This window comes from Aquitalea pelogenes, assembly GCF_041914625.1.
GTDB lineage: Bacteria > Pseudomonadota > Gammaproteobacteria > Burkholderiales > Chromobacteriaceae > Aquitalea > Aquitalea pelogenes.
In genome coordinates this window covers 57672-102276 of record NZ_JAYSDA010000015.1, presented here as the reverse complement: position 1 = coordinate 102276, position 44605 = coordinate 57672, and the positions used below count along the sequence as shown (strand labels likewise).

Below are 44605 nucleotides of genomic sequence, written 5' to 3'. Positions count from 1 at the left end.
AGCCGCACCGCTCAGGGCGCGGCCGGAACTTGCGGCGCGCTACCGTCGCACCGCTTCGGACAGCCGACCGCTTAAGACCCTGAGCGCCACGACTGAGTCGGCTCGCGCTGACGGGACTGGGGCGGCTCCGACAGGTGTTTCTGATCAGAGAACCACCGTGCCGACGCCACCCTTGGCCCCATCAAGCATGCCGACGGGTGGCCGGGGCGAGGTCTTAAGCGCCTGCAATGTCTGAGCGATTTGACGTTAGCAAATCGCGAGTTCAGGCGCGCCTCGCACCGGACGGGGCCTGTCGGGCAGCCGCAGGCCATGCTTGTGGGGTGGCCTTGGAGGTGAAGGAGGGCTTGGCCAGGCAAGCCCTCTTTCCCGTCCGCCGCGCGGAAGCGGCATGTAAATCACTATCCGCGTGAGCGGATACAAAAACCCTCATTCACCTGCACCAAAATCAGCAAACCCATCCTCCACCACCGCCACCGTCACCCCTTCACGCGCCATCTTTGGCACCAGCAACCGCCCGCGCGGGCTGGCAATCAGCGCGCAGGGTTCGCACACCCCGTCCACCCCCACGTTCTGCTGCACCCAGGCGGATGGCTGGCCGGTCCAGCCGCGGGCGGCCACGTCGGCACGGGCAATCACCCGCAAGGGCAGCGCGTGACGGGCGCAGAATTCCAGCAGGCCCAGCTCATCGGCCTTGAGGTCGATGGTGGCCACCTCGCGCACGTCACTGAGGCTGCGTCCGGCCAGTGCCTGCAACACCGCCTGTTCGATGGCGTCGGCGCTCTTGCCACGGCGGCAGCCTATGCCCAGCGTCAGCGGCTTCAGCGCTTCGGTTGCCGTGGTGATGGCCGGGGTGGCTCCAGTCAGGCGGGCGACGTGGTAGGCCAGCGCATTGGCCCCGCCTTCGTGGCCGGACAGCAGCGGGATGGCAAAGCGCGCGGCTTCGTCCAGCACCACCACGGCCGGGTCGGTAAGTTTGCTTTGTGGCAGGCCATCCAGATAGCGCACGGCAATGCCGCTGGCCATCAGCAATACCCATTGGCGGTGCTGGTGGAAGACAGCAGCAAATTGCTGGCGCGCGTTGTCATCCGGCTGTTGCCAGGGCTGGTAGAGGGGGGCGTCCAGCGCGCGGGCCAGTTGCCGCGCCAGCGGCAGCGCCGATTCGCGCACGGTCCAGATGGCGGTGTGGCTCACGAGGTTTGCTGCTCCGGGTCCTGTTCCGATTGTGCTGCCAGTTCCGGCTTGCGCTTGCTCGGGCGCGGGGTTTTGCGGTCGGTGCCATCGCGGAAAATATGCGTGAAACCAGCAGCGTACAGGCTGGATTCCACCCCGCCTTCGCGTGACAACGCCGCACCTACCAGCAGCAGGGTGGTGAGCAGCCAGTCTTTCTGTTTGACCTCTTCCAGCAGCTTGCCCAGCGTGCTGCGGTGGATGGACTGGTCTGGCCAGCTGGCGCGGCGCACCAGTGCCACCGGAGTGTCCGGCGGGTAGTGCAGCAGCAGGTCGGCCACGGTGTATTTCAGCCGCTGGCCGGACAGGAAGATGCACATGGTGGCCTGGTGTTCGGCAAAGCGGGCGATGGATTCCAGCTCCGGCACCGCGCTGGCGCGGCCGGAGACGCGGGTGAGGATGATGGACTGCGAGATGGCCGGGCGGGTCAGCTCGCTGCCCAGTGCGGCTGCGGCGGCGGTGAAGGACGACACGCCGGGGACGATTTCGTATTCAATACCCAAGGCTTCCAGCCGGCGCATTTGCTCGGCGGTGGCGCCGTAGATGGCCGGGTCGCCGGAGTGCAACCGCGCTACGTCGATATTGGCGGCCTGGGCGCGGCGGTAGCAGTCTTCCTGCTGGTCCAGCGACAGTTCGGCGGTGTCGAGGATTTCGGCACCTTCACTGCAATGCTGCAGCATGTCGGTGGGCACCAGCGAACCGGCATACAGCACCATGCCGCAGCTACCCAACAGGCGCGCGCCGCGCAGGGTGATCAGGTCGGCGGCACCGGGGCCGGCACCAATGAAATAGACTTTCATGAATGACGTTTCTCTCTCGCCTGACGGCGGATCAGCATGGTGGCCAGGTAACCGCTGGCCGAGGCGTCCAGCTGGCTGACATCCGGACACAGGATTTCATCGCTCAGGCCGATGCGGCGGGCAAAGGCACAATGCTGGGCAATACCCAGCCGCGACAGCAGGGCCAGCACGTCCGGCAGACGCTGGCCGATTTTCATCAGCACCACGATGTCGTGGCTGGCGATGTCCGCTTCCAGCGCGGCCATGTCGTCCGGGCAGGGCAGAATCAGCATGCGTTCCTTGCCTTCACCCAGCGGCCAGGACAGCGCCGAGGCGGTGGCGGCAAAGCTGGTGACACCGGGAAAGGTGGTGTGGGCAAGGCCGGGCAGGCGTTCGCGCAGCGCGGCCAGCAGGTAGCCGTAGGTGGAGTAGGTCATGCTGTCGCCGATGGTGAGATAGGCGACGTTGCGGCCTTGCTCCAGTTCGGCGGCCACGCTGGCGGCCAGCGCGGCGTAGTGGTCTGCCAGCAGGCTGCGGTCCGGGTCCATGATGAATTCCACGTCACGGAATTTGCTGGCGTCGACGGGCAGGCCGGCCAGACATTGCTGTGCCACCGATTGCTCGCTGCCACGTGCGCGCGGCAGGTAGATGATGTCGGCCTGCTGCAATGCCTGCAGCGCAGCCACCGGTATCAGCCCGGCCTGGCCCGGGCCTACGCCCACGCCAATGAAATGTCCCAGTTCACTCATGTGTGTCTCCGGCGGCTGCGCCCAGCGGCGTGCCGTCCATGCTGAACAGCCGCACTGCCACGCGGCGGGCGCTGGGCAGTCGGCTGTGCATGCGGGTGGATACCCGCTGTTCTATCTCCATCCAGAAGGCTTGCGCCTGCGGATGGCCTTGCAATATCTGCACGATGTTTTCCACCGTATTGGCCTGGCGGATGGCCTGTACCAGCGCCGCGCTCAGGCCCAGTTCCTGCGCCAGTTGTGCCACATCGCCCATGGCCATGCCGCTTTTGCCGGAGTGGGTGTCCCATACCGTGGGGTCCAGCAGCTTGGCCAGCTTGCCGGGGTGGCCCAGCACCCACAGCGTGTCCAGCACCCGGCCTTGTTCCTGCAGGATGGTTTCGGCCTGTTCCAGCGAGCTGCCGACAAAGTTGGCAATCTGCACCACCTGCTTTTTCGGCAGGCCCAGTACGTCGGCGGCGTAGCCTCGGCCTATCTTGCCGGGGGTGAAGGCGATGGCGGCAGGCAGATCGCCCAGCGCCACGCGGATATACACCTCGATGGAAGCCATCCAGGCTGCCAGTGACATCGGCTCGACAATGCCGCTGGTGCCCAGGATGGAAATGCCGCCGACGATGCCCAGCATCGGATTGAAGGTGCGCTTGGCAATACGCCCGCCTTCCACACAGCCTATGGCCAGGTCAAAACCGGGGTCGGCACGGCCGGCCAGCACCTCGGCCACCGCCCACTGCATCATCTGCCGTGGTACCGGGTTGATGGCCGGTTCGCCCGGAGGAATGCGCAGGCCGGGCAGGGTGACCGTGCCCACGCCTTCGCCGGCGATAAAACGCAGCTGGCCGCTGCCATTGCACCTTACCTCGGCAAAGATGGTGGCACCGTGCGTGTTGTCCGGGTCGTCGCCACCGTCTTTCAGTACTTCGGCGCGCGCGGTGTGTTCATCCAGCAGGTCCACCGCCTGTATCGGCACGCTGAGGTAGTAGTCCGGGTCGGGCAGGCTGATGTCCACTTCGCTGGCGCGCACCCCGTCCAGCAGGCAGGCCAGCGCGGCTTTTACCGCGGCGGTGGCACAGCTGCCGGTGGTGCGACCGCGGCGCAGGCCGTTGGGGGCCGGCACCGTCAGGTCGTAGGGGACGCGCCGTTCGTGGGTCATGCCTCTTGTGCTGCCTGTTGCTGCTGGTAAACATGGCCGATGGCGTCAATCATCAGCGCATTGACGATGGTGGCTGCCCACGGCGAGCCGCCACGGGTGCCGCTATTGGTGATGCGTGGCACTTGCAGCAGGCCGCGCAGCGCGTCCTTGCATTCGCGGGTGCCGACAAAGCCCACCGGCAGTCCTACCACCAGTTGTGGCCGCCAGCCGTGTTCGCGCACCAGCCGTACCAGTTCCATGATGGCAGTGGGTGCGTCGCCAATGGCGACGATCACGTCATTGCCAAACTTTTCCCAGGCGCGGCGGATGCCGGCAGCAGAGCGGGTGAGGCCGTGGGCCTCGGCCAGCAGATAGGTTTCCGGGTCGTGCACGCCGCACCAGGTTTCCACTTCCAGCTGTTGCAGTACCGCGCGCTTGAGGCCGGTTTCCACCATGGTGACATCGGTGACGATGCGGCGGCAGCGCAGCAGGGCGCGCATGCCGATGGCGGCTGCGCCGGGGGAGAAAAACAGCTCGTCCACGCTGCTGAAGTCGCCGGTGGTGTGCACCAGCCGGTGCAGCGCGGTGTGCTGTTCTGCCGGAAAGGCCGACCAGTCACGCCCCTCGCGGATGATGCGCATGCTTTCCGCCTCGATGGGGTGCGGCACATAGGGTGGCCAGGCGGGGGCGGCGGCCGGGGTGTTGTCCTTGGCCAGCAGGCCGCGCACCTTGCCGTGATGGCCTTGTTGCGGCGTGCCCACTTGCTGTTCGAAGCCGATGATCTGCACCCGGTATTTGCACAGCGAGCAGTTCATGCTGGCGCGGCCTTCCACGCCTTCCTGTGCGCGTTCCAGAAACACCTCGGCCACATGTTCGTGCACGCCCAGATAAGGCGCGGCCAACACTTCGATATCCGGGCAGCGCGCGGCCAGATCGTCCACCGCGCCGTAAATGCGTTTGACCAGCACGCCATCGAACAGGAAGTAAGGCAGCACCACGATGCGCTCAAAGCCCAGCAGGCTGGCCGCTTTCAGCCCGTCGGCCACCAGCGGGCGGGCGGTGCCGGAATAGCAGACAAAGGATGCGCCAAAGCCCATGCCTTCTTCCAGCATGCGGGTGAGTTTGGCGATTTCCGAGTTGGCGTCCGGGTCGGTAGTGCCACGGCCCACCACCACCAGGCAGCTGTCGCCACGCGCTACGGTGCGCGTTGAGCGTGCCTCGGCCTCGATGATGCGCAGGCGGCACAGCTCCAGCAGGCGCGGGTGCAGGTCCATGGCCGCGCCAAAGTGGAAGGCGGTGTCCGGGTGTTCCTGTTGCAGCGCCAGCAGTTCGCTGGGCATGTCGTTCTTGGCATGGGTGGCGGCCAGCAGCACGCCGGGGGTCATCACCACCGTCTTGGCACCATCGGCAATGGCTTCTGCCACCGCCTGGTCGATGGTGGGCGTGGCGAATTCCAGAAAGCCGTGGTAGATGCGGCGCTGCGGTGCACGCTGGCGCATCAGCTCAACCAGTGCCATGAATTCGGCGATACCGGCCGGGTCGCGGCTGCCATGCCCGGCCAGCACGATGCTGTAGTCCTGCGTGCTCATTGCGCCTGCTCCGGCGTGGGCAAATGGCTGGGCTCGATCTGGCTGGCCATCGGCGTTTTGGTGCGGATCAGCATGATGCTCATGTCCGAGCAGCGGTGTTCGGCGCACTCGGCCAGCGTGCCGTGCCATTCGGCTTCGCCACGGGTGAGGTTTTCCCACACTTCCACCTGCTGGTCGGCCGGAATGCCGTTTTCCAGCAGGTAGGCGGCGATATGCCAGGGCATGAAGGAGCGCGCCTCGTCCCAGGGACAGGGAATCACGATGGCATTGCGCTGGTCTTGCAGCACATGCACCAGATGGCGCTTGAACGGGGTGAGGTCGCCACGGCGGTGGAAGGTGATGAAGGTGGTTTCGTCAAAACACACCTTGGCACGCGAGGCCAGCACCTGGGCCGAGGACAGACCGGGCATGGTTTCCACCGGGTGGCCACAGGCGCGTTCCACCCGCTCCAGATACTGGAAGCCGCTGAAATGGATGTCTCCCATGAATACCACCACGCAGTTCTTGCCGGCGTGGTGCAATTTGGCCACTTCGTCCAGTTGGGCCACCTGATCGCGGTAACCCATCTGGATGACCTGGGCGCTGTCCGGAATCAGCGGGCGCACCACGTCGATGACGGCATTGAAACCGGCCACCACGTCGGCATTGGCAATGAGCTCGGCCGAGCGGCGTGGCAGGTAGCCGATATCGCCGGGACCGGCACCGATGCAGATAATCATGTCTGTTCCTTTATGCAGCGCGACGGCATCAGCCCAGTCGCGCCTGAATCGTGATGGTGAGTTGTTCGCTGGACAGCTGCTCGCACGGCAGGTATTCCGCCCGCATGGCCTGGGCCAGCTCGCGGGCGCGGCCCAGCTTCACATAAGCTTGTTCGGTATCCAGCACCAGCGCCGGAATGGCGGCGTCGGCCAGTTCGCCCGCCAGTTGCAGGCTTTGCTGCCACGGGTCGGCATGGTCTTCGCCCAGTGCCACATTGGCGCGGCCGTCGCTCAGCACTACCAATAGCGGCGACAAGCCCTGCGCACCCTGACGGCCCAGCGTGGTGGCGGCCAGTTGCAATGCATGCGGCAGCGGGGTGCGACCACCGGTGGGCAGCGCGTGCAGCGCCTGTTCGGCTTGCTCCACCTGACGGGTGGGCGGCAGCACCAGCTCGGCCTGACGGCCACGGAAGGCGATGACGGCAATCTGGTCGCGGCGCTGGTAGGCGTCCTGCAGCAGGCTGAGTACCGTGCCCTTTACCTGTTCCATGCGCTGCTGGGCGGCCATGGAGCCGGAGGCATCCACCACCAGCACGATCAGATTGCCCTGTTTTGCCGTACGCACCTTGTCGTGCAGGTCGGCGCGGGTGACGGCAAATTCCGCCGGATTACGCTGGATGGCATGGCGCAGGGTGGCGTCCAGTGCCAGTGCCTGCGGTTGGGCATTGGGCACGGCGCGCACGCTGTGACCCCGCCGTGCATTCAGCACCGTGCTGCGGCGGCCGCTGGCCTCGCTGTCGCTGCTGTGGCTGGCCAGGCGGATGGTGCCGATGTCCTGCGGCGCGCGAGCGGCAAACACCTGTTCGCTGCCGTTATCTGCTGGTGACTGCTGGTCCTGCTCGTCGTCAGCGGGCGTGTCTTGCTGCTCGCCCGGCTGTTGTTCAGTGGTGGTGGTGTCATCGGCTGGGCTGGTGGGCGGCGGATTTTGCGCTTGCTGCGTCAGCTCGTCCAGCTTGTCCTGATCCAGCCCGCTTTGCTCGAAAGGCTTGCGGCGGCGACGGTGCGGCAGCACCAGCATGGCGGCAGTGCGGATGTCTTCGGCACTGACCTGTGCCCGCGCATCCAGCGCAGCCAGTGCCCGTGCCGCCTTGTGCAGCACGATGTCGGCGCGCAGGCTGGCCACTTCGAATTCGCAGCACAGCTGGCTGATGAAGTCGAACAGGTGCTCGCTTACCGTTACCGTGGCCAGCATGGCCTGGGCCTGACGAATCTGCTCCTGCAGCGCGCTGCCATCGGCCTGCCAACGGGCGGCAAAAGCCTGCGGGTCGGCTTCGAAAGCCAGGCGGCGGCGTACCACCTCGCTGCGGATGGCGGCATCGCGCGGGGCGCTTACGTCCACCATCAGGCCAAAGCGGTCCAGCAGTTGCGGGCGCAGCTCGCCTTCTTCCTGGTTCATGGTGCCCAGCAAGGTGATGCGCGCCGGGTGGCTGATGGACAGGCCTTCGCGCTGCACGGTGTTGACGCCCATGGCGGCCACGTCCAGCAGCACGTCCACCAGATGGTCGGCCAGCAGGTTCACTTCGTCGATGTACAGCAGGCCGCGGTGGGCATTGGCCAGCAGACCGGGCTTGAAAGCCTGGCGGGCCTGCTTGAGCGCCTGTTCAAAGTCCAGGCTGCCCAGTACGCGGTCTTCGCTGGCACCCAGCGGCAGGTTGACGAAGGGGACGGCGGCATCTTCCGCCACCGCGTGTTCGCCCTGACAGCAGCTGCATTCGGGCAAGGGGGAGGCCGGGTCGCAGTTGAAGGCACAGCCCGGCACGCGGCGGATGGGCGGCAAAATGGCCGCCAGCCCGCGTGCGGCGGTGCTCTTGGCACTGCCCTTGTCACCACGGATCAGCACACCGCCTATGCTCGGGTCCACCGCGCACAGCAGCAGCGCCTGCTTCAGTTGTTCCTGACCGACGATGGCGGCAAACGGATAAATCTGTTTCATGAGCGGCCTTGCGGATGTTCGCCACGCGCTTCGAGCATGGCTTCGCTATTCAGATGCAGTTGTTGCAGCGCGGCCAGGGTTTCCGGCCTGGGCTGCTGCCACAGCTGGCGCTGGGCGGCTTCCAGCAGGCGTTCGCTGATGGCATTGAGCGCCCACGGGTTGCTGTCGGCAAAAAACTGCTGCATGGCCGGGTCCAGCGCGTAGCGGGCGGCCAGTTCCTCGTATACCCAGTCGTCCACCACATGGGCGGTGGCATCGTAGCCGAACAGGTAGTCCACGGTGGCAGTCAGTTCCAGACCGCCCTTGTAGCCGTGCTGCTGGATGCTGGCAATCCACTTGGGGTTGGCCACGCGCGAGCGGAACACGCGCAGCACTTCTTCCTTCAGCCCGCGCACTTGCGGCTGGTCCGGATTATGGCTGTCGCCAAAGAAGGCACGCGGCTGACGGCCGGTCAGGCTGCGGATGGTGGCAATCATGCCGCCGTGGTACTGCAGGTAGTCGTCGCTGTCGAAGATGTCGTGTTCGCGATTGTCCTGATTGTGTAGCGCCACTTCCACGCCGGACAGGCGATGGCGCAGCGCGTCGCGCGCATCGGCCCCCTGTACCTGACGGCCATAGGCATAGCCGCCCCAGTTGAGGTAGGCGGTGGCGAAGTCGGCATCGGTCTGCCAGTTCTGCTCGTTGATCAGCGGCAGAATACCGGCACCGTAGCTGCCGGGCTTGGCACCGAAGATGCGCAGCAGCGCCGGTTCGGCGGCGTGGTCGGGCAGGGCTTGCAGTAACTGCTGGCGCATATCGTCCAGATAATGCTTGCGCAGGTAGTTGTCAGCCGGGTCTTCGTCCAGCATGGCCACCGCCTGTACTGCGTCGTCCACCAGCGCAATCAGCTGCGGGAAGGCATCGCGGAAAAAGCCGCTGATGCGCACCGTAACGTCAATGCGCGGGCGGCCCAGCTCGGCCAGCGGAATCACCTCGATACCGGCCACACGGCGGCTTTCGGCCTGCCAGCGCGGACGCACGCCCAGCAGGGCGAGGATTTCGGCAATATCGTCGCCATGGGTGCGCATGGCGCTGGTGCCCCATACGCTGATGCTGACCGATTCCGGATAGCTGCCGGTTTCCTTGCGGTGGCGCGCCAGCATTTCATTGGCCAGCTGGCTGCCCACCTGCCAGGCCGCTTGCGAGGGCAGGCCGCGCGGGTCTACCGAATAGAAATTGCGTCCGGTAGGCAGGATGTGCGCCATGCCACGGGTGGGCGCGCCGCTGGGGCCTGCCGGGACATACCCACCGGCCAGACCGCGCAGCAGGTTGTCGATTTCCTCGTGGGTGCGCGCCAGATTGGGCAGCAGTTCGCGCTGGATATAGGCCAGCACCTGTTGCAGGGCCTGGCTGTCACCGGCCTGCGGCAGCACGGCGGCAATGATGGCGGGCAGCGGCGAGCTGACCGGGGCCAGCAAGCGGGCAACCAGCTGGCGGGCCAGCTGGTTGATGTGGTCGATGGCATCGCTGCGGGTGTGCAGCAGTTGCGGGCTGCTCATTTCCAGCGGGGCGGGCACGTTTTCCAGGCGGCGGCCCTTGTCGTCCTGCAATGCCTCCCACTCCACCCCCAACGCGGCGGCCACGCTGGCGGGCAAGCTGGGTACAGCCAGGTTGGGCAGGCGGGTGAGGGCGCACAGCATGTCCACCAGTGCCTCGCCCTGCGGGGCCTGACCGAGAATGTGCAGGCCATCGCGGATTTGCGCTGCGCCCAGTTCGCACAGATAGCCGTCGATGTCCTCGATCAGGTGGGCCACATCCACGCCCTCCATTTTGGCCAGCGTCAGCGGTACGCCGTCGGCGTTCAGCGTGTCATCCCATTCGTGGGCATGGTCGTGGCCGTGATCGTGATGATCATGGTCGTGGTGATGGTGCCCGTGTCCATGGTGATGATGCCCATGGTCATGATGGTGATGATCATGCGCGCCATGGCTGTGCGCTGCGCCCTTGGCTACCGGGCGGAACTGCATGCCGGCTGCCTTGGCTGGCGTTGCTTTCCCGGCTTTGGCTGGCTGGCTCAGGCGATAGCCCGCTGGCGCTGCCTTGGGCGCATGCGGGTGGGCATGATCATGGCCGTGGTGATGGTCGTCATGGTCGTGGTGGGCGTGATGATGGTGATCATGCGCGTGATGGTCATGGTCGTGCTCATGTTCATCATGGTGATGATGATCGTGTCCCAGCATGGCGGCCAGATCGCTATCCAGCTTTGCTTCCTTGATCAGGTCCCAGATTTGCTGCTGCAACAGTGGCAGCTTGTTCGGGTCCAGCATTTCCACCTGGTAGTACTCGTCCACCAGCTGGGTGAGCTGGGCCAGCGGGCCGTAGGTGTCGGCGGTGGTCATCGGCGGGGTCAGGTGGTCGATGATGACCGAATGGGCGCGACGCTTGGCCTGCGAGCCTTCACCCGGATCGTTCAGGATAAAGGGGTAGAACATCGGCATGTCGCCCAGCAGCGCGTCGGGGAAACAGTGCTCCGACACGCCCACGCCCTTGCCCGGCAGCCATTCCAGCGTGCCGTGCTTGCCCACGTGGACAATGGCGTCGGCCTGCCATTCGTCGCGCAGCCAGCAGTACAACGCGTAGTAGTGATGGGTGGGCGGCAGGTCCGGCGTGTGGTAGATGGCGTCCGGGTCCATGCCATAGCCACGCGGCGGTTGCAGCGCGACAAAGGCATTGCCCAGCTCCATGCCGGCAAATACCAGCTGGTCGCCATCCACATAAGCCTTGCCCGGCGCTTGGCCCCAGCGCTCCAGCATGCGTTGTTGCAGCGGGGCGGGCAGTTCGGCAAACCATGTCTGGTAACGCGCCAGCGGCACGCGGGCCACGGCATTGCGCAGTTGCTCGGCGCTGAGGTAGTCGGTGTCGTAACAGCCGCGGTCGATCAGGCTGTGCATCAGCGCGTCGCTGCTCTCCGGCAGCGGGCCCATCCGGTAGCCATTGGCCTGCATCGCCTGCAGCAGCGTATACAGCGAGGCGGCGGAATCCAGCCCCACCGCATTGCCCACTTGCGAGGCCTTGCTGTTGGAGTTGGTAAAGATAAAGGCTACCCGCTTGTCCGCTGCTGGGGTGTGCTTGAGCCGCGCCAGCCGGGCGGCAATGCCGGCCAGACGGCGCATGCGGTCCGGCAGTGGCTGGTAGTCGCTGCTGGCCGGGTCTTCCGGCTTGAACGATACCGGCACGCCGATGATGCGGCCGTCAAATTCCGGCAGCGCCACATTCATGGCGGTGTCCAGCGGGTTCAACCCGCGCTCGGATGCTTCCCACTGCGCCTGGGTCATGCTGCTGGTGATGGCTTGCAGCACCGGGATGTCCAGCTGTTCGAAGGCTTCTACTGCCCAGCTGGCCTGGGTCGCGCCTTCGGCATTCACTTCGCCCATGGCAAAGGAGGTGGTGTTGATCAGCACGCAGGGCTGGCCGGCACGCGGGTCGCGCAGCAGTTGCAGCGCGGCAGGCAGGCCCTGCTCATCCTGGCTGCGCAGCGAGGAGGTAAACAGCGGCAGCGCGTTGATCTGCCGCTCGGCCAGCATGTCCACCAGCATGTCGATGAAGCGGGTGTTGCCGCTCAGCCAGTGGGCACGGTAGAAGCTGATGGCCACCGTGGGCCAGCCGGGCTGGCGAATTTCACACCAGTCATCCAGGCTGCAGCCGTCGGACAGTTCCGGGTGATACAGGCCGTGTTCCGGCAATGCGGCTGGCGGCAGGTAGCCGTGGCCGGTGAGCAACAGGCGGTCGGACAGATAGCGCATCAGCTGCGCCATATTGCTGCTGCCACCGGCTTGCAGGTAGGCATTGGCGTCCTGCTGGATGGCCGGGGGGACGGTGCTGAGGGCGGCCAGTTCCGGGTCCGGCTCGCCGGTGCCGCTGAGGATGATCAGCGCCTGTCGCCGTGCCAGCGCCTGCTGGCGCAGGGCATCGAAAGCGGGGATGGCCTGCACCCGGCCCAGTACGCGCAGCAGCAGGATGCGGGCGCTGGCCAGCGGGCCGTCCAGCAACTGCTGCATCTGGTTTTCATCGGTGATGTGTTGCAGGGCAAGGCCGGACACCGGGCTGAAATCCTGCGGCCAGTGGACGCGGCCCAGCGCGGTAAGGTCGGTGCCGGCATGGCTGAGCAGCACGATGCCGCCAGTATTGTCATGCGTCATTGCGGGCTTTCCGTGCTGACATCGCCCGTGCCCAGGCGATGGAAAATCAGGGGTTCCACTGGTGTGCCGCCGTGCAGGTGCTCGCTGACAATGCGCTGTACTGCACTGGCATCCACCTTGCGATACCACACGCCCTCCGGGTAAACCACCATGATGGGGCCTTCCTTGCACACGGCAAAACAATGGCTGCGGGTGCGTTTCACCTTCAGGCCGTCGCAGGCGTCAATCGCCTGGCCCAGTTGCTTGAACATGGCCTCGGCCTGCTGGCCGTTTTCGGTACAGCGCGGGCCGGTACACATCAGCACGTGTTTGTAATGCAGTCGCATGCGGTTCTCGCGGCAATCACCCAGCCTGTTGGCCGGGCAGGGTGTCAAAACGTTTCCACTTGTAGATGGCGGCGGACAGCGCCCAGGTAAGGGCAAACAAGGCCACCACGAAATAGCCGAAGTGGGCCAGATTGTCGTTGAGCATGGCCACCACATCCCAGGCACCGCCGCTCAGCTTCAGCTTGTCGGCAATCAGGCCCAGGGTTTCCAGCCCGCCTATGCACACGGCCACCAGTACCGACACCAGCGTGATGGTGAGGTTGTACCACAGCTTGCGGATGGGGTTGATGAAGGCCCAGCCGTACACTTCCACCATCAGCATGCTGTCCAGCGTGTCCACCAGCGCCATGCCGGCGGCAAACAGCACCGGAAACACCATGATGTTCCACAAGGGAATGCCGTCCGCGCTTTGCGAGGAGGCAATGGCAAACAGGCCGATTTCGGTGGCGGTATCAAAACCCAGGCCAAACAGCAGGCCGATGGGCAGCATGTGCCAGCTTTTGCTCACCATGCGGAACAAGGGCCGCAGCAGGCGCGACAGCATGCCACGGTTGCCCAGCAGGATGTTGAGCTGCTCGTCACACACGGCTTCACCCGCGCGGGCGCGGCGGAAGCTGTGCCAGATGCCGCGCAGCGCAGACAGGTTCATTGCGGCCAGCGCCAGCAGGAAAAAGGCGGAAATGCCGGTGCTGATGGCCCCGCCGATTTCACGGAAGCCGTTGATCTGGTCTTGCAGCGCGCGGGTGGCAAACACCACCGCAGCCACCGCGGCAATCACCAGCAGGGAATGACCGATGGAAAAGAAAAAACCCACGCACAGCGGTTGCTGGTTTTCCTGCATCAGCTTGCGCACGGTGTTGTCGATGGCGGCGATATGGTCGGCATCCACGGCATGGCGCAAGCCCAGCAGGTAAGCCAGCAAAGCGGTGCCCAGCTGGGCCGGGTGGTCGGCAAAGGCGGTGAGTGCCCAGGCCCATACCAGCAGGTTGGCTGCCAGCAAGGGCAGCAACACCAGTAAATGACGGGAGCGGCGCTTGCCGCTGTAAGGTAAGGAAGAACGCAGATCTGCTTGCATGATGCCCTCGGAGACGATACGTCGCCGCAAGCGAGGGCACTGTCCGCCTGCAGTGGGCGGCATCGTGCAATCCCCCGGTACACCCCGCCCGGATTCAGCCTGCGTCGACACGTATGACGGCCGGTCTCCTGGCTCGCGCTTCTTTACCCGGCATCGCCTTCCCGGATGGGCCGGTGGCATGTGATGCGGACTCGTCGCTTACAGTTGCGGGGGCAGCTGCGGTGTCTCACCGCATTCCCGTTTCACCCCGATGGGGCACCGTCATGGAAGCGGGCATGATACGTGACAAGCGGGTAAATGGGAATTCTGCCGACTGATTTTCAAGGCTTTTCCCATTGACCAAGTGCGGTTTCCAGCCGCTGCCAGCCCGCTTCGTCGGGTGGCAGGCCAAGGCGCAGGCTGGGGCCATCGGCAAAGCGGCGCACCAGAATGCCTTTGCTCGCCAGAAAGTCGAACAAGGCCGGGCAGTACGCCCCGTGTAGCCACTGGAACAGGCGGCTGCCGCCTGCCGGAGTCAGGCCGTGGTCTTGCAGTAGCTGCTGCAAACGCTGGCTGTCGCGGGCCAGTTGCCCGCGCATGGTTTGCTGCCAGACGTGGTCCTGCAAGGCCAGTTTCACCACTTCACGCGCCGGGCCGTTGATGCTCCACGGGCCGATGGCTTCGGCCAGCTGTTGCAGCAGGGCCGGCCAGGCAAACACAAAACCCACCCGCGCGCCAGCCAGACCGAAGAACTTGCCCACCGAGCGCAGGATAATCAGCCCCGGCAGGCCGACATCACCCAGCAGGCTGTGTTCCGGTGTGGCGTCCATGAAGGCTTCGTCAATGACCAGCCAGCCGCCGCGGCTGGCCAGCCGGGCACGCCAGTCTTGCAGCCGGCCGCGGGAAAAGGTGGTGCCGGTGGGGTTGTTGGGGTGGCACAGCAGCAGCACGTCCAGTTCATCAAGCGCCGTGTCGATGTCCTCGGGCGCATGACGGCTTAGCGTGTGGCCGTGCTGTTCCCAGTGCCAGGGGTGTTCGGCATAACACAAGGGCAGCATGCCCACCCGGCAGGGCGGGCGCAGCGTCGGCAGCAGCTGGATGGCAGGCTGGGAACCGGCCACCGGCAGCAGCAGCGGGCTGCCATAGTAATCCGCCGCGGCTTGTTCCAGCCCGTCGTCCTGTTCTGGCAGGCGCTGCCAGCTGCGCGGGCTGATGGGCGGCACCGGCCAGCCTTGCGGGTTCAGCCCGGTGGACAGGTCCAGCCAGTTTTTCACCGCAATGCCGTATTGCTCTGCGGCACGCAGGATGCCGCCACCGTGTTCAAGCATGAGAAAAACTCCAGTTGAGCAAGCCAGCCAGCAAAGCCAGCGCCACCCACAGCCACAGGCTGCGCTGTACCAGCGCGATGGCGCGGGCGATGTCCTCGGCCACCGGCGGGCGTTGCAGGCCCAGGGTGGGGCGCTGTTTCAGCTTGCCGTGATAGCTGGCGGCACCGCCCAGCAGCACACCCAGCGCACCAGCACCGGCGGCCATCACCGGCCCGGCATTGGGGCTGTACCAGGTGGGGGCCTGGGCGCGCCAGCATTGCCAGCCCTGACGGGTATGGCCCAGCAGGATGTAAGTCAGCGCGGTGAGGCGGGCGGGAATCAGGTTGAGCACATCGTCAAAGCGGGCGGCGGCCCAGCCAAAGTGCAAAAAGCGTTCGTTGCGGTAGCCCCACATGGCGTCCAGGGTATTGGCGGCGCGGTACAGCACCACGCCCGGTGCGCCCAGCAGCAGAAACCAGAACACGGCAGCAAAAATGGCATCGCTGCCGTTTTCCAGCACCGATTCGATGGTGGCGCGCGCTACCGCGGTTTCGTCCAGTTCGCTGGTGTTGCGGCTGACGATCATCGACACCTTGTAGCGGGCCAGCGGCAGGTCACCAGCGCGCAGCGCATCCAGCACGGCTTGCGCATGCTCACGCAGGCTCTGTGCGCCAATGGCGAGGTACAGTAACAAGACCGAAACCAGCTGCCCGATCCACGGTAAACGTGACAGCCCGCAGGCCAGGCCGGTCAATGGCAGCAGCAACAGGCTGATGCCCAGCACGCCACGCAAACGCATGCGCCACACCGGCTCGGTCTGGGGGGAGGCCGGGTAAAGTGCATGCTCCACCTTGCGTACCAGATAGCCATAACCCACCAGCGGATGCCAGCGCCGTGGCTCACCCAGCAGGCGGTCCAGCACCACGGCCAAAAACAGAAAAACAGCTGAAATCACATCACTCGCCTATATAATCGCCGGCTTCAGGACAGCTGCATGGCTGGCTGTCCATGGTCGAAAAAAGCGTCATTTTAGGGGGCTTCCCGAAAAAATGCGCGCCGGAGAACAGCATGTCTGCCAAAACCATCATGATTCAGGGCACCACTTCGGATGCCGGCAAGAGCACTTTCGCCACCGGCTTCTGCCGTTTGCTGGCCCGGCGCGGGCTGCGCGTGGCCCCGTTCAAGCCGCAGAACATGGCGCTCAACAGTGCGGTGACGGTGGATGGCGGCGAGATTGGCCGCTCGCAAGCGGTGCAGGCGCTGGCCTGCGGCGTGGAGCCGCATACCGACATGAACCCGGTGCTGCTCAAGCCCAATAGCAATACCGGTTCCCAGCTCATCATCCAGGGGCGGGCGGTGGGCAATATGGACGCGGTGTCCTACCACGCTTACAAGCCGGTGGCGATGCAGGCGGTGTTGCAGTCGCACGCCCGGCTGGCCACGCAATACCAGTGCATCGTGGTGGAAGGGGCGGGCAGCCCGGCGGAAATCAATCTGCGCGAGGGAGATATCGCCAATATGGGCTTTGCCGAGGCAGTGGACTGCCCGGTGGTGCTGGTGGCGGATATCGAGCGCGGCGGCGTGTTCGCCCATCTGGTGGGCACGCTGGAATTGCTGTCCGACAGCGAACGCGCGCGGGTGGTGGGGCTGGTGATCAACCGCTTCCGTGGCGACCCGGCGCTGTTGCAGTCCGGCGTGGAGTGGGTGGAACAGCGCACCGGCAAGCCGGTGCTGGGCGTGCTGCCGTATCTGAATGGTCTGCATATCGAGGCGGAAGACAGCCTGGCGCTCAATCGTCCGCAAGGCGAACATGCGCCGCAGCAAACGCTGCGCGTGGTGGTGCCGGTGTTGCCGCGCATCAGTAATCACACCGATTTCGATCCGCTGCGCCTGCACCCGCAAGTGGAGCTGTTGCTGGTCAAGCCCGGACAGCCGCTGCCGCCTGCCGACCTGATCATCCTGCCCGGCAGCAAGAGTGTGCGGGCTGATCTGGCCAGCTTGCGCGCAGCAGGCTGGGAGGCTGCCATTGCCCGCCACCTGCGCTATGGCGGCAAGTTGATCGGCATTTGTGGCGGTCTGCAGATGCTGGGCCAGCAGCTGCACGACCCACTGGGGCTGGAAGGCGAGGCGGGCAGCAGTGACGGCCTGGGCTGGCTGGAGATGGAAACCACGCTGGCCACGCACAAGCAGCTGACGCGGGTGAACGGCCAGCTGACGCTGGGTGCGGCAGCGGTGAGCGGCTATGAAATCCACATGGGGGTCAGTACCGGTGCGGCACTGGCGCAGCCTGCGGTGCGGCTGGAGGATGGCCGCTGCGACGGGGCCATCAGCGCCGATGGCCAGATTCTGGCCACCTATCTGCACGGGGTGTTCGATCAACCGGCAAGCCTGGCCGCGCTGTTGCAATGGGCCGGGCTGGCTGCGCCGCAGCCGCTGGACTACCCGGCCATCCGCGAGGCGCATATCGAGCGGCTGGCCGACATGCTGGAGCAGCATCTGGACCTGACACCGCTGGCGCGCTGGCTGCCCTGATTGGCCAGTCCTGATCGGCCTGTCCTGATCGGCCTGCTGTGGTCAGCCAGTTGTGGCGTCTTGCGGCGGCAGGTACGGGTGGATTTCCACCAGCAGGGCCTGATGGCAATCCAGCAACTGGGGCAGCAATTGCTCCAGTTCGGCTGCGGATTGCTGCTGGGCGGCGGATTCAATGCGGTAACACAGGGCCGCAAACGGTGCCGCACCAATCGACAGCGCCGCCCCGCGCAGCGCATGGGAGAACATGGCGATATCGGTCATGCGTTGCTGGCTGACAGCCTGCTGCAGTTTTTCCAGTCGCAACTGGGCATCGCGCACAAAGGTTTGCAGCAGGGTGAGCAGGAATTCCTGATCACCATCACAGTTTTCCAGGGTTTTCTGGTAGTCCAGCTGGCCGCTGGAGGCGGCCTCGGCCTGCGGGGCCGCATGCTGGGGCAGGGTGCCCTCGCCACTCAGTACCCGTTCTATTTCCTCGAACAGGCGCTGGGCATCCACCGGCTTGCTGACGTAGCCATCCATGCCGGCAGCCAGGCAGCGTTCCCGGTCGCCGGTCATGGCATTGGCGGTCATGGCAATTACCGGCAGGCGCGGCAGTTGCTGTGCGGCTTCGCGCTGGCGTAATGCGCGGGTGGCTTCCAGACCGTCCATCACCGGCATCTGCATGTCCATCAACACCAGGTCGAAGCTGTGTGCTTGCAGCTGTTCCAGCGCCTCGGCACCGTGACCTGCCACGCTGGCGGTGCAGCCGCGGCGGCTGAGAATGGCCAGTGCCAGTTTCTGGTTGACTTCGTTGTCCTCCACCAGCAGCACATGCAGCTGCTGTTTGACTTCCCGCACGCTGTAGCGGGTGACCAGCTGGGTGCTGTTGTCGGCTGGTTCGCCGCGCAGCTGGCAGATGGTGGCCAGCAGTTCTTCCTGTGGCACCGGCTTGGTCAGATAACCGCCAATGCCCAGTTCCTGGCAGCGGCGGCCATCGCCACGCTCGCCGGAAGAGGTGAGCATGATGATGTCGGCCTGGCAGCCTTGTTGTTGCAGCTGGCGTGCCACATCGAAGCCGGACATGCCCGGCATGTGGCCATCCAGCAGGATAAGGTCGAAGGACTGTTGCTGCAGGATGGCAAGGGCGGCAAAGCCGTCCTCGGCCAGCGTGGCCTGCATGTCCCAGTTTTTCAGCAGGGCCGCCAGCCAGCTGCGGTTGGTGGGGTTGTCATCGCATACCAGCACGCGCAGGCCGGCCAGTTGTGCCGGGGTGCTGGCCGGGGCTTGCTCGGCTGCCAGCTCCAGCGGAATGGTGAAAACAAATTCCGAGCCTTGCTCCGGTACGCTGGATACATGGATTTCACCGCCCAGCAGCCCCACCAGTTTCTGGGTGATGGACAGGCCCAGCCCGGTGCCGCCATAGCGGCGGGTGGTGCTGTTGTCGGCCTGGGCAAAGGCGTCAAAGATGACACGCTGCTTTTCCGGGGCAATGCCAATACCGGTATCGCGAACCGAAAAAGTCATCAGGTAGCGGCTGGCTGTTTGTTGCTGGCCGGTGACGCTGAGCACGATTTCGCCCTGCTTGGTGAACTTCACCGCATTGCCCAGCAGATTGTTCAGCACCTGGCGCAGGCGGGACGGGTCGCTGATGACGCGGTCCGGCAGTTCCGGGGAAATCTGGCAGATGACTTCCAGGTCGCGTTCTTCCGCTTTCAGGGCAAAGGGGTAGCTGGTCTGGCTGATCAGGCTGCGTAGCGAGAAGGGCAGCGATTCGAGCACCATCTTGCCGGCATCGATCTTGGAGAAGTCCAGAATGTCGTTGATGATGGTGAGCAGCGCATCTGCTGATGACTTCACCACTTCCAGATATTCGCGCTGTTCGGCATTCAGTTCGGTATCCAGTGTCAGCTCGGTCATGCCGATGATGCCGTTCATCGGGGTGCGGATTTCATGGCTCATGTTGGCCAGGAAGGCCCCCTTGGCCACATTGGCCGCTTCCGCCAGTTCCAGTGCGCGGTCCAGCCTGCGGCTCAGCGCCTCGGCCTGTTCGCGGCGGTGTTCGCTATGCCGCAGGTTGCGCCAGGCCAGTACGGCAATCAGCACTGCCACCAGCATCAGCAAGGCCGCGGTGATGGCAACCGTGGTGTTGATGTCCTGCAGGCTCTGGTTGCTGAGATTGGCCGCATCGGTCAGGCGGGTGTTGGCACCCACCGTCAGCTCGCGCACGTTGTCGGCCACGCCGTCCAGTCGCTGCAACAGGGCGACGGCCTGGGGGCGATCGAAATAACCATCGCCGGCATTGAGCTGTTTGTCGGTCTGGGCGATCAGCCTGACCAGTGCGCCGATTTGCTGCTGATACCAGCTGCTGTTGGGAAACAGCGCGGCGAAACGGTATTCGCGCAGCAGGTTGATGCGCGACACCAGGATGTTGTAGCGCAGTTGCAGTTCGTCCAGGTCGGCGGTCTTGCCGGTGGCCTCGGCCACCTTGGCTGCGCCTAGCGTGCGGTAGTAGTCGATGCCCAGCTGGGAGTACACCCACACCACATTGTCCTGGCCCTGTTCGGCAAAACGCTTCATTTCCGACTGCTGGCGCTGATACAGCATGCCCACTACCAGCAGGGCAGCCACCAGCAGGATGCCCAGCAGCCAGACCTGATTGCGAACCGGCGTCTTGCGCGAAAACAAAGTCACAGGCGATGTCCGATACGGGGTTTATTCAACGCGGATGCGGTTAACCTGCCACACACAGCGGGAATAGATTTCCTTGGTGCGCAGTTCCGGCTTCTTGTCGAAGGGGTACATCACGAACAGCGGGCCCTTGTCGCGTACGGTCAGCACCTTGCCGTTGACCTTGCGAGCCAGGATCACGTCGTATTTTTCCAGATCAGCCAGCGGAATTTCAGCAGCGTAATCATTCAGCGCCACCACATACAGCTTGCTGCCCTTGCTGCCGGCTGCCTTGAGCACATCGCGGAACAGCGGCCCTTCAAAAGTCTGCTCTTCTTTATACCACGGGGTGGGCACTGTCATTTTTACCTGCGGTAGCTTGTCCAGCATGGCTGCGTCAAATTGCGCATCCGCACCGCTGTTCTTTTCCGAGATCAGGCCGGTAATGGTGACGATGGGGTGACCGGTGGTCTTGTCCAGCGCCAGTGCGTGGGTGGATTGCAGCGCCAGCAGGGAAGCCAGCATCAGTGCGTAGCGGATCTTTGCCATGGGCATCTTCCTTGGAGTTTAAACAGCTTTAATGACAAATCACGGAAAAAGGCTGCTTTGGTGTTAGGCATTCTACAAGCTGTCAATGAAAAAGCCATCTTTGATGCCAGGGACATCGCATGTCGGGATCTCTGCCCGGTAAAGCACCTTTTCCTTCAATTGCTTAGCGCAGGCCTGGTTTGCTGCGGCCTTTCGTGCGTCAGGTTGTTGGACAGGATTTTGCATAAGAAAAAACAATTCAGATTAAAAAATAAACATATTTTCGGTATTTACCGGCCTTCCCTAGACTGCAGTGGTCAGCCAGCGCAGCCATGTGGTGCCACAGGCTGCCTGACCTGCCGCAATACGTGGCCATGTACAGCGCCCGCTGCGGCACTGCCTGAACAGGCAGGCCCCCACGCCACCCTCGTTTGCGGTGTTCGGGGGCATTTCACAGGGAAGGGAAGTGACGATGGTGATGGAAAAAACCGATACGCTGGTGATTGGCGCGGGCCAGGCCGGCATTGCCCTGAGCGAACACCTGAGCAAGCTGGATGTGCCGCATCTGGTGCTGGAGCGCCAACGCATTGCCGAGCGCTGGCGCTCGGAACGCTGGGATTCGCTGGTATGCAACGGCCCGGCCTGGCACGACCGCTTTCCCGGCCTGGATTTTGATGATGTCGCGCCGGATGCCTTTGCCGGCAAGGAGCGGGTGGCGGACTATCTGGAAGCCTACGCCCGCAAATTCCACGCCCCCATCCGCACCGGCGTGGAAGTGCTCAAGGTGGTGCGCAATGCCGGACGCCCGGGCTTTACTGTGGAAACCTCGGCCGGGGTGATAGAAGCCAATCGCGTGGTGGCTGCCACCGGCCCCTTCCAGCAGCCGCTGATTCCGCAACTCATTCCGGCTGAAAGCCCGGTGAAGCAAATGCACTCGGCCGCATACCGCAACCCGCAGCAATTGCCGCCCGGTGCGGTACTGGTGGTGGGTTCGGGCTCGTCCGGTGTGCAGATTGCCGACGAGCTGCAGCGCGCAGGCCGCCAGGTGTATCTGTCGGTCGGCCCGCACGACAGGCCGCCGCGCCGTTACCGCGAACGGGACTTCTGCTGGTGGCTGGGGGTGCTGGGGGAGTGGGACGCCCAGAAAGTGAAGCCGGGGCGTGAGCACGTCACCATTGCGGTGAGCGGCGCACGTGGTGGACATACCGTGGATTTTCGCCGGCTGGCCGAGCAGGGCATCACCTTGCTGGGCATGACCCGCTCTTGCGAAAACGGCGTAATGCAGTTTCAGCCGGACCTGGCGGAAAACATTGCCCGTGGCGATGAAAACTACCTGGGGCTGCTGGACGCTGCCGATGCCTATATTGCGCAGAACGGGCTGGACCTGCCGCCAGAGCCGCAAGCGCGGCAACTGCCGCCGGACCCGGCCTGCGTGCGGGAACCCATCCTGTCGCTGGACCTGGCTGCCAGCGGAGTTGGCACCGTGATCTGGGCTACCGGTTTTGCCGTGGATTACCGCTGGCTGCAAGTGAATGCCTTTGACGAAAAGGGCAAGCCCAGCCATCAGCGTGGCATTTCCAGCGAGCCGGGCGTGTATTTCCTGGGCCTGCCCTGGCTGTCGCGGCGTGGCTCCAGCTTTATCTGGGGGGTATGGCATGACGCCAAGTTCATTGCCGACCACATTGCCACCCAGCGCAAATACCAGGCCTATCACGCCAGTACTCCCGCCACCGCAGCGCCGCTGCGTGAAAAGGTTTGAATTACAGGCAGGCGACTTCCATAACGGCGGCGGCATGACCGCCACCCCACACACAGCAATGAGGTGAAACATGGTTCACAAACGCATTCGTCCGTTCAATACTCGCGATACCTACCCGGAACAAAAGCTGGACAACGACCTGTGCCAGGCCGTGGTGGCGGGCAATATGGTGTTCCTGCGCGGCCAGATCGGTCAGGACCTGGATACCCGCGAGTCGGTCGGCATTGGCGATGTCACCGCCCAGGCGGAAAAGGCCATGGCCAATGTGAAGATGCTGCTGGAGGAATCCGGCAGCCATCTGGACCACGTATGCAAGATCGTCATCTACCTGGTGGATACCCGCTATCGCGAGGCGGTGTACCAGGTAGTGGGGCGCTGGCTCAAGGGGGTGTATCCGGTGTCCACCGGGCTGGTGATTTCCGCCCTGGCACGGCCTGAATGGCTGGTGGAAATCGACATCACCGCGGTGATTCCGGAAGGCTATCAGCCATGACTTTTTCCATCGCCGCACGTTGTCCGCAAACCGGCATGCTGGGGGTGGCGGCGGCTTCATCCAGCATCGCCGTGGCCAGCCGCTGCTGTCATGTGGCAGCCGGGGTGGGCGCGGTGATGAGCCAGAATGTCACCAACCCTGCCCTGGGGCCCAAGGCGCTGGCCTTGATGGCAACAGGGGAGTGTGGCCGCAGCCTGTGCCAGGCGCTGGCACTGGCGGATGGCAATCTGGCCTGGCGTCAGCTGCTGCTGGTGCCGGCACAGGGGGAAATTGCCACCTTCAGCGGTCAGCATGCGCTGGGTGTGTTTGCCACGGCGCAGGGGGAACACTGCGCTGCCGGTGGCAATATCCTGGCCGATGCCAGCTTGCCCGCGCGCATGGTGGAGGCTTTCGAGCAAAGTCGCGGCCATCTGGCCGACCGCCTGCTGGCTGCCATGCAGGCAGCCGTGGATGCCGGGGGGGAAGTTGGCCCCATCCATGCTGCCGGACTCAAGCTGGTGTGGACGCAAAGCTGGCCGGTGGTGGACCTGCGGGTGGACTGGAGCGATGGTGAACCGGTAACGGAGCTGCAGCAGCTGTGGCAGCGTTATCAGCCGCAAATGCAGGACTACATCACCCGCGCCGAAGCGCCGGATCAGGCCCCCGGCTACGGCGTGCCGGGGGTGTAGCGCAAGCTGCAGAAGACAGTGCCGCCCTGCTTACAGCAGAGGCGGCATGTGGTCTTATTTCACTGATACATCAATGCCTTCACCCAGGTATTTGGCGGCCAGCGCCTTCACCTTGCCGCTGGCTTGCAGGCGGGCAATGGCGGCGTCCAGTTTCTTGCGCAGTTCCACGTCGTCCTTGCGCAGGCCAAAGGCAATGCCGCTGCCCAGAATCTTGTCGTCATGCACGGCGCCGACAAACTGGAAGTCCTTGCCATCCGGGCGGGTGAGGAAGCCTTTCTGTCCCGCCGGGGCCATCACCAGCGTGGCATCCAGCCGGCCGGTTGCCATATCGGCGTAAACCTGGTTCTGGTCCTGATAGGACACCACGCGCACCCCGGCAGATTCCCAGTGGCTGCGGGCATAGGTTTCCTGGATCGACCCTTGCAACACGCCCATGCTCTTGCCTTGCAGCTTGTCGGCTGCGGTGGTGATGCCACTGCCTTTGCGGGCGATCACCATGCTGGGCACCCGGTAGATGATGCTGGTGAAGGCAATGCTCTTGCGACGCTGCTCGGTGGCATTCATGGCGGAGTTGATGGCGTCGAATTTCTTACCTTGCAGTGCCGGAATCAGCCCGTCAAAGGCATTTTCCACCCAGCTGCATTTGAGATGGGCTTCGGCACAGACAGCCTTGCCCAGTTCCACATCCAGCCCTTGCAACTCGCCGCTGGCCGATTTGTATTCAAACGGCGGGTATTGCGCTTCGATACCGTAACGCAGGGTGGATTCCGCCATGGCCGGCAGGGCAAAGCTGCCGGCTGCCAGGATGGCCGTCATCATCAGGGTGTGCTGTTTCATCTGTTTTCCTTTGATTGTTGGTGCCATGCAGTCTGTCACTCAGCCCTGTACCGGGCTGTTGGTATTGCTGGTTGATGTATTCACAAACGGCGGTGTTGCAGGGCGGGCAGGCGTGCTCGCCACGCGGTTTGTCCGGACAGGTCAAGCCGGGCCAGCGCCATGCCTTCGCCTTCTTCATGGCAGGCCAGCACCTGTCCCCATGGGTCGACAATCATGCTGTGGCCATAGGTTTCCTTGCCGCCGGGGTGGCGACCGCACTGGGCCGGGGCAATGACGAAGGCCAGGTTTTCCACTGCCCGTGTGCGCAGCAGCAAGTCCCAGTGCGCCTGGCCTGTGGTCAGGGTGAAGGCGGCAGGGGCGCTGATCAGGCCCGGTGCCGGTGGCTGGCGATACAGTTCAGGAAAGCGCAGGTCGTAGCACACTGACAGCCGCAGGCTGCCCCATGGCGTGTCGGCGCTGATGGGCTGGTCCCCGGCCTGCATGGTGTCTGCCTCGGCATAGTATTCGTCGCCATGCCGGAAACCGAACAGATGCATCTTGTCATAGCGCGCCGTGCATTGGCCGTCGGGGGAGAACAGCAGGCTGCTGTTGTGAAAATGTGCGGTATCGCCACTTTGCAGTGGCAGGGTGCCGGCCAGCAGCCAGATGCCATGTTGGCGGGCCAGGCTGGCCATCTGCGCTTGCAGCGGGCCACTGCCAAACGCCTCGGCCAGCGGCAGTCGTGCCCGCTCGTCGGCCGGCATCAGGTAGAAATATTCGGGCAGCGCCACGAAACGGGCAGCAGCCTGTGCCGCCTCTCCGACCAATTGTGCCGCCCGGGCCAGATTGTGTTGCAAATCGTCACCCGAGCACATCTGGATGGCGGCAGCCAGTAGTGTGTCTGCCATCATGCTGCTCCGATTTCGCACAGCCGGGCGGCACCGGCCAGCAAGGTGGCATCATCCTTGGCAAATGACAGGCGTATCACGCGCTGGTCGGTGCCGTCGCGGTAGAAGGCCGATACCGGAATGGTGGCCACACCGTGGCGGGTGATCAGCCCTTGGACGAATTCGCTGTCGCTCTCATCCGACAGATGAGCAAAACTGGCCAGCATGAAAAAGCTGCCCTGGCTGGGGAGCAGTTGCAAGGGGCTGTCGGCCAGCGCAGCGCACAGCAGATCGCGCTTGCGCTGGTAAAAGGCGGACAGGCCGAGGTAGTGTTCCGGCTCGGCCAGGATGCGGGCCAGCGCGTGTTGCATCGGGGTGTCGGCGGCAAACATGGCGAACTGGTGCACCTTGCGGATTTCCTCCATCAGGGCCTGTGGTGCCAGGCAGCAGCCCACCCGCCAGCCGGTGACGTGGTAAGTCTTGCCAAAGGAAGTCACCACCACCGAGCGGGCCGCCAGTGCCGGGTATCGGCTCATGCTGTGGTGCAATGCGCCGTCAAACACCACGTGCTCGTACACCTCATCCGACAGGATCACGATATCGCTGCCTTCGGTCAGCGCTTGCAGGCGTGCAGCATCAGCGGCTGACAGCGTGGTGCCGGTGGGGTTGTGCGGGGTGTTCAGGATCAGCATGCGGGTACGCGGGCTGATGCGTGCGGCAACTTCGTCCCAGGGAATGGAAAAGTGGGGCGCGGCCAGTTTGATCACCACCGGTGTGGCGCCTTGCAGTTCAATCATCGGGATATAGCTGTCAAAGGCCGGTTCGAACACGATGACCTCGTCCCCGGCATGCACCAGCGCATTGACTGCACAGAACAAGGCTTCGCTGGCGCTGGCCATGATGGTGACTTCATGCTCGCTGTCATAACGACAGCCATACAGGGCTTCGGTCTTGGCGCTGATGGCCTCGCGCAAGGCGGGCAGGCCGGTCATCGGCGCGTACTGGTTGTGCCCGGCCTGCATGGCTTCGCTGGCGTAGCGCAGCAATGCTTCACTACAGGGGAAATTGGGAGCGCCCTGTGACAGGTTGATGGCCTGGTGCTGTGCGGCAAGCTGGCCGATCACGCTGAAAATGGTGGTGCCGACATGCGGCAGGCGCGAGCGGGCTGTGACGGGTGAATGCAGCATGGTGTTGGACCGGTGATGGTGGGGTGACGCTATTCAACGGCTTTGTCAGCCATGACACAAACGATTAATCGGCATGTTATAAATGAGAAAAACTCAGTCATGGAATGCCGGACATGCCCAGAAAAACCTTGCCCTTGTATGCCTTGTCGGTATTCGAGGTGGCTGCGCGCCACCAAAGCTTTACCCATGCGGCCAATGAGTTGTTCATCACCCAGGGCGCGGTCAGCAAGCAGATTGCCCAACTGGAAGACAGCCTGGGTTATCCGCTGTTTCACCGCTATGCGCGCAGCTTGCGCCTGACGGCACAGGGCAGTTTGCTGCTGGGCTATGTGCAGCGTGGTTTCAAGGTGATTTCCCAGGGGGTGGATGCAGCCGCCAGCCTTGCCGCACCCTTGTGCATCAAGGCACCCAGCTGTGTGGTGCGCTGGCTGCTGCCGGTGCTGCAGCAGTTTTCGCGTGAGGCACCGGAATGGCCGGTGCAACTGGCTGGCGTACATGAGCATGCAGTCAGCTTTGCCCGCGAGGATGTTGATCTGGCCATTGTCTACAAGCCACAAAAAGCCATTGCGGGGAATGAGACACTGCTGCTGGTCGAGCAGCTTACCCCGGTGATTGCCCCGCAATTGCTGGCCAAAACCGGCCAGCCGCTGCAGCAGGTGGCGGACTTGCAGCACTATCCTCTGCTCCATCCCTCGCATGACCGGCGCGACTGGCGGCAATGGCTGGCCAGCCGCGGCGCAGCGACGCTGGAATATCGTGGCGGCACCGTGTTCGACACGCTGGATCAGGCGATGAATGCTGCCTTGCAAGGCTATGGCGTGACGCTGGGTGATGTGAGCCTGTTGCGGCAGGAGCTGGCAGATGGGCTGCTGTTGGCACCATATGGCCCGCCGTGGAGCAATGGCTACGCCTATGCACTGGCGCTGCGGCCTGATGAAAAACGCCCCGGTGTGCTGGCGCTGCACGCTTTCCTGCTGGATCAGATGAGGGCAGTACCCATGCCGGACAGCATGGCCGACGAACGCGGGTAGTAAAAAAGCCAGATCTGCTGATCTGGCTTTTGCTTTGGCACTTTATCTCGCCTCAGAACGGAATGTCGTCGTCCATGTCATCCAGCTTCGGTGCCGGTTTGGCTTCCATGCGGCGCGGGGCGGCGGGTGCGGCTGCCGGGCGGGACTGGGCTGCCGGTTCGCCGTAGGCGTAGTTGTCGTCCATGGACGAGCCGCCTTCGCGCTTGCCGCCTTGCAGGCTCAGCTCGTTCACGCGCACATCCGGCGACAGCTGTTTCTGGCCTTCCTTGTTCTGCCATTCGCGCAGGGTGAGCTGGCCGTATACGGTGACTTGCTGGCCCTTGCTCAGGAAGTTTTTCAGCGATTCGCCGCGCTTGCCCCATACCTGGCAGCTGAACCAGTTGGTGGTCTTGCGCTCGCCAAAGCCGATGTCGCTGGCCACGCGGAAGCTCAGCACCGGTTCGCCGCTCGGGGTGTAGCGCAGTTCGGCGTCTGCCGCCAGGCGTCCGTCAAAAGTGATGCTGTTCATGTGGATCTCCGATTCGATTCGATAATGCTGCGCCGGTCTTGGCCGACGCATGATTGCAGGGTGAGGTGCGTCCTGGCAATGGCCGCACCGTCAGGAATAAGTGGCTTCAACCAGCTGTTTCACGGTGTTTTCGTCCCAGCCTTGCTGGGAGACTTTGAGGTAGGCCACCCGGTCTTCCATCACCACCACCGCTTCGCTGACGCCGGCGAGGGCTGATAGCTGCTGTGATAGCTGTTGCGGGTTGCCTTGCCAGTCCTCGCCAATGTGGAACATTACCGAGCGTACTGCCTGTGGTGCCTGCATGCTGAAGGATGCCAGCAGCCAGCTGGCCATCAGCACGCTGGTAAAGCCGAACACACCGGCCGGGCCGAAATGGGTGTACAGCCAGCCACCGGCGGCGGCACCCATGAACAGGCCAAAAGACTGGGCCGTATTATACACACCGATGGCCGTCCCTTTGGCATCGGCCGGGGCAATTTTTGAAATCAGCGAGGGCAGGGTGGCTTCCAGGATATTGAAGGCGATGAAATACAGGCCCAGCCACATCACGATCTGCCAGAAGCTGTCCAGCGCCAGTGCCATGCCCAGCTGGGCGGCAGTCATGATGGCGATGGCACCGATGAATACCTGCTTGAGCCGGGCTTTTTTCTCGCCATAGATGATGGCGGGCACCATCAGGATGAAGCCGATGACGGTAACCGGCAGGTACACCTCCCAGTGGTGGGCCTTGTCCAGGCCTGCGGTCTTGATCAGGGCAAACGGAATGGTGACGAACATGGCCATTTGCGCGGCATGCAGCGCAAAAATACCGTAGTTCAGGCGCAGCAGTTGCGGGTTTTTCAGTACCGCCGGCAGGCGTTTGGTATTGGCTTCGGTATCCGAGTGAAAGCGCGAGATGGCCGGGTCGGGGATGATCAGCCACACGCCGACCAGCGCGGCCAGCGACAGCGCGCCGGTGAGCGCGAAAATGCCGTTGACGCCGATGTACTGCGCCAGCACCGGCCCCAGCACCAGGCTGACGGCAAAGGTGGTACCGATGCTCATGCCTATCATGGCCATGGCGCGGGTGCGGTTCTCTTCGCGGGTGAGGTCGGCCAAGAGGGCGGTGATGGCGGCGGAGATGGCACCGGAACCCTGGATCACGCGGCCGATGGTGAGGGTGACAATATCGTGCGCGCCGGCGGCCACGAAGCTGCCGATGGCAAACAGCAGCAGCCCGCCGTAAATCACCTTCTTGCGGCCGATGCGGTCGGACAGCATGCCCAGCGGCAGTTGCAGCAGCGCCTGGGTGAGGCCGTAGCTGCCCAGTGCCAGGCCAATCAGGGTGTGGTTATCGGCCCCGTGCAGGGTTTGCGCGTAAATGGCAAACACCGGCAGGATCAGGAACATGCCCAGCATGCGCAGGGCGTAAATACCAGCCAGCCCTAGGCTGGCGCGCAGTTCAAGCGAATTCATGTGTGTTGTCGTTATCGATTCAGGAGTCAGGCTATCAACGCCGCCGACGGCCAGCGGTTTACCTTGCGGGCCATTGTCCTGCGCTGCCTTTTTTGCTGCAGCGCATACTTTGGTGGAGCGGCGGTCGCCAAGTCGGGTATATTATCAGGTTCCCCGACCGACTGAGTAACGCTCTCACACATGGACACCATCCGCATTCGTGGCGCTCGGACGCACAATCTGAAAAACGTCAATCTGGATTTGCCGCGCAACCAGTTGATCGTCATCACCGGCCTGTCCGGTTCCGGCAAGTCCTCTCTGGCTTTTGACACCCTGTATGCCGAGGGCCAGCGCCGCTATGTAGAGAGCCTGTCGGCCTATGCGCGGCAGTTCCTGCAATTGATGGAAAAGCCGGATGTCGACCTGATCGAAGGCCTGTCGCCTGCCATTTCCATCGAACAAAAAGCCACCAGTCACAACCCGCGCTCCACCGTGGGTACTGTCACGGAAATCCACGACTACCTGCGCCTCTTGTTTGCCCGCGTGGGCGAGCCGCACTGCCCGGAACACGGCGTGCCGCTGGCATCGCAAACGGTCAGCCAGATGGTGGACCATGTACTGGCGCTGCCGGAAGAAACCCGGGTGATGATCCTGGCCCCGGTGATTGTCGGTCGCAAGGGTGAAAACCTCGACCTGTTCGACGACCTGCGCGCCCAGGGTTTCATCCGCGTCCGGGTGGATGGCGAAGTGTATGAAATCGACAGCCTGCCCAAGCTGGACAAGAACAAGAAGCACACCATCGAGGTGGTGATCGACCGCCTGAAAGTGCGCGAGGACATGAAGCAGCGGCTGGCGGAAAGCTTTGAAACCGCCTTGCGCCATGCCGAAGGCCGCGCCATTGCGGTGGAGATGGATAGCGGCCAGGAACACTGGTTCTCGGCCAAGTTTGCCTGCCCGGTATGCAGCTACAGCCTGCCGGAACTGGAACCGCGCCTGTTCTCCTTCAACAACCCCATGGGCGCCTGCCCCAAGTGTGATGGCTTGGGCGAAATCACCTTCTTCGATCCCAAGCGCGTGGTGGCCCACCCGGAGCTGACCCTGGCCGCCGGTGCCATCAAGGGCTGGGACAAGCGCAACCAGTTTTACTTCCAGATGCTGCTGGCGCTGGGCGAGCATTACGGTTTTTCGCCCACCGAGCTGGCCTTTGAAGACCTGCCGGAAAAAGTGCGCCATGTGGTGCTGCACGGTTCCGGGCGCGACAGCATCGAATTTGTCTACATGTCGGAGAAGGGCACCCGCTTTACCCGCGCCCATCCGTTTGAGGGCATCATCCCCAATCTGGAACGTCGCTACCGCGAAACTGACTCCAGCGCGGTGCGCGAGGAGCTGGCCAAGTACCAGAACAACCAGCCCTGCCCGCACTGCCAGGGCTCGCGCCTGCGGCTTGAGGCACGCCACGTGTTCATCGGCGGCCAGACGCTGCACCAGCTTAACCAGCTGCCGCTGAAAGAAACCGCAGCCTTCTTTGCCCAGCTGGAATTCAGCGGTCAGAAGCAGGCGGTGGCGGAGAAAATCGTCAAGGAAATCAGCGAGCGGGTGTCCTTCCTCAATAATGTGGGTCTGGATTACCTCAACCTGTCACGTTCCGCCGATACCCTGTCAGGTGGCGAGGCACAGCGTATCCGTCTGGCCAGCCAGATCGGTTCCGGCCTGACCGGGGTGATGTATGTGCTGGACGAGCCGTCCATCGGCCTGCACCAGCGTGATAACGACCGCCTGCTGGCCACGCTGATGCGCCTGCGCGACATCGGCAACAGCGTGATTGTGGTGGAGCACGACGAAGACGCCATCCGCGCCGCCGATTACCTGGTGGATATGGGCCCCGGTGCCGGCGAACACGGTGGCGAAGTGCTGGTGGCCGGCACGCCGGCTGATGTGGCAGCCAATGAAAATTCGGTGACCGGTGCCTTCCTGTCCGGCCGCCGCCGCATCAACTGGCCGGGCGAGCGCCGCGCAGTCAACCCGGAGCGGGTGCTGAAGCTGCATGGAGCCACCGGCAATAATCTGAAGAATGTTTCGCTGGAACTGCCGCTGGGCATGCTGGCCTGCATTACCGGCGTGTCCGGTTCCGGCAAGTCCACCCTGATCAACGATACCCTGTACAAGATTGCCGCGCGCGACCTGAACGGCGCCAGCGAAGAACCGGCACCGTACGACAGCATTGAAGGGCTGGAGCTGCTGGACAAGGTGATCAACGTCGACCAGAGCCCGATCGGCCGCACCCCGCGTTCCAATCCGGCCACCTATACCGGCCTGTTCACCCCCATCCGTGAACTGTTTGCCGGGGTGCCGCTGTCGCGTGAACGTGGCTACGGGCCGGGCCGCTTCAGCTTCAACGTCAAGGGCGGCCGCTGCGAAGCCTGCCAGGGCGACGGGGTGATCAAGGTGGAGATGCACTTCCTGCCGGACATCTACGTGCCGTGCGACGTGTGCCACGGCAAGCGCTACAACCGCGAAACGCTGGAAGTGCAGTACAAGGGCAAAAACGTTTACGAAGTGCTGGACATGACGGTGGAGCAGGCGCTGGAGTTCTTCAGCGTGGTACCGGCAGTGGCCCGCAAGCTGAAAACACTGATGGACGTGGGCCTCGGCTACATCCGCCTGGGGCAGAGCGCCACCACGCTGTCCGGTGGCGAAGCGCAACGGGTGAAGCTGGGGCTGGAACTGTCCAAGCGTGACACCGGCCGCACTTTGTATATTCTGGATGAACCCACCACCGGCCTGCACTTCCACGATATCGACCTGTTGCTGCAAGTGCTGCACCGCCTGCGTGAAAACGGCAACACCGTGGTGGTGATCGAGCACAATCTGGACGTGATCAAGACCGCCGACTGGCTGATCGACCTCGGCCCGGAAGGCGGTGCGGGTGGTGGCCAGATCATTGCCACCGGCACGCCGGAACAGGTGGCGGATAATCCGGTCAGCCATACCGGGCGTTATCTCAAGCCCCTGCTGCAACCGCGCACCTGAGCGCGGCACGCGCAGCGCAGTACCAAGCCGCGGCGGGCAGCCAATGCCATTTTTGCCGGCTGCGGCAAACACCGTAGAATGTGCACGCGCCACTGGCTGGCGCGTCACCCACACCCGATGAGGATGCAATGCTATCGCTTGGCAAGATTGACCATATCCATATCCGTGTCACCGATCTGGCAAAGGCGCAGGGCTGGTACCAGCGTGTACTGAACCTGGCACCGGACAGCCGCTACAAGCACATGCAGAGCGGGCCGCACGGCGTCGTGATGCTGATGAACAGCAATGGTTCGGTGCGTCTGGCCATTTCCCAGGAAGACAAGCCGGTTTGTGAGCCCGGTTCGGTGGCCTTTCTGGTAAGCGGGCAGGATTTCCTGGAGTGGATAGACCAGCTGGCCGGCGAGCGGGTGATCGACCGCGCTGGCCAGACCGTGGCGCGAGATTCCGTGGTGGATCACCAGTTTTTCTGTTCCATCAGTTTTGTCGACCCGTTCGGCAACCCGTTCGAGATCGTCAGCTACGACCATACCTGGCTTGCTGGCAAGCTCAAGCTGGCCAGTAAACCGGCCTGACCGGCTGCTTGCTACCGCATTGGCTACCAACCCGCTACGGCGGGTTTTTTCATGCCTGCCGTGCTGGAAAATACTTTCAAATCAGGAAACTGGGTGAGGTGATGCCGGAGTGTCGTCAATTGGCGACTCAAAAAGTGCTGCTATTTCAATAACTTGGGTAATTTCTTGCCATGCTGGTCGCTCATTGCCGACAACCGGCATGGTCCGGCTTGGTGTTATTTGGTGCAAGTCATTGTTTTTAAATGACAATGCCTGGCTGGCATGGTGTTTGCAAAAACAGGCTTGTCTTCCAACCACATTGAAAGAAGCTCATGCATAAGAAATTGCTTGTTGTGGCCATGCTTTCCCTGCCCCCGGCCAGCCTGGGATTGATCAATCTGGTGTTTGCCGCCACGCCCGCGCCGCAGACACAGACAGAGCAGCCAGAGGCTTCGGCACCACAAGGCAATCTGCCTGATGCAGCACCGGAGCAGGGCAGCAGCATGCCGCAGCCCGCCGGACAACAGCAGTAAAGCTGCCACGCCGGGTTTGAACCGGTGACGTGACAAGGCCCGCCATTGGCGGGCCTTGTGCATGGTCATTTCCGCCTGCTACAGCCCGTGCAGTCTGGCCATCTCATCCAGCAACTGGCGCTGCAATTGCAACATGGCCGCGCAGGGCTGTTGCTGGCGGATGAAGTCCAGCAGCGGGTCGACTACTTCGCTGCCAAGGCCCGACAGGGCTTCGATGCTGGCGAGGCCGCAGAATGGCACATAGGCTTCGGAATAGCCGCCTTCGTGCATCAGCACCAGCTTGCCGGCGCAGTGCTGCCCGGCAAAGCTGCGCAGCAGGCTGGTCATCTGGCGGAAGGTGTCACTGTGGGCCAGCATGCGCGCCAGCGGGTCTACTGCATTGGCGTCATAACCGCAGGCGACAATGATCAGCTGCGGCTGATAGCGCTCCAGCGCCGGCAGCACGATACGCTGCATGGCGTACAGATAGGCATCGTGACCACTGCCCGGTAACAGCGGGATATTGATATTGGCTCCCAGCCCGGCCCCTTCACCCCGGTCTTCGCTGCCGTTGTAGCCCGGCGGGAAGCAGCCATCCTGATGAATCGACATGGTGAGGACGTCCGGGCGCTGGTAGTAGATGGCCTGGGTGCCGTTGCCGTGGTGCACGTCCCAGTCCAGCACCGCCACCCGTTCTATGCCGTAGCGCGTCTTGGCCGCTTCGATGGCAACGGCAATATTGGACAGGAAGCAAAAGCCCATGGCGGCATCCGGCAGGCAGTGGTGGCCGGGCGGGCGCGTCAGCACATAGGCATTGGCCACCTCGCCGCGCCAAACCGCATCCACCGCGGCGATGGCAAGGCCGGCAGACAGGCAGGCAATGTTGTAGCTGCCGGGTCCGACTGGTGCTTGAGGGCCGAGTTCGCCGCCTCCGGCATCGCTGATGCGTTTGAATTCATCCAGATAGGCTGCGCCATGTACCCGCAGCAGGTCTTCACGGCTGGCCGGCTCGGCAGTGCATTGGCGCAGCTGACGGCTGATGCCGGCCACATCCAACAGGTTTTTCAGGCGGCGCTTGGTTTCCGGCGATTCGGCATGGCCGGCGGCGGCTGGCGGCTGCACCCAGCCTCCCACCGGCAGTGTCAGTGCATGCAGGCCTGCGCTGTGCCACATGCACAGTTCATCAAAATAAAAGGCGGTAGCGGATGTCATGGCATCTCCTTGGGTTTCAGGCGTGGGCAGGGATGGAGCGGGGGGCTTGCAGTGCCAGCAACAGGGCCAGCGACAGGGCGGCTACCAGGGTGGCCAGCAGCAGCAAGACATGCAGGCTGCCGCCATTGGCGGCGATCAGCTGACCGGCCAGCGCGGGGCCGATGGCCAGGCCACCACCGATGACCAGATTGGTGGCATTCATCAGCTTGCCGCTGTGGTCGATGTCGGCCAGTGTGGCCAGGATGAAGGGCAGGATGAAGGTCCAGCTGAACTTGAACAGTAGTGCAGCGGTGGCAAAGCGCGTCAGTGCCGGGTTGTGCAGCAACAGCAGCATGGCTGCCATCATCATGGCAAAGCCGGCCAGCAAGAGTCGGGAGCGTGGCAGGCGGCGGCCAATCAGCGAGGCGCTGCCAGCACCGGCCACGCCCAGCAAGGTGGCAATGGCGAAGATATTGCCGCTTTGCTGCGGCTCAATGCCGGATTGCACGGCGATCTGGCCGACAAAGGTCCATACCCCGCTCAGGCTGATGTAAAACGCCAGTGTGGCGATGATGCCCAGTGCGGCACGCCCCCGGCGTGGGCCAGAGGTGGACACAGTGCGCGCTGGCGTGACTTCCTGCAGGCGCTGGGGAAAACAGCGTGCCAGCGGTGCACACAGAGCCATCAGGAAGGCCAGCCCCACATAACAGGCGGCAATGCCGAAGCGGGCAAACAAGGATGGCATCGCCACCAGCCCCACGGCCCCCAAGGCCAACTGGCCCATCACCCACAAGCCATAAACGCGGTCGCGGTTGGGCAGGGTGGCGGCAGCGGACAGGCACAGAATCATCAGCGAGCCACCCGCCAGCGCACTGACAAAACGCAGGCCCAGCAGCAGCGGATAGCTGACGGTAGTGGCCGACAGCAGGTTGGCTGCGATGAAGACTGCCACCGCCAGCCAGGCGGCGTTGCGCCAGTTGACGCGCGGCAGCCAGAAAAATGCCGGCAGGGTGGCCAGGCTCATGGCACCCAGTTCGGCGGAGAACAGCTTGCCGATATCCACCGGCCCCAGTTGCAGCTGGCTGGCCAACTGGCTGGCGACGGCGGGGGCCATCATCAGCACGGCAGGGACGATGGCGGCAAAACCGACAATGGCGGCCATGGCCGGACGCGCATGGTGTGCTGGTGCGGCGGGCTTGGCGCTGGATAGCGTGTTCATGGTTTTTCCTCTGTAGCGGGTGATCCGTCGGGCGGATGTTCTTGTCGGCTTGGTCAACTCAGAAAACATGTACCAGACGCAACATGGCCTGGCTGCTGTCAAAGCTGTTGGTGGTGTGGACATTGCGCGCCAGCATCAGCATCAGCTGGTCTTGCTTGCCGAGCCAGTGGCCCAGTTCGACGCCCAGCTGCGTACTGTTCTGTCGCGTGTCAGGCAGGTCCTGTCCGTTCAGGCGCAAGGCCCCGCCACGGGTGTGGTACAGCCGCAGTGCGCCGTAGGTAGCCGGCGTGAAGTCATAGGAGGCAAAGGCCTGCAGCCGGTACAGTGGCTGCTGTTTCAGGCTGTTGCCGAGATAGTTGTCGTTGTTGCCGTAGAACTGGGCTTCCAGCGAGGCTTCCAGTACCCAGCTTTTGCCTACGCCGTGGGTGTAGTTGTAGAGAAAGGTGGCACCCCAGCGGTTTGCTCCGGCGGAAACATCCGGGTGCCTGGCATCGTAGCTGCCTGCCGGCAGGGTGATCAGGGTCAGCAGGCCGCTGTACTCGCGCTTGTCCGGCTGGTTGATGAAGAACAGTGTGCCGCCCACTTGTGGGTCGCCGATGCCACTGTCCTGCTGGCTGGTCTGGCTGGTCTGGCTGCCGGGCAGGGTGGCTTTGATGTGAGCGGCCGGGATGATGAACTGCGGCGTGCACAGGGTGCCGCAGATATCGGAAAACCATAGCTGGCGCCAGGCCAGGGCCTCCACGTTCAGCCGGGCCTGCTGGTCCTTGCCGCTGGCGGAGTGAAAGCTGTCGGCCCAGGTGACGGGCAGGTAGAGCACGCCCAGCGAGGTGCCGACCGGTGCGCTGAAAAAGTCGCGGGCATTGGTATCGGCAGCATGGCCGGGCAGGCTGACCAGCAGCAGGCTGGCCGCCAGAGCGGTCAAAACAGGGCGAAACGGGGTCATGGTTTGTTCCTTTGGGTGGGTGGACGAAAAAACCTGGACGCAACTGTCCCTGCCAGCCATGGCGGACCATGGCAGCTTCGGTAGCTTCAGGGACGTAGGGGTGGAGTCAGCAGGCTGGAAAGATCAGCCGAATGGCGCTTGCTGGTGCAAGAGATGGGCGATGCCTGCCTTGCCCTTGATGCCCAGCTTGGCGTAGATGGCGCGAATGTGATGGCGCACGGTATGCGGCGACATGCCCAGCCTGCGTGCGATGTCCTTGTAGGTGAGTCCTTCGCCGAACAGGCGCGCGACATCGGTTTCGCGGCTGGAAAGCTGCTCCATCGCGCAGCGGTAGCGCGCGGTCAGCAGGTAGAGGTCGCTGATGCGGCGCGCCTCGATATTGAGCCTGTCACCGTCATGTCCTTGCGGTGACAGGCCTGCGGGCAAGGCCGGGCCAGTCCATTGTGGCCACTCGGTCAGCAGCAGGTCGACAAAGCCGGGCTCGGCACAGTGCAGGGTGCCGTGCTGGTCGCACACTGCCATGGCCAGCCGCGGCCCACTCATGGTTTCGCGCAGCGCCTGCAGGGTGCGGATCTGGTTGACGGCCATGCTGGAGGCCAGGTGCGGCATCAGGCAGGACAGCAACAGGCAGTCGGCGGCAGTAAAGCGTGGTGCGCCGGGGCGACGGTACAGCGCCAGATGGTCGCTCAGCTGGGTGACCGGGTCGATGTGGATCACACACAGCAATTCGCCAATGTCGTGGCGCTGGCCCAGCCATTGCAGTTGTGGCGGTGCATCGTCTCCCTGCATGTCCACCACCACGGCCAGGCCTGGCCGGGCATGCACGCGCGTCACGGTAATGTCGTGCTGGCGGATGGATTTCCAGTCGTCGATGTAGTGGTCCGGCAGGCCAAACAGAAAGGAACTGTGCTCGTGCGGGCCATCCGCCGCCTGGGCGGCGCGGCCCCACCAGGCCTTGTCGAAGTGCAGTTGCGGGCGCAGGCACTCCAGCACGGTGTGGTGAAAGCGCTCCAGCGACTCCTCGCGCGCCAGGCGATAAATCTCCAGCAAGATGGCGCTGAACATGGCCAGATCGGGCTGATGGTCTGATGGCTGCTGCATGTGTTCTCCTCTGTATGGCGTGCGGTGGCTGCGTGGCCTGCCGTCTGTCCTGCAGGGCGGCTGACAAAATGGCAAAGCGTCCCTGTGGCAAGGCGCGCCGACGCAGGCAGTACAGGCAGTACGGCAAGGCGGCGCAACGCAGTGGCAGGGTTTTTGTCAGTCGCTCTTATTGTGGAGCCAGTGTCATGCAGCTATCAGGCGCTGACCATCCTGCAAATGAGGGATGGGCTGGCGTCGGCGGAAAATCCGGGCTGTTGCCATGAAAAATCCGCCATTTTTGCCAATTCTGGATAGACAAAACGCAACAACCCGCCAGTTGGTGCCTAGCTGGCAGGGATTTCGTCCCACAAGTGAGCGATGAAGCCGGCCACCAGCGGCGAGCTGTCGCCCTCGCGGGTGGCAATGCCCATGGCAAGATACGCGCCCTCGTCGGTCAGCGGGATATAGCGCACGCCCGGCAGCTGCACGCAGTTCAGCGGCGAGGGCAGGATGGCGATGCCAAGGCCGGCCGCCACCAGGCCCACCTGGGTGGTGGCCTCGCCCGCTTCCTGCGTGATGCGCGGCTCGAAGCCCTTGGCCTCGCACAGCTGGCGGATGACCGTGTGCAGGCCGGTGCCGGCGCTGCGCGGATAGCTGATCATGCCCTCGTCGCGCAATTGCCCCAGCGACAGGCTGGGCTCACCTGCCAGCGGGTGGTTGCTGTTGATTACCACCAGCAACGGGTCGCGCCGCAGCTCCTGCACCACTATCCGGTCTGCCGGAGACAGGCCGTTGAAACGCACGAAGCCGACATCGATATCCTGCTGCTGCAAGGCGGAAAACTGGTCGGTGGTGAACATTTCGCGCAAGGTCAGCCGTACTGCCGGGTAGTGCTGGCGATAGGCATGCAGCGCGGCGGGCAGGATGGGGGTAAGCGGCAGGGAGGAGGTAAAGCCGATGCGCAGCTCGCCCACCTCACCGCGCGCGGCGCGTCTGGCCTGTTCGGCGGCCTCTTCGGTATCGGCCAGAATGCGCCTGGCGCGTTGCAGAAATTGCTGACCGGCGGCGGTGAGTTCCACCTTGCGCTTTTCCCGCAGAAACAAGGCCACGCCCAGCTCGGCTTCCAGTGCCTGGATTTGCTGGGACAAGGGCGGCTGGGCGATGTGCAGGCGCTCGGCAGCGCGGGTGAAGTGCAGTTCTTCGGCAACCGTGACGAAGTAACGCAGGTGGCGCAGTTCCATATTGATACTTTTAAAGTATTAATAATTGAATAAAGATATATTGGACTACTGTTTTGTCAAGGACTAAGCTCGAATCCTGTATCACTGCTACCGGTTTCATCATGCCTCCCGATTCTGCTTCCTGTGCTGCTACGCTACATGCAGGCCCTGCTTCTGCACAGGAGAACACCATTTCCCCCAGCGCCCGCCTGCAAGCCGGTTCGCCCGCCTTTCGTGCCACTGCACGTGCCATGTTTGTCGGCGGCTTCTGCACCTTTTCCATGCTGTACAGCATGCAGCCGCTGATGCCGATGTTTGCGCAAGACTTTGCCCTGAGCCCGGCTGCCGCCAGCAGCGTGCTGTCGGTGCCCACCACCGGCCTTGCGCTGGCGCTGATTCCGGCCAGCTTTCTGGCGGACAAGGTGGGGCGCAAGCCGGTGATGAATATCGCACTGAGCCTGGCTGCGCTGCTGATGCTGCTGGCGGCCTTTGCGCCCGGCTTTCAGCAGTTTCTCTACCTGCGTGCCATTTTCGGTGTGGTGCTGGCCGGTTTGCCTGCCGTGGCCATGGCCTATCTGAGCGAAGAGGTGGAGCCCTTGTCACTGGGCCATTCCATCGGCCTGTATATCGCCGGTAATGCGCTGGGCGGCATGAGCGGGCGCTTTCTGGCCGCGGTGATTGCCGACCACTTTGGCTGGCGTGCCGCAGTACTGTCACTGGCTGTGCTGGGGATTGCCGGTGCCATCGAGTTCTGGCGCAGCCTGCCGGATTCGCGCCACTTCAAGCCGGTGCCATTGAACCTGGCCGAACTGCGGCGCGATGTGGGCAGCCATTTTGCCGATGGCGGCCTGCCCTGGTTGTTCCTGTCCGCCTTCCTGTTCATGGGCTGCTTTGTCAGCCTGTACAACTATCTGGGTTTCCGCTTGCTGGCCGCACCGTTCAACCTGAGCCACAGCGTGCTGGGTTTTGTGTTCTCGCTGTACATGGTGGGTATCTGGGCCTCTGCCTGGGTAGGGCGCATGGCCGACCGCTTTGGCCGCCGCAACATGTTGTGGCTGATGGTGGTGCTGATGGCCGCCGGGCTGGTGTGCACGCTGGCAGATTCGCTGTGGCTGATGGTGCCGGGCATTGCGCTGTTTACCTTCGGCTTTTTCGGTGGCCATTCGGTGGCCAGCAGCTGGATTGGCCGTCGTGCGCAACGCGGCAAGGCGCTGGCCTCGGCGTTTTACCTCACCGCCTATTATCTGGGTTCCAGTGTGGTGGGTTCCTTCTCCGGCCTGCTATGGGGCATGGGCAAATGGAATGGCGTGGCGGCGATGATTGCGCTGGGCTTGCTGGCCCTGCTGTTGATTGCCCTGCGGCTGCGCAAGCTGGAACCGCTGGCGGTTTAGTTTTTCAGGCAGTGTCAGCCATGAAAAACGCCGTGGACAGTGTCCACGGCGTTTTGTGTTCTGGCCCGCAAGCCAAGGTGCTGGTATCAGCACTCCACCACGTTGACCGGTACTTCAATCACATTGATGGCCAGACCGCCGCGGGCGGTTTCCTTGTACTTGGTGCTCATGTCGCGGCCGGTGTCGCGCATGGTCTTGATCACGCGGTCCAGCGAAACGCAATGCTGGCCATCGCCACGCAAGGCCATGCGCGCGGCATTGATGGCCTTGACCGAGGCCATGGCGTTGCGCTCGATGCACGGCACTTGCACCAGGCCGCCCACCGGGTCGCAGGTCAGGCCCAGATTGTGTTCCATGCCGATTTCCGCCGCATTTTCCACTTGTTCCGGCGTGCCGCCCATCACCTCGGCCAAGGCACCGGCCGCCATGGAGCAGGCTGAGCCCACTTCGCCCTGGCAGCCTACTTCGGCACCGGAGATGGAGGCATTGAGCTTGAACAGGATGCCGATGGCACCGGCGGTCAGCAGGTAGCGCACGATACCGTCTTCGCTGGCACCCGGTACAAAGCGGGCGTAGTAATGCATTACCGCCGGGATGATGCCGGCAGCACCATTGGTGGGAGCGGTTACCACACGGCCACCGGCGGCGTTTTCTTCATTCACCGCCAGCGCATACAGATTCACCCAGTCCATCACCGTCAGCGGGTCGCGCAGCGCGGCTTCCGGTGCAGCCAGCAGCTTCTGGTACATGTCTGCGGCGCGGCGTTTTACCTTCATGCCACCGGGCAGGGTGCCTTCGCGCTGGCAGCCGCGTTTGACACAGGCTTGCATCACGCCCCAGATGGTGAGCAGGTCGCGGCGCACTTCTTCCTCGCTGCGCCAGGCCAGTTCGTTTTCCAGCATGATCTGGCTGATGCTCTTGCCTTGTTCCTTGCACAGTGCCAGCAGCTCGGCGGCGGTATTGAACTGGTGTTTGAGCTCGGTGACGCCCGGCGGAGCAAAGCCGGCCTCGATGGCGGCTTCATCCACCACAAAGCCGCCACCTACCGAATAGTAGGCGCGCTTGGACAGGCTGTTGCCGTCCGCGTCGAAGGCTTCAAAAATCATGCCGTTGGGGTGGTAGGGCAGGGTTTTGCGCTTGTGCAGGATCAGGTCGTCCGGCTCGTTGAAGGCTATGGCGTGCTCGCCCAGCAGCTTCAACTGTTTTTCCCGGCGGATGGTGGCCAGGATGTCCGGCACGGCGTCGGTATCCACCATGTCGGGCAGTTCGCCCGCCAGGCCCAGCAAAACGGCGGTATCCGAACCGTGGCCCTTGCCGGTGGCTCCCAGCGAGCCATACATCTCGCTGCGTACGCGGCGGGTGGCCGTCAGCAGGCCGTCTTTTTCCAGCCGGGCGACAAACTGGCGCGCGGCACGCATCGGGCCAACCGTGTGGGAGCTGGACGGGCCGATACCAATCTTGAACAGGTCAAAAACACTGATTGCCATGATGCTCTCTTGTCTGATGCAGGCAGCCTGCCGTGCAGGCTGCCGGTGTTGCGGGTGGGGGACTGCCTGGTTGTGGATGCAGGCCCGTGTGTCGTGTGTCAGCGTGTCATGCTTTGTGCAGGCTGACTGTTCTGCTTCCGGCCATCAGGCGTCGTGAAGCGTCAAGTCCGGTAACCGGGTGGGGGTTGGCGAGCGGGCGCGGGTCTGCTGGTGCCGGGCGGTGGCTGGCGGCCGGGGCTTGCCCCTTGAATTCAGCCGGACAGCCTGCGCGCAGGCATGGCGCAGTCTTCGCCCCCTCTGTCCTTTTGCCTGAGAGATTGTGGTCGGCAGGCGACCTTCCTTCGGCGAGACCGCAGGGCAGCAAACAGGCCAGGGTCTTCTCTCCAGAGAGCCAGATGATGGTGCAGTTCTTTTGCCTGAGAGTTTCTGGGGCGATACCCCTTCGGCGTCACCCTCAGGGTGATCTCTCCTGCGCCATCCATTACGGCTGGCTGGCACTGTAGATAAGCCGGGAATGGCTGTCAACGCCAATATTGGTGCGGGTTTTGATGTGCGGTTGCAGCATGCGCGGGCCAATGAAAAAAGCCGCCTGCAGGAGCAAGGCGGCCAAGGCGGGTACACGGGAAAATCAGTGTGCGACGGTAAAGCGCTGGCGGCTGTGGCGCGGCGCTTCCACCTCGTCGGCAATGGCTACGGCAAGGTCGGCCACGCTGATACCGGCGGGGGCTTCACCATCCATCAGCAGCGCATCGCCACCCAGACGGTACTGACCGCTGCGCTCGCCCGGAGCCAGCAGCGCCGGTGGCGACAGGAATACCCAGTCCAGCACGGTTTCCTGTTGCAAGTCTGCCAGTGCCTGGCGGGCGCCTTCGGCACCTTCCTTGTATTCGGCGGGGAAGTGCGGGGTGTCGATCAGTTGCACGCCCGGTGCCACGTACAGGCTGCCGGCACCGCCCACTTCCAGAAAACGTTTCACCCCTGCCTGTTTCACGCCGGCCACAATGGCGGCATGGCCCTTGAGGAAGAGGGCGCGGATGTCGGCCTTGTCCCAGCCGGGGTTGAAGGTACTGATCACCATATCGTGTCCGGCAACGGCCTGGGCAATGGCGGCGGCATCATAGGCATCGGCCTTGACGGCTGTCAGTTGTGGGTGGGCGGGCAGGCGTTCCGGGCGGCTGACAATGGCGGAAACCTGATGCTGGCGGGCCAGCAGTTCTTGCAGTACGGCAGAGCCGACAAAGCCGGTGGCACCAATCAGAGCGATTTTCATTTTGCATTCCTTTGGGTGGATAGTGAATGAATCGCAGTGTAATGACTTGCCGTCCTGCTGATAATCAGCTGATACTGGCATTAATAACTTAGCCAAACTTAATAATATGGATATCTTGCGCCGTATGGCAGTGTTTGCCACCGTGGTGGAGCAAGGCTCGATGGTGGCGGCGGCACGTGCGCTGGGCATGACGCCATCAGCAGTCAGCCAGCACATCAGCAAGCTGGAGTCGGAACATGGCGTGTCCTTGCTGCACCGGACCACGCGCAGCCTGACCCTGACCGAAGCAGGCAGCCTGTTTTATCAGGGCTGTGCCGACATGCTGGCCGCCGCGCGCCTGGCCGAGCAGCGCCTGAACGAAATGCGTGACGCCCCGGTGGGTGAATTGCGCCTGTCCGCCCCCACCGGCTTTGCCGGGCCCATGCTCACCGAAGCACTGGCCCCCTTGCTGGCGGCTCATCCGCGCCTGAGCCTGAAGCTGTTCTTTCATGACGAAATGATCGATCTGGTACAGCACCGCATCGACCTTGCCTTGCGTGCCGGGGATCTGAAGGATTCCTCGCTGGTGGCGCGCCATCTGGCGGACTGGGAGAGCGTGTTGTGCGCAGCACCGTCTTATCTCGCGCGTCATCCGGCCATCACCACCCCCCAGCAACTGGAACAGCACCAATGGGTGATGCTGGACCATGAGCGCAGTCACACCTGGCTGATCATGGAAAATGCAGCTGGCGAGGTAGAGCGGCCAATGGTGGAGCGGCGGGTGAGCAGCAATAACATTCTGGCTGCGCGGCAGTTTGTGCTGGCCGGCATGGGCCTGTCGATACAGCCGGAGCCCGAAGTGCGGCAGGAACTGGCCGATGGGCGCTTGCTGCGCGTGTTGCCGCAATGGCGCTTGCCTGCCCTGGGGATTTTCGTGGTGACGCCACGGCGCGATGCTCAGCCGGCAAAAGTGCGCTATGCCATCGAAGCCTTGCGCCAGCGCATGCAGCAAAAACCGGGAGCGGCGACATGAGCAGGGCGGGCCTGATGGTGCTGCAGGACAGGCTGGCGCAACGCGATTGCCTGCTGCTGGACGGTGCGCTGGCCACCGAGCTGGAGGCGCGCGGTTTTGATCTGGCCGACCCGCTGTGGTCGGCACGCGTATTGCTGGAAGCGCCACAGGCCATCGCCCGGCTGCATCTGGACTATCTGCAGGC

37 protein-coding genes and 2 riboswitches (1 of these 39 running past the window's edge) are annotated in these 44605 nt (G+C 63.5%); of the genes, 11 read left to right on the top strand and 26 right to left on the bottom strand.

What is annotated here, in order from left to right:
• Positions 1-426 precede the first annotated feature (426 nt).
• The 12 genes from ACE3SE_RS13170 to cbiB form a co-directional block, all read right to left on the bottom strand.
• Entirely contained in the window at positions 427-1191 is a 765-nt protein-coding gene (locus tag ACE3SE_RS13170) for a cobalamin biosynthesis protein (RefSeq protein WP_374555881.1), read from the bottom strand.
• Positions 1188-2027: a precorrin-4 C(11)-methyltransferase gene (gene cobM / locus ACE3SE_RS13165; RefSeq protein WP_374555879.1), complete on the bottom strand. Its 840-nt coding sequence runs from the start codon at positions 2025-2027 to the stop codon at positions 1188-1190. The genes ACE3SE_RS13170 and cobM overlap by 4 nt, the downstream gene beginning before the upstream one ends.
• Positions 2024-2755, bottom strand: a complete 732-nt coding sequence (gene cobI / locus ACE3SE_RS13160) for a precorrin-2 C(20)-methyltransferase (protein ID WP_374555877.1) — start codon at positions 2753-2755, stop codon at positions 2024-2026. Before cobI ends, cobM begins: the two co-directional genes overlap by 4 nt.
• On the bottom strand, positions 2748-3902 hold the full coding sequence (gene cbiD, locus ACE3SE_RS13155; RefSeq protein WP_374555875.1) for a cobalt-precorrin-5B (C(1))-methyltransferase CbiD: 1155 nt from the start codon (positions 3900-3902) through the stop codon (positions 2748-2750). Before cbiD ends, cobI begins: the two co-directional genes overlap by 8 nt.
• Complete coding sequence (locus ACE3SE_RS13150; protein ID WP_374555873.1) at positions 3899-5470, bottom strand: precorrin-8X methylmutase; 1572 nt, start codon at positions 5468-5470, stop codon at positions 3899-3901. Before ACE3SE_RS13150 ends, cbiD begins: the two co-directional genes overlap by 4 nt.
• Complete coding sequence (locus ACE3SE_RS13145; protein WP_374555883.1) at positions 5467-6207, bottom strand: cobalt-precorrin-7 (C(5))-methyltransferase; 741 nt, start codon at positions 6205-6207, stop codon at positions 5467-5469. The genes ACE3SE_RS13150 and ACE3SE_RS13145 overlap by 4 nt, the downstream gene beginning before the upstream one ends.
• A gap of 10 nt (positions 6208-6217) precedes the next feature.
• Positions 6218-8161, bottom strand: a complete 1944-nt coding sequence (locus ACE3SE_RS13140) for a putative cobaltochelatase (RefSeq protein WP_374555871.1) — start codon at positions 8159-8161, stop codon at positions 6218-6220.
• Positions 8158-12339, bottom strand: a complete 4182-nt coding sequence (locus ACE3SE_RS13135) for a cobaltochelatase subunit CobN (RefSeq protein ID WP_374555869.1) — start codon at positions 12337-12339, stop codon at positions 8158-8160. The genes ACE3SE_RS13140 and ACE3SE_RS13135 overlap by 4 nt, the downstream gene beginning before the upstream one ends.
• Positions 12336-12665, bottom strand: a complete 330-nt coding sequence (locus ACE3SE_RS13130; protein ID WP_374555867.1) for a (2Fe-2S) ferredoxin domain-containing protein — start codon at positions 12663-12665, stop codon at positions 12336-12338. The genes ACE3SE_RS13135 and ACE3SE_RS13130 overlap by 4 nt, the downstream gene beginning before the upstream one ends.
• Before the next feature lie 16 nt (positions 12666-12681).
• Positions 12682-13740, bottom strand: coding sequence for a HoxN/HupN/NixA family nickel/cobalt transporter (locus ACE3SE_RS13125; RefSeq protein ID WP_045848307.1), 1059 nt, complete (start codon positions 13738-13740; stop codon positions 12682-12684).
• Between the two features lie 101 nt (positions 13741-13841).
• Positions 13842-14018: riboswitch (cobalamin riboswitch) on the bottom strand.
• A 42-nt stretch (positions 14019-14060) separates the two neighbouring features.
• Positions 14061-15047, bottom strand: a complete 987-nt coding sequence (gene cobD / locus ACE3SE_RS13120) for a threonine-phosphate decarboxylase CobD (RefSeq protein ID WP_374555864.1) — start codon at positions 15045-15047, stop codon at positions 14061-14063.
• Positions 15040-15981, bottom strand: coding sequence for an adenosylcobinamide-phosphate synthase CbiB (cbiB, locus tag ACE3SE_RS13115; RefSeq protein ID WP_374555862.1), 942 nt, complete (start codon positions 15979-15981; stop codon positions 15040-15042). Before cbiB ends, cobD begins: the two co-directional genes overlap by 8 nt.
• A gap of 113 nt (positions 15982-16094) precedes the next feature.
• Here cbiB and ACE3SE_RS13110 point away from each other — a divergent pair, with 113 nt between their 5' ends.
• Positions 16095-17558, top strand: coding sequence for a cobyric acid synthase (locus ACE3SE_RS13110; protein WP_131359514.1), 1464 nt, complete (start codon positions 16095-16097; stop codon positions 17556-17558).
• Positions 17559-17600: 42 nt separating this feature from the next.
• On the opposite strand, the gene ACE3SE_RS13105 is transcribed toward ACE3SE_RS13110, so the two are convergent.
• Together ACE3SE_RS13105 and ACE3SE_RS13100 are read right to left on the bottom strand one after the other, a co-directional pair.
• Positions 17601-20228 carry a response regulator gene (locus tag ACE3SE_RS13105; RefSeq protein WP_374555860.1) on the bottom strand — a complete coding sequence of 876 codons (2628 nt, stop codon included), beginning with the start codon at positions 20226-20228 and terminating at the stop codon, positions 17601-17603.
• 21 nt (positions 20229-20249) lie between these two features.
• On the bottom strand, positions 20250-20753 hold the full coding sequence (locus ACE3SE_RS13100; protein ID WP_062787153.1) for a molybdopterin-dependent oxidoreductase: 504 nt from the start codon (positions 20751-20753) through the stop codon (positions 20250-20252).
• 457 nt (positions 20754-21210) lie between these two features.
• On the opposite strand from ACE3SE_RS13100, the gene ACE3SE_RS13095 reads away from it, so the two are divergent.
• From ACE3SE_RS13095 to ACE3SE_RS13085, 3 genes are all read left to right on the top strand, one after another.
• Positions 21211-22491 (top strand): flavin-containing monooxygenase, encoded by a 1281-nt coding sequence (locus ACE3SE_RS13095; RefSeq protein WP_374555858.1) that lies wholly within the window; start codon positions 21211-21213, stop codon positions 22489-22491.
• A gap of 70 nt (positions 22492-22561) precedes the next feature.
• Positions 22562-22984 carry a RidA family protein gene (locus ACE3SE_RS13090; protein WP_045848302.1) on the top strand — a complete coding sequence of 141 codons (423 nt, stop codon included), beginning with the start codon at positions 22562-22564 and terminating at the stop codon, positions 22982-22984.
• Entirely contained in the window at positions 22981-23652 is a 672-nt protein-coding gene (locus ACE3SE_RS13085) for a DUF1028 domain-containing protein (RefSeq protein ID WP_374555856.1), read from the top strand. The genes ACE3SE_RS13090 and ACE3SE_RS13085 overlap by 4 nt, the downstream gene beginning before the upstream one ends.
• A 54-nt stretch (positions 23653-23706) precedes the next feature.
• Here ACE3SE_RS13085 and ACE3SE_RS13080 read toward each other — a convergent pair whose 3' ends face one another.
• The 3 genes from ACE3SE_RS13080 to ACE3SE_RS13070 all read right to left on the bottom strand — a co-directional run bounded on the left by ACE3SE_RS13080 (position 23707) and on the right by ACE3SE_RS13070 (position 26542).
• Complete coding sequence (locus tag ACE3SE_RS13080) at positions 23707-24489, bottom strand: transporter substrate-binding domain-containing protein (protein ID WP_374555855.1); 783 nt, start codon at positions 24487-24489, stop codon at positions 23707-23709.
• Between the two features lie 80 nt (positions 24490-24569).
• On the bottom strand, positions 24570-25379 hold the full coding sequence (locus tag ACE3SE_RS13075) for a carbon-nitrogen hydrolase family protein (RefSeq protein ID WP_374555853.1): 810 nt from the start codon (positions 25377-25379) through the stop codon (positions 24570-24572).
• Positions 25376-26542 (bottom strand): methionine aminotransferase, encoded by a 1167-nt coding sequence (locus tag ACE3SE_RS13070; protein WP_062787138.1) that lies wholly within the window; start codon positions 26540-26542, stop codon positions 25376-25378. Before ACE3SE_RS13070 ends, ACE3SE_RS13075 begins: the two co-directional genes overlap by 4 nt.
• 113 nt (positions 26543-26655) lie before the next feature.
• Here ACE3SE_RS13070 and ACE3SE_RS13065 point away from each other — a divergent pair, with 113 nt between their 5' ends.
• Positions 26656-27573, top strand: coding sequence for a LysR substrate-binding domain-containing protein (locus ACE3SE_RS13065; protein ID WP_374555850.1), 918 nt, complete (start codon positions 26656-26658; stop codon positions 27571-27573).
• A gap of 52 nt (positions 27574-27625) precedes the next feature.
• Here ACE3SE_RS13065 and ACE3SE_RS13060 read toward each other — a convergent pair whose 3' ends face one another.
• The gene (locus ACE3SE_RS13060) at positions 27626-28081 is read right to left on the bottom strand and encodes a single-stranded DNA-binding protein (protein ID WP_045848297.1); all 456 of its coding nucleotides are present in this window, start codon (positions 28079-28081) and stop codon (positions 27626-27628) included.
• Between the two features lie 90 nt (positions 28082-28171).
• A complete protein-coding gene (locus tag ACE3SE_RS13055) occupies positions 28172-29536 on the bottom strand; it encodes an MFS transporter (RefSeq protein WP_374555848.1) in 1365 nt (454 codons plus the stop codon).
• A 180-nt stretch (positions 29537-29716) separates the two neighbouring features.
• Between ACE3SE_RS13055 and uvrA the strand changes: the two genes are divergently transcribed.
• The 3 genes from uvrA (at position 29717) to ACE3SE_RS13040 (ending at position 33629) form a co-directional block, all read left to right on the top strand.
• Entirely contained in the window at positions 29717-32545 is a 2829-nt protein-coding gene (gene uvrA / locus ACE3SE_RS13050; protein ID WP_045848295.1) for an excinuclease ABC subunit UvrA, read from the top strand.
• Between the two features lie 128 nt (positions 32546-32673).
• Positions 32674-33117: a VOC family protein gene (locus ACE3SE_RS13045; RefSeq protein ID WP_374555845.1), complete on the top strand. Its 444-nt coding sequence runs from the start codon at positions 32674-32676 to the stop codon at positions 33115-33117.
• Between the two features lie 311 nt (positions 33118-33428).
• Positions 33429-33629: a hypothetical protein gene (locus tag ACE3SE_RS13040; protein ID WP_045848293.1), complete on the top strand. Its 201-nt coding sequence runs from the start codon at positions 33429-33431 to the stop codon at positions 33627-33629.
• A gap of 78 nt (positions 33630-33707) precedes the next feature.
• On the opposite strand, the gene ACE3SE_RS13035 is transcribed toward ACE3SE_RS13040, so the two are convergent.
• From ACE3SE_RS13035 to ACE3SE_RS13015, 5 genes are all read right to left on the bottom strand, one after another.
• Positions 33708-34820 carry a class II histone deacetylase gene (locus ACE3SE_RS13035; RefSeq protein WP_374555843.1) on the bottom strand — a complete coding sequence of 371 codons (1113 nt, stop codon included), beginning with the start codon at positions 34818-34820 and terminating at the stop codon, positions 33708-33710.
• 16 nt (positions 34821-34836) lie between these two features.
• Positions 34837-36018, bottom strand: coding sequence for an MFS transporter (locus tag ACE3SE_RS13030; RefSeq protein WP_374555841.1), 1182 nt, complete (start codon positions 36016-36018; stop codon positions 34837-34839).
• 58 nt (positions 36019-36076) lie between these two features.
• Positions 36077-36961: a transporter gene (locus tag ACE3SE_RS13025; RefSeq protein ID WP_374555839.1), complete on the bottom strand. Its 885-nt coding sequence runs from the start codon at positions 36959-36961 to the stop codon at positions 36077-36079.
• 123 nt (positions 36962-37084) lie between these two features.
• Positions 37085-38062 carry a response regulator transcription factor gene (locus ACE3SE_RS13020; RefSeq protein ID WP_374555837.1) on the bottom strand — a complete coding sequence of 326 codons (978 nt, stop codon included), beginning with the start codon at positions 38060-38062 and terminating at the stop codon, positions 37085-37087.
• Positions 38063-38385: 323 nt separating this feature from the next.
• Positions 38386-39282: a LysR family transcriptional regulator gene (locus ACE3SE_RS13015; RefSeq protein ID WP_374555835.1), complete on the bottom strand. Its 897-nt coding sequence runs from the start codon at positions 39280-39282 to the stop codon at positions 38386-38388.
• A gap of 101 nt (positions 39283-39383) precedes the next feature.
• Here ACE3SE_RS13015 and ACE3SE_RS13010 point away from each other — a divergent pair, with 101 nt between their 5' ends.
• Complete coding sequence (locus tag ACE3SE_RS13010; RefSeq protein ID WP_374555833.1) at positions 39384-40652, top strand: MFS transporter; 1269 nt, start codon at positions 39384-39386, stop codon at positions 40650-40652.
• Positions 40653-40738: 86 nt separating this feature from the next.
• Here ACE3SE_RS13010 and ACE3SE_RS13005 read toward each other — a convergent pair whose 3' ends face one another.
• The gene (locus ACE3SE_RS13005; RefSeq protein ID WP_045848286.1) at positions 40739-42139 is read right to left on the bottom strand and encodes an L-serine ammonia-lyase; all 1401 of its coding nucleotides are present in this window, start codon (positions 42137-42139) and stop codon (positions 40739-40741) included.
• A gap of 394 nt (positions 42140-42533) precedes the next feature.
• Positions 42534-42621: riboswitch (glycine riboswitch) on the bottom strand.
• A 146-nt stretch (positions 42622-42767) separates the two neighbouring features.
• On the bottom strand, positions 42768-43409 hold the full coding sequence (locus ACE3SE_RS13000; RefSeq protein WP_374555831.1) for an NAD(P)-dependent oxidoreductase: 642 nt from the start codon (positions 43407-43409) through the stop codon (positions 42768-42770).
• A gap of 124 nt (positions 43410-43533) precedes the next feature.
• On the opposite strand from ACE3SE_RS13000, the gene ACE3SE_RS12995 reads away from it, so the two are divergent.
• On the top strand, positions 43534-44421 hold the full coding sequence (locus ACE3SE_RS12995) for a LysR family transcriptional regulator (RefSeq protein WP_374555829.1): 888 nt from the start codon (positions 43534-43536) through the stop codon (positions 44419-44421).
• Positions 44418-44605, top strand: the beginning of a protein-coding gene (gene mmuM / locus ACE3SE_RS12990) for a homocysteine S-methyltransferase (RefSeq protein ID WP_374555827.1). It continues 769 nt past the right edge of the window; only the first 188 of its 957 coding nucleotides appear in the window; the start codon lies at positions 44418-44420; the stop codon falls past the right edge of the window. Before ACE3SE_RS12995 ends, mmuM begins: the two co-directional genes overlap by 4 nt.

What these genes read in the sequence shown, in the direction of transcription:
- ACE3SE_RS13090 (WP_045848302.1), top strand. Translation starts at nt 22,562, where the DNA reads ATGGTTCACAAACGCATTCGTCCGTTCAATACTCGCGATACCTACCCG.
- ACE3SE_RS13095 (WP_374555858.1), top strand. Translation starts at nt 21,211, where the DNA reads ATGGAAAAAACCGATACGCTGGTGATTGGCGCGGGCCAGGCCGGCATT.
- ACE3SE_RS13150 (WP_374555873.1), bottom strand. Translation starts at nt 5,470, where the DNA reads ATGAGCACGCAGGACTACAGCATCGTGCTGGCCGGGCATGGCAGCCGC.
- ACE3SE_RS13040 (WP_045848293.1), top strand. Translation starts at nt 33,429, where the DNA reads ATGCATAAGAAATTGCTTGTTGTGGCCATGCTTTCCCTGCCCCCGGCC.
- cobI (WP_374555877.1), bottom strand. Translation starts at nt 2,755, where the DNA reads ATGAGTGAACTGGGACATTTCATTGGCGTGGGCGTAGGCCCGGGCCAG.
- ACE3SE_RS13110 (WP_131359514.1), top strand. Translation starts at nt 16,095, where the DNA reads ATGTCTGCCAAAACCATCATGATTCAGGGCACCACTTCGGATGCCGGC.
- cobM (WP_374555879.1), bottom strand. Translation starts at nt 2,027, where the DNA reads ATGAAAGTCTATTTCATTGGTGCCGGCCCCGGTGCCGCCGACCTGATC.
- ACE3SE_RS13085 (WP_374555856.1), top strand. Translation starts at nt 22,981, where the DNA reads ATGACTTTTTCCATCGCCGCACGTTGTCCGCAAACCGGCATGCTGGGG.
- cobD (WP_374555864.1), bottom strand. Translation starts at nt 15,047, where the DNA reads ATGCTTGAACACGGTGGCGGCATCCTGCGTGCCGCAGAGCAATACGGC.
- ACE3SE_RS13060 (WP_045848297.1), bottom strand. Translation starts at nt 28,081, where the DNA reads ATGAACAGCATCACTTTTGACGGACGCCTGGCGGCAGACGCCGAACTG.
- ACE3SE_RS13010 (WP_374555833.1), top strand. Translation starts at nt 39,384, where the DNA reads ATGCCTCCCGATTCTGCTTCCTGTGCTGCTACGCTACATGCAGGCCCT.
- ACE3SE_RS13020 (WP_374555837.1), bottom strand. Translation starts at nt 38,062, where the DNA reads ATGCAGCAGCCATCAGACCATCAGCCCGATCTGGCCATGTTCAGCGCC.
- ACE3SE_RS13075 (WP_374555853.1), bottom strand. Translation starts at nt 25,379, where the DNA reads ATGATGGCAGACACACTACTGGCTGCCGCCATCCAGATGTGCTCGGGT.
- ACE3SE_RS13135 (WP_374555869.1), bottom strand. Translation starts at nt 12,339, where the DNA reads ATGACGCATGACAATACTGGCGGCATCGTGCTGCTCAGCCATGCCGGC.
- ACE3SE_RS13140 (WP_374555871.1), bottom strand. Translation starts at nt 8,161, where the DNA reads ATGAAACAGATTTATCCGTTTGCCGCCATCGTCGGTCAGGAACAACTG.
- ACE3SE_RS13130 (WP_374555867.1), bottom strand. Translation starts at nt 12,665, where the DNA reads ATGCGACTGCATTACAAACACGTGCTGATGTGTACCGGCCCGCGCTGT.
- ACE3SE_RS12995 (WP_374555829.1), top strand. Translation starts at nt 43,534, where the DNA reads ATGGCAGTGTTTGCCACCGTGGTGGAGCAAGGCTCGATGGTGGCGGCG.
- ACE3SE_RS13055 (WP_374555848.1), bottom strand. Translation starts at nt 29,536, where the DNA reads ATGAATTCGCTTGAACTGCGCGCCAGCCTAGGGCTGGCTGGTATTTAC.
- ACE3SE_RS13070 (WP_062787138.1), bottom strand. Translation starts at nt 26,542, where the DNA reads ATGCTGCATTCACCCGTCACAGCCCGCTCGCGCCTGCCGCATGTCGGC.
- ACE3SE_RS13065 (WP_374555850.1), top strand. Translation starts at nt 26,656, where the DNA reads ATGCCCAGAAAAACCTTGCCCTTGTATGCCTTGTCGGTATTCGAGGTG.
- ACE3SE_RS13045 (WP_374555845.1), top strand. Translation starts at nt 32,674, where the DNA reads ATGCTATCGCTTGGCAAGATTGACCATATCCATATCCGTGTCACCGAT.
- ACE3SE_RS13025 (WP_374555839.1), bottom strand. Translation starts at nt 36,961, where the DNA reads ATGACCCCGTTTCGCCCTGTTTTGACCGCTCTGGCGGCCAGCCTGCTG.
- ACE3SE_RS13030 (WP_374555841.1), bottom strand. Translation starts at nt 36,018, where the DNA reads ATGAACACGCTATCCAGCGCCAAGCCCGCCGCACCAGCACACCATGCG.
- ACE3SE_RS13015 (WP_374555835.1), bottom strand. Translation starts at nt 39,282, where the DNA reads ATGGAACTGCGCCACCTGCGTTACTTCGTCACGGTTGCCGAAGAACTG.
- ACE3SE_RS13080 (WP_374555855.1), bottom strand. Translation starts at nt 24,489, where the DNA reads ATGAAACAGCACACCCTGATGATGACGGCCATCCTGGCAGCCGGCAGC.
- ACE3SE_RS13100 (WP_062787153.1), bottom strand. Translation starts at nt 20,753, where the DNA reads ATGGCAAAGATCCGCTACGCACTGATGCTGGCTTCCCTGCTGGCGCTG.
- ACE3SE_RS13005 (WP_045848286.1), bottom strand. Translation starts at nt 42,139, where the DNA reads ATGGCAATCAGTGTTTTTGACCTGTTCAAGATTGGTATCGGCCCGTCC.
- uvrA (WP_045848295.1), top strand. Translation starts at nt 29,717, where the DNA reads ATGGACACCATCCGCATTCGTGGCGCTCGGACGCACAATCTGAAAAAC.
- ACE3SE_RS13125 (WP_045848307.1), bottom strand. Translation starts at nt 13,740, where the DNA reads ATGCAAGCAGATCTGCGTTCTTCCTTACCTTACAGCGGCAAGCGCCGC.
- ACE3SE_RS13035 (WP_374555843.1), bottom strand. Translation starts at nt 34,820, where the DNA reads ATGACATCCGCTACCGCCTTTTATTTTGATGAACTGTGCATGTGGCAC.
- ACE3SE_RS13000 (WP_374555831.1), bottom strand. Translation starts at nt 43,409, where the DNA reads ATGAAAATCGCTCTGATTGGTGCCACCGGCTTTGTCGGCTCTGCCGTA.
- cbiD (WP_374555875.1), bottom strand. Translation starts at nt 3,902, where the DNA reads ATGACCCACGAACGGCGCGTCCCCTACGACCTGACGGTGCCGGCCCCC.